The organism is Cupriavidus sp. YR651 (assembly GCF_900101625.1).
Lineage (GTDB): Bacteria > Pseudomonadota > Gammaproteobacteria > Burkholderiales > Burkholderiaceae > Cupriavidus.
In genome coordinates this window covers 170,806-228,476 of record NZ_FMYZ01000008.1, presented here as the reverse complement: position 1 = coordinate 228,476, position 57,671 = coordinate 170,806, and the positions used below count along the sequence as shown (strand labels likewise).

The following is a 57,671-nucleotide window of genomic DNA, read 5'->3' as shown; positions in this document are numbered from 1 at the left end:
GCGAACTGCTTCAGGCGGCCAGGGACGCGGAGGCGGCCAACGTCGACGCACAGAAGCAAGTGGATGCGCTGTTCGAGGAGGCCGTACGCATTGGCGTGGACCTGCAGAAGACGGTGATCGAGGAAGACAAGAGCAATCTGGCGCGAATCCTGGCATTGATGAGTGCGCTTGGCGAACTGCTGCTGCAAAGCGGTGAGGTACGCGCCGAAACGCAGAGCGAGCTGCTGCGCGTGCAGGAAGAGGTGCGCATTGCCAAGCTCAGGCAGGATGCGGAAAAGTACGACAAGGACCTCGCAAAGTCCGAAGCGATGAACAAGGCGATGGGCTGCGTCGGCAAGATCCTGGGCGCGGTGGTCACCGCTGTCGCCTTCGTCGGCGCCATCTTCACCGGCGGCGCGAGCCTGGCCATTGCGGGGATCGGTGTGGCCCTCATGCTCGCGGACACCGTGACACAAGCCGTGACGGGCAAATCATTCCTTGAGGAAGCGCTCAAGCCAATCATGGCGGTGATTCAACCGATCCTGCAGTTTCTGATGGACAGGGTCGCGGACATTCTCAAGGGATTCGGTGTCAGCGCGGAAGTCGCGAGGATGGTGTCGATGATCGCCGTCTCCATCGCGATGGCCGGGGCGGTAGTCGTGGCCATGGTCGCGGGCCTGGGGGGCGTGGTCGGCAGCGCCGCCGCACGGCTGGCAAGCCGGATTGGATCGGCGCTGGCCCGGGGCATACAACGCACGATTGGCCGCCTCATTCCGGAGGCCGTGAAGCGCGCCGTCTCGGGCGCTGCCCAAAGCCTCTCTGGCACCACGCTGCGCCTCTTCGACGCGGCGAGCAAACGTCTGGGGTTGGCAACCGATACCGTCAGCACGCAGATTCGCGGGGCACGCACGATCCAGGCCGCCGCATGGATGAACCTTGCTAGCACCACAGCGACCGGCGCCCTGGACATCGGCGCGGGGACGATGCAGCTACGGGCGGCGAAGCTACTGGCGTCGATGAACCTCGGAATGAAGGACCTGCAAATTCTCGAGGAAATGCTCAAGTCCATGACGGAACTGCTGGCTACCAGCATGGACAGTGCGACGGCGGCATTTGCCCGCCTGTCCCAGGTGATTCAGGAAAAGACGTTGAACGGCACGGCGATCGCACGCGCAATGCAGGGAAGCCGCGCGGTGTGACGTCCTCTTCAAATCATGGATTGGAGGCAGTGAATCATGAATGAAATCAGCATTCAGACGGGCAACCTGACGCGCCATGTTTCGAGCGAAGCGGTCGGAAGCCATGAAGTGACCGCCGGCGCGATGACGCCGCGGCCCGGCCGGGTCATCGACGCATCGGAAAGCCCCAACGTTGCCGGCCTGATGCCGGAGACACCGTTCGACGCCCTTCGAGAGCGTGCGACGGGCCTCGGCATGCAGGTCCTCCTGGCGTCGCCGGAGGATCGTGCCGGCGTGGTTGCCGCCGCGAAGGAACTGGAGGCGGAGCTGCGCGGCACGACGCTGCATGAAATCTATGCGCCGACGTTGAAGAACGCGGAAGACGGGCTGGCCAAGGGGGACAAGAACAGGCTCGACGCCATCATCGAACTATTGACGATGATGGCGATGCTGCTCGGCATGACGCAGACGAGCCGGCGCGAGGCGTCCGGCAGGGCCGGCGAAGTCGCCAGCGACATGACGGTCTTGTCAAACAACAAGGCGATCAGCGCCGAGGTCTCTGCCCTGTCCGGTGCGGCGGTGGGCTTCGTCTCGTCGGTGGCGGTCAGCGGCGTGGGCGCCCGTCAGATCCACAGCGCCAATGCCCGGCAGGTTACGAACCTCGATACGAACGTTCGCAAGGCCAATGAGCTGTCCATGATGAGCCGGGATGCCAGGACGGCATTGCGTGCTCCCGGAACGGCTGGCGATGCAAGCCCTCAGCGGCAGCTTAACAAGGTCACCGGCGAAGGCGGCCAGGCCGACGTCGCACCGAGTGAAAACGCGTTGACGCAGCAGGAACACGACGTGATCGCGCAATCGCTGGACAACGCGGCAGCCCGCGCGGAGAACCTGCGCGTGGTGGGTGACCAGAACAGTTTCAAGTTCAACTCGCAGCTGGCCACCGGCCAGGCGATCTCGGCGCAGGCGCAAGCCGTATCCGGGCTGGCCCAGAGCTCGGGTGGGCTGGATGCCGCCCATAAGCGCGCCGAATCCAACCTGGCGGCCGCCGCGTCCCGGGCGATGGAGTCGATCCAGTCCGGCGACGCAGAGCTTTCCTCGCGCCTGCTGGAGAAGCTGCTGCACATCTTTTCGCTGACCAACAACTTGCAGGCGTCTTCCATCGGGTTGCTGTCGTCGCTGATGCCGACCAAGGGCTAAGCGCGCAGTAGACGGCGTGAATTCACATGTTGAAGCGTGCAAGGAGAGCAAATCATGAGTCAAATCCTCGGCTGGCAGCGCGATAGCACGGTGCCAGCGAGCAGGAACAGCGTGGAAGGACTTATGCATGAGCCCGATGCGGCGCCAATTGGCGATGCTCCACGGGAGGGCAATGTAAATCCATCGCTTGTGCGACTGCAGGCGTCCGTTCAGGAAATGGCCGCACACGCGAGGATGCTGGATAAAACGTCGTCCGATCTGAACGAGACGTTGCTTCAGAGGCAACTGTCGTCGATGGTGGATCGATTGCATCTGGATGACGTGCCCCGACGACGCGAAACCGCGGCGCGGCTGCGTGAGGACGGGCAGGTGCTGGCCGGGCGCGCCGACGACGCCCGCAGTGCGCTGGCCATTTCCTCCGCGTTCGTCGAGGCACGCGTGGAGGAGGCGCGCCGCGCGAATGCGGACCGCGCGGCCGAGGTTTCGTTGCGCAGCAGCATCGGTGACATCTGGAACGAGCTTGCGTCAAGCATCAGGAAGCTGCAGGACGGCGAGCTCGCGCTGCTCGAAAAGGCATTCGAGAAGAACCTGGACTTGTATCAGGACATCGTCACCCTTCTTGGTGAACTGAACAACTACGTCAATGCCGTGGGCGACAACAAGATCGCGCTCGATTGCGACAAGATCCACGCCAGGCTGACCGCCATCGTCGACAAGTATTCCGGTGAGGCGGGAACGATTGCCACGCGCCCCACGAAAGAGGAGGCGCTGGAGATCTGCGAAACCCTGGGCCTGAAGCCCGAGAACTGCCTGGTGCAGCGCGACGGCGCCTGGGTGGTCACGGTGGACTTGTCCAATGTCCGCGCGATGATCGCCAACCTGCCATCAAGGGAGCGGACGGAGATCTCGGTCGCGCGCTTCAATACCTGGAAGGCCGGCTTCGACGCGCAGGTATCGCGGATCGAGGACGGGATGCAGCGCATTGGGCAGAAGCACGCCAATGCCTACTCGCGGTTCGAGAACTACCACAAGACCATTGTCTCCATCATCCAGAGCATGGCGGACATGCTCCGGGTCTTCTGTCAGAACTTCGCCTGATGTGAACGCCCTGGGTTTCCCGACGATCGACCCGGGGCGGAGAGTCCATGCAAAGAGGATAGCCATGCCCTTGTCTGCCATTCATCTCGTTCAGCACCCACTCGATACGTCGAGCCGGACCACCGATCCAGCCTGCGACTTCGCCAGGGAAGTCACGCAGATCCGGACGACCATCGATACGGCCGAATCGCCGGGCCAGAGCCGGCAGCTTGCACAGGCACGGCTCGACGTTGCCACGGCGCCGTTCGTCGACGAGCAGAGGAGCCATGTCAGGGCGGCATGCGAGGAGGCCGCGAAGATCCGCACCTCCGCCGCATGTCCAGCTTTTACATCGCGGGAGCAGCCAGGGGTGCGGCACGCGCTGGACTGCGTGCTGGCGCACGCGGATTCCGAGTTGCATGAGGAAGTTGCGTGGCTGATGGAGTCCGGAGATTGCTACGCGCGAATGGGCATGGAGGATCTCGCCGTGGTGCTTTGGATGGGCCTGGAGCACGGGGACGATGCAGTCCAGGAGACGTGCCGGCAATTGGCGCGCGATATGTGCCAATTGATGGTTGACGACAAGCTCGGCAGCGACTCCGCATTCTCCGGCCAATGGCGTGATGGAAAGTTCGTTGCACGCTATGAACGGATGGAGAAGCTGGAGGCCGCGATCCATCGCGCCGTGGGGGACGAGATCCGCGAGCGTGCCTTTGCCGGCATCTTTGTCGACGACATACTTCCAGCGCATATCGGATACGCGGAATCGCTGGTCGGCAGACTGAACGACACCACGCGCACGGCACTGAGCGAGGCGCGCGGCACCATCTCCGCGATGGCTGCGAGGGCACTTGATGGCGTCATCAATAGCCTGGGTGATTTCTCCAGGCACGCGGGCACCGGGAGCAAGACCCTGCCGTGCGCACTTCATGCGCGGCTGCTCTGGCAGTCGGCTTTGCTGTTCCGAGATCTCTTCCGAGAGAACGGTAGCGGGGAGCCAGCGCGAGCGGCGGAGGAAGGCGACCGCACCGGGCCGGCCGCCGCGCCCGAGCGCTCCCACCCCGTGCCCGCAGATGCGCCGGGCGAGCGACCCGGAGACCGCGGCGCGCATCCTCTCAATTATTTTTCGCCACAGAACAATTTCAGTCCGAGCATCGTCGTCAACGGTCATTCGCCCGATCGCTTTTTCGCAAGCGCCGGGCGGGACGGTGGCGCTACCGCGTCGTCGTCTGCGGAAGTGTTCGCTTTTTGGCAACGCGACACGTCGTCGGCAAACGGCGGCATGCCGGTCTTCAGGGAAGCCGGGGCAACCCCTGGCAGGGAGACTGTGGCCGGCGCGCAGCCGGGTGCGGAAAGCGATGCGCCCCTGGCCGGTTGGAATCATGGAAAGGAGCCCCCATCAGGCGGCACCCCGGGTCATGATCGCCGCGAAGATATCGACGAGCGCGCGCATGCGCGGGTATCGAATGAAGTCGCCGTTGACGGCGCCGCTGCGCAATGGATCGTCGCCCGTACGGTCAGGACCGGGCCCACGGTACAAATCGCCTTCAGTGAAGATGTCAGTGCAACGCCGCCCCGACGTTATGACGACGCTCCCGCCGCAGCGGATGACGTGAGTGGTCCTGCGACGAAGGCCGCACGTACCTGGGAAACGGTGCAACCGTTGCCAGGGCCGTCCACCTCCGCGCGGCCCCTACGGGTTGGGGCGCATGACTACGCCCGGGATCGTCCGATGCCGGCGGGCAACGCATCCATCCCGGCATCACGCGACGACCCACAGGCGCAACGCTCCGTGGATGCGCCGTCTGTCACCGAGCCGTTCGAAACATGGATGCAAGCCGAGCGGCGAGACCGCATCGCCAGCGCGCTTGCGCATAACGGACGGGTCGAAGGCGTGCCGGGCATATCGACGGCCTCGGACTTGTCAACGACTACACGTCCCAATCTGAGAGGGCCGGCGGAATACGAACGTGCATTGCCCGGATCCCCGCGAGACCAGAGCGTCCCGGCCGATGCCGCCCGCACATCGGATCGCGTGAATCGGCAGTCGGATTCGGGGGCCCATGATGCATTCGACGGGGCTTCAGTGGGGCGCAAGCGGTAAGCCATAAGCGATACGCGGGGGCGATGTCGCATGCGATTGCGGTAGGTATCAAGGGCAGTGTCTACGAACGAAGTTCATTTTTTCGAGGGCCAGGCAAAGTGCTTCCTACACCCATTCAATATCTCGTCGCCTACGCTACGCAGCTTCAACAGGCCGGCGCAGTCATCGATAACCATGACAAATTCGCGATCATCAAGGGATCGCAGCGCTACCAGGACAAGCTGTTGGTCGTTGGGCATGGCCTCCCGGCAGAGTGGTTATATCCAGAGGCGCAGCCAGACGTTCCCATGGATCTCTCCACCCACTTTGATGCGCCGGCACAGGTCTTCTTTTACTGTGAGGATGGCCAAACCTTGACGCTGGCAGTCGGTCTGGTGATTGCGGGCGTCGAGGCGATGCCGCCCGTCGTTGAGGTCATCGACCCGGCGGGAGGGCGCTTACGGAACGTGTGGCTTGCGAATCCGCAGTTTGAGCTGCGGGACAGGCCGGGGTACACGTCGCCCGGCACATCCGTCGACTTGCTCCGCCAGGCGGTTGAATACAACCGCAACCTCGACGCTGACGTACTGGTAGTCCGAACGGAAGAGCTGGCGAGAGCTCGGGATATCTTTCAAGCGCTTGGCGGCATTCATCGCTACAACGAGATTCATTGGCTGTCCTGTCGTGGACAGTGAACGTTTGCCGAGGGCCATACAAAATGTTTCCTGCACCTGTTCAACATCTCGTCGCCTCCGGCGCGCAGTTTCAACAGAGCGGCGCGGTGATCGAGAATCATGGCAAGTTTTCAATCATCAAGGGTTCACTGCAGTACCAGGACAAGCTGTACGTCGTGGGGCATAGCGTTGGCGGAGAGTGGCTACAGCCATTTCCAGAGGAACATCCGGAAGCGCCAGCGGACGACGCCACCCATTTTGATGCGCCGGCAAGGGTCCTTTTTTATTGTGAAGATGGCCAGCCCTTGCTGTTGACTACCGGTCGGGTGATTGCGGGCGTTGATCCGATGCCACCTGTCGTTGAAACCGTCGAGCCGGCGGGAGGGCGCATACCGAATGCGTGGCTTGCGAATCCATGGTTCGAGGTGGAGAACAGGCCGGGGAACGCGTCGCCCGGCGAATCCATCGACTTGATCCGCCGAGCCATTGAATACAACCGCAACGTCGACTTTGATGTACTGGTGATCCGAACGGAGGAGCTGGTGAGAACTCAGGATGTCTTTCAGGCGCTCGCAAGCATTCATCCCTACAACGAGATTCACTGGCTGTCTTGTCGTGGCTGGTGAACGTTTGCCGGCAATGCGGTAGACAGGCTCGCGACACCACCCGAACGGCCGGGCAAGACACAGCGGGAGATCGCTGAACGGATTGCCAGGCCGGATTCGACGACAGAAAGGAATGTCATCACATGATCGTCACACCTGCTGGCTATCAGCGCATGGCCGCATTGTCGAGCAATCTCGCGACGGACAACTCACAGGTTTCCCGCCGCGATTCCGACGATGCCGCATCCCGTGGGATGTGCGGGTCTTCCTGCTTTGGATTCGTGCGCATGCTGCGCAATGTCTGCGCTTCGCTAAGGCAGTTTCTGACACCTCGCGCGGAGCCGGAGTCCCTGGAACTCCTGACTATTGACCACAGCGCTTCGCATGCCTCCGACACAGGATCGACAGCTCATGCCGGCGATGCCGACGCGCTTCCGGCTGCGCGATGCCGATCGTTGTTCGGTCGCTTTGTTTCAGCAATCGGACGGGTCGTGTCGTTGGATAGCGCATCGGTGGAAGATCGCCCCACGTCGCCGCAACGGGAATGGCAGGAAAGGCTGCCTCGGTCGGGATATGCGCTCCTGCGTGTCGAAAAGCTCAAGACAGATGCCACGCGCGATGCGCTGATCCAACTCGGCGTCGGGGACGGCGCGGCAGCCGAACAGCTTTGGCAACGGTCGGCGGAACTTGAAGAGAGCATGTCCCGGATGCTGCAAGCAAGCATCCAGACGAGCCTCGGCAGGGCGCTGCCCGATGCCTGGCCTCGCATACAGAGCCGGTTCGCTTCGGATACGGCAAGGGAGACTTGGGTGCCCTGTCTGTCGGAGATGATTCCTTTCCACTGCGGAGCGTCCTCGGACATCCATCAGGTCCACAACGCGGTGACCGGGGCGATCTGTTCGTATATCGAAACACGGTTTCCTCACGTAACACTGACGGACGATGACAGGCAGTTCGTGATGCGCGAACTGAAGCTGGATTTGCTTGCAGCGGACGGAGGCGGCTCGGCGCAGACGGTGGATCGCATCCGGCGCATCGATGACATGCTGGTGCGGAAAATCGCGGATGCGTTGCCAGACATGAACGATAAGGGAGTCGTGGCGGAACAGGCCCTGCGGCGTGCGGTGACCAGCGCGCTTAACCGGCGGCCGTGGAACACCGTCGAGGCCGCTTTCCCGTACGGCGAGGTGCACTACGTCTCCACCCTGACGCCGGCTGCCCAGATGCGGTACGACAATGGCAACGGCAACGGCATTCACGCGGTGGACTATGGGAACGGCGGCGTCTGCTCCCGCACCACGGATGAAGCGCAACACGCGGTCAATCTCTGGATTTCAAGGTTTTCGGCAAATGGGAACCAGCCGGGTGGCGGCGAGCTTCTGTTCGAGGGGGTGCGCTCGGGCGTGATGTCGGCGTTCGGCATTGCGGACCCGGAGAAGCGCGCGGCGGCAAACCTCGCGCGCGCAAAAGAGGTCGTCACTGCCGCACTGTGGACGCAGCGCGAAAAGTGGGATCGTGCACTCGCCGGGGAGATCGTGGATCTCCATCTCGTGTCGACGAGCCTGCTGACGCCCGGAAATCTCGCGGGAGAGGACACCATGCTCAAGGAGCAGATGGAAGCGTGGGCCGCCCTGGATGCGATGCGTGTCGTGGAACTGCCCGTGCGGGACGAGAACGGGGAGTCGAAGACGATCAGCGTTGCGCTGCGCGTGGCGGCCTTCAACTTCGGCGTCAACGAGTTTGCGCTCAAGCTCCACGGCGGCCTGGATACGTCGGACGCCTATAACAGGGAAGCCCTGCGCAAACTGGTAGGCCCCAATCTGGCGACGAACGTCGCGCTGTCACCATCCAGCTGGGCGGGAAGTTACATCCGGACGACGCCACAGCCTGACAACATGGGACGGGTCTACGACCTGGCATGGGAGCTCAAGGACTTCATGGCGAAAGGGTCGCATCACCACGACGATGACGCGCCGTACAAGGCAGCACAGCGCGCGGCAATGCTTGCTTTCGAAATCGGCGCGGTGCCGTGCTGGAACTGCAAGAGCGGCAAGGATCGCACCGGCATGCTGGATGCGGAGATCAAGCGGGAGGCGACGCTGCTGACACTTCAGCATGACGCACGGCAGCGCGGCGACACGACCTGGTCCCGGGAAGAGGCGGAGCGATCGGTCATGGAAAGCGTGGTCCTTCACTCCGGAAACCTGGAAGTTCAGGAGCGCAACACGGGCGTCATGGGCAACAAGGTCTTGAAGCGACTGCCGGCCGTCAGTGGATTGTCACTGTCCTATGTCGACCGCATGCATCCGGACATATTGAAGGCCGGACACGGCTGGTCGGGCGTTGCGGCGGCCTCGTAGCCGTATCCCCGATGCAGGGCGTAAGTCATCTCTACCGACTGCGCCACGCGATGGCCGCATGGCCGGCGGTAGCCAACGCGTTGATCGTGTCGCTTGTGCTGTCCGTGGGGGCAACACCGGCCCTCGCGTTTGCGGACTGTTTCGGCAAGGCGGGCCGCCACTACACAATCGATCCGCTGCTGCTGCGCGCGATTGCGGAAGTCGAGTCGGCCATGAATCCACGCCTCATTGGCAGGAATGCCAATGGCACCGTGGATGTCGGCCTCATGCAGATCAACAGCATCCATTTCGGGAAGCTGGCACAGCGCGGCATCACGAGGGATGACCTGATGAATGACCCCTGCGTGGCAGTGATGGCCGGCGCGGAGATCCTTTCGGAGTTCGTGCGCAAGCACGGCTATACCTGGCGCGCCGTTGGCGCATACAACGCCGGCAGCGGCCCTCGCAGGGAAGCGGCCAGGCAACGCTATGTGGCGAAGGTAGCCGAGCGATTCGCGAGGCTCGTCGACAAACACGCCCGAGGCATCGGCATTCGCGGTGAGCCGCTGCATTGATGGCGTGCCAATACGATGAAATTTCCCAGTGCTTTCGGACTGGTCCAATTCTGGGCGCGTGATCGGTTTGATAGATTTTGAGTGCCGGTATTGCGATGCGTGACGGCAAGGTGAATGTGGAGAAGCGGAGCATGGAAGAGCTGGATTCAGCGGGTACCAGTGGTGACGGCACCGGCAACGTTGTGATTCGTTTGCTGAGCGGTTCGCTGAAGGGATGCGAATACATCCTGCTGCCAGGCGTGACGCTGTTCATCCAGAGGCAAGAATCCGATCTGGCGCAGTCGTCAGGCATGGTCGATCTTCCGCCAAACACCATCGTCATCCCCACGGATCGCGATGGCGTCAATTTCGAGATCGAGCTTGGAGCAGCGTCCGACGATGCGGTGGTCGTGCGAACGCTCGGTGAAAGCACGCGCGCGTGGCAAATCCCCTTTCACACGATTGGGGAGGTGGGCCCGCTGCGTTTCTGCATCAAGCCAGCGGGGGCAGACTGGCGCCCCGGCTTGCTTGGCGCCGCGACGTCCGACAGCGGGCGAGCGGTGCGGCGATCGTCGATGACTCCCATCGCTTGCATGATCGCAATCCTCGCTACGTTAGCGGTCCTGATATGGATGTGGGGCGACGTGCGGGGGGAGGATGAGGTTGCCGATATCGCGACATTGATTGCGGGCGACCCGGACAACTACCAGATTGTGCCGGTGGAAGGCTCCACGGTTGTCCATGTGTTCTCGAAGACGGATCGGAATGCGTCCTGGGCCCGGCAGGCAGTGGCCAGACATGCACTGAGTCAGCAGGTGCTGGTCACCACCATCCACGCGGAAGAAATGCGAATTCAGGCATTGATGCAGGAGCGCTACCCCGACATCGCGTTTCATCGCATTGAACTCGCAGACGCCAGACGGCCCGTATTGATGATCAGTGAAGAGCGCACCAGCCTGTCCGCCGAGAGCAGGCGGGCGCTGTCAGGTCAACTCAAGGCGTGGATGCCCTATGCGCAGGCGCCTCGAATCCACGCCTGGAAGGATGCGGCCATCGAGAATCAGGCCGCCGCCGGCATCGACCGTCTCGGCCTGCCTTATGTCCGCGAAAGAACGAGCAACAGCGTCATCTTTCGCGTCGTCGGCCCCCTGGATGACGCAAACCGGCATCGGATGCAGCAGTTGATCGCGGATTTTCAGGACAACTTTGGTTCGCGATACATCGAGTTCTCGACATACCTGGAGGACGACTGGCTGAAGGACAAGTCCTACAGGTTCGGCTCTGGCGGCTACGTGAAGGTAACGCCAAGGCATTGGCTATTTCCCCAGACATTCTAGGCAAGGAGCAGTAATGGCGATATTCACAGGTACCGGTCTGATGGTCTCCACCGCAGCGGCCTTCGAGGAGGGCGGCGCCGAACTCTTCGCGCGCGAAATTGAACTGCGAAAGAAGCTGGCCGATGGCGGCAGCTCCGATCCCACGATTCTCGCGGAATATCAGGCGGTGATTTCCGAGGTCAGCATTCTCCGCAACGCCCAGTCCTCGACCGTGAAGGTATTCAAGGACATGGACGCCACGATTGTGGCCAACTTCCGCTAAGAGGTCGAGGAGCGATTCATGTCGGTACAGATGGTCTCGAAGGTAGAGGCATTATCAAGAACCACGGCGGTCGATATCAGTCCGCAAAATGGGGAAGTGGAATCGCTGGATGACCGGCTTCGCGATTTGTTCGCCGGGTCGTCGGCCGCGACGCAATCGCTGTACGACAGCATCATGGCCGATGTACAGCATCCGACACGGCTTTCCGCTCCGGGTGCGCTCCTTGCGCTCCAGATACAACTCGGTGACTACCGCCATGAAGTGGAAACCGTCAGCGCACTGACGCGCAAGGGTGTTTCCCTCGTGGAGACGCTGCTGCGATCATGATCAGACGCTGGCTTGGGCGCGGATGGCTCTGTGTGGTGGTTCTGCTGTCAGGATGCAATGAGGCGAGCCTGCTGCAGGATCTCGATCAGACGCAGGCGAACGAAGTGATGGCCGTTCTGCAACGCCACAATATCGAAGCCACCAAGCTCTCCAACAAGGGCGGATTCAGCGTCCAGGTGGATCAACCCGACTTTGCCACCGCGGTGGATATTCTCAAGGCCTACGGGCTTCCCGCTGCCAAGGCGGTGCAGGTCGCGGACATGTTCCCGTCCGATTCTCTCGTGGCATCGCCGCGCGCCGAGAAGGCACGCATGGTATCCGCCATCGAGCAACGTCTGGAGCAATCGCTGCGCACGATCAGCGGGGTGGTATCGGCACGGGTGCACATCAGCTATGACCTGGAAGCCATGGAAGGCCGGAAGGGCAATCCGGTTCATGTCTCCGCACTGGCGTCGCACGACGGATCGATTCTCGCGCCGGCATTGATCAACGACATCAAGCGGCTTTTCAGGAATAGCATCGCGGAGCTGGACTACGAACGCATCTCGGTGGTCCTTGTGCGCCAGAGCATGCTGCAGCACGAGGCCCCACGCGAGGCGCGGCGCCGGAATCCCGATACCGTCGTGCTGTGGATTGCCGCTGGGGGCGTGCTTGCCGTGCTTCTCGCGGTGAGCTTGACGTACTGGCTGGTTCGCCGCGAACAGATGATCGGGTCACATCGCGGAAACGACCCTCGCCGGAATGGCGCACGCGCGGGAGATGGCGCGGAATCCCGGCCTGGAAATGCCCGGGTGCCAGTCGCCAGTGCCACGGCGCACGGCATGGTCGCGGAGGCGCCGCAGCGATCATGAGCCTGACCCACACAGCGGTGAGTACCACGGATCGCATCCTCTACGATCCGGCGAGCTATCTGCATGCCTCCAGGCTCAACCCACGCATGTCGACGAGGTGCGCGGGCCAACGGGCCGCATTGAGCCGTATTGTGATGGCCGTATATGGACTATCCGACGGGCCGGCGCCGCCCCGTACGCCAGCAGACAGGACGCTGGCCGACTGCTGGTGGGAACTCCCTATCGTTTGCATGCTCGCCGGCGCGCATTGCCTGCGTGGCGAGCTGATCGGCCGAGGGCAGCTATCTGCCCTGCCCCCTGCGCTGCGGCACTTTGCCTTGCTTCAGTTCCCCAATGTCGAACCGTTGCCGCAGACACCACGGGTTCCCGCGACGCTGCCTGCGGGGCTTCGCCTGCAGCATGCGGGGCTAGCCGCATTGGGCGGATGGCTGAGGTCGACTCCCGTGGCATGGCAGCAGCGCATACCGCTGATGTTCTCCACCAGGATGCCCGCGGACGTACTCGAATCGCGGGGTACGGTGCGGGACATGCCGCCATTCCTGATCCAGCAGGTCATTCAGTATGCCAAGAGTCATCGAGACATTTCGCCGGATATTGCCTGAAGAAGGCATCGTCATCCGCAGTCGGCAGCTTCATGCGGACCAGGGCGCACGCGCGCTGATCCACGAGGCGCGCCGGCGGGCACGGGGCATCGTTGAGCAAGCCGAGGAAAACGCGCTGACGTTGCGGCAAAGCGCGGTGTCGCACGGTCACCTGGAGGGCCTGCGGCGAGCCGCCGGCATGCTGGTGGAGTATCTGTGCATGCATGGCGAGATCGTCGATCACTGGAAGGAACGCATGCGATGTGAGCTGCGGGCGGTGCTGGAGCAGGCATTGGCGCGCCCCGAAGTATTGCTCTCGGCCGTGGAGCAAGCCATGGCGGGCCAGAGTCTGGCGGACGAGCACAGGGTGGAGGTGTTGCTGCCACGATCCATGACCCTCGACGAGAACCTTGTTCGGGAACGCCTCACAGCGCATGGCGCAAACCTTTCGATTCACATTCGATCCTGGGACGGACAGGACCTGTTGCTGCGCGCGGGCGACCACGTCACCGAGATTGCGGTTGGCGGCTTCATTGACCGCGCCGTCCGACTCACACTCGACCGTCTTTCACCGATCCATGCCGCATGCGCCCAGCTGGCGGATGAATACAGGGCGAGGATGGCCGGCGTATTCCTCGATGCGCCAGCGGTCGACGCCGGCCTCGCAGCGGGCCCACTACTGGAGAAGCACGATGACCTACATTCCCTCGCTGAGCCGGACGCCTGACTTCCCGCCAGTCGCCGAGCAGCAAACTCCGGCATGGACACCCTCCGGCACGCCCCGGGCAGAAGGCGCCCATGCCACGGATATCGATGCGCTTTACGATCAGCTGGCCAATGCGTGGCAAGTGAATCCGGACATCGGCTATCTCGAGATCATGCAAACGATGCGTAGCCACGTCGCCCAGGACGGCAGCACGCCGTTCTGGCCGATTCCAACCCATACCGCCATACTCGGCGAACTGCTCGCCCGCCTGAAGGCCGATGGTGGCGAGGCCCTGCCGGTTTATGGACAACTTGAGAAGGCGGTGCTCTACGCCGTGGCGTCCAATGGTGTGCTGACGAATTTCATCACCGAGATGTGGAAGCGACCGGAGGAACTGGAGAGTTGGTAGGGCGGATGGGATGTATCGGCACCACGGAGACCACGGGCGCCACATCAACGTGATGTCTCACAAGAATGCCCGCCGCTCTGGCGGGCATTGTTCCTCGCGGCGAGGCAGGTTCCGCCGCGTTCCCTTCTCGTCATACTCGCGTTTCCGGGCCCGCACAGGCCATCGCGAACTTGCGAGCTTCGGTCATCGACCTGCAGAGTGTCTTGACGTCGACCAATGTCTGGCCGATGCCTTTCATCAACAGACGCGTTTCCTGCCAGGACATGGCTTCCAGCAGCCCAGCCGGTAGCTGCGTGGCAAGCTGCGAAAACGCAACCGATCTCGACGCCGAGAATGGAATGCGGCGGCTATACAGTTCGGTTGCCGTGTCGATGTGAGCCGGTGTCAGCCATGAGACGTCCTTCCTGGCAGTCTGCAAGAGGAACAGTGCGGTCGCTGCGCTTCTGAGAACGCCGCTATGCGGCAACTTGTTCGCGTTCATGACCATTTGGTTGTGGAGGTTGTAGAAGTCGTCGAGCGCGCCCGCTTTGGCATAGCTCCGGGCGCGCTCGATTGCGGCGTCCGTTTTCTCCGGCTTGAGCGTCTTGTTAAGGACGTCCACCAGCGTCGCCTCCAGGTCCCCGACCAGGGTAGATGGTGTTGTCGGCGCTTCTTCCACGAGCAGATGATAGGGAACGGGAACGCTGTGCCCCAGGTGTTGCCTGATCGTGCTGACCAACTGACTTGCCGCCGATGAAATGGCCGCCAGCCAGCGTTGCGGCTGGAACACCCGCACGATCCGTGCAACGAAGCTGAAGGCTGAGTGAGTACGGCCGGCCGACGCCGCATCGCCTTCCGGCGTTACCGATGGCGGAACGGCCGATTGGAGAGTCGATTTAAGGGTCGATTGGGTCGCCGTCTGATTGCCGGTGTGGACGGGCAAGTCTCGCGTGGCAGCCGGCCGGTGTGCAAGGTGCTGCGGCGCCGTTTCGCCCGGCGTCGTCAGTTCGCGACGCTTCTCCAGGATGCCTTGCAGCGCCGGATCACGAGGAAACACAAGCACCGCGCCTTGACTCTCGAACCGCTTGTTCGTCGACGAGATCACTGGCGCTCGCGGGAATGCAAAGGTTCGCGGGCGCTCTTCAAGGGGCTCAGGAATCTTTTGCGATGAGGCCGGCGAAACAGAGGGCAGCGAAGGCGGGGAAGTCAGTGACATGGAATACGGCTCCTGAAATCAAGGTGAAGACAACCGGCTTGCGTGGGCATCAAGTGTTGTCTGTCCTGAACGATGGTTGTATCGACTGTCATTCCGCACCGCTTTCAAAAATAATGCGTCCCGGCGCTCGCCGCGATGCGCGGCTCATCCTCCCAACGTAACGCGTCCACAGCGCCCTCCCTCTGCCGGGCTTCGCTCCCTGAAGAAAACACGAGCGATTTTAGAAAGTCATCTATCGGTGGTCTGCGTATCGTGCGTCCAACGACGGTCCATTCGACAGCGGTCCGTTCACCCCACCGGAGCCATCATGCAACGCAAGTTCAAGCCCCTTCACGTCCTCACGGCTGCCGCAGCCATCCTTTCACAGTCCGCCTTCGCTGTGGACGGGACGATCAGCTTCACCGGCAGCATTTCCGCGCAGACCTGTACGATCGCCGGCAATGGTGCAAGCGGCGGAGACTTCGTCGTCGCGCTGCCCAGGGTCTCCACTGCCTCGCTGAATACACCCGGAAGCACCGCAGGGCGGACGTTCTTCACCATCTCGCTGAGCGGCTGCACGCCTGCCGCCGGCGATGTCCACACCTTCTTCGAAGCTGGGCCGACTACCGATACAGCAACCGGAAATCTGATCCTTGCGTCGGGAACTGGCACCGCCACCAATGTGCAGATCGGGCTCCTCAACGCGGACACCTCGCCCATCAGGGCCGGCTTCCCCGATGCATCTCAGAATTCGAGGAACGTCGCCCTGTCGGGTGGTGCTGCGACGCTGCGATACATCGCAGAGTACGTCGCAACAGGTGCCGCCACAGCCGGCACGGCCAACTCGAGCGTGCGGTACACCGTCGTGTATCCCTGATCACCAGCGTGGCGCAGCGGCCCTGTCCGCCTTGCGACTGTTCATCCGTGGCGACAACGCCGTCGCCCGGTTACCGGCTCCCCATCATCATGAAGAATCGTGTCACGGCCGTCGCCGCGGCCTGCCTGTGCGCGTCGGCATTCCTGGGCTCCCCCTCGGCTGATGCTTCCATCATCGTCGGGGGTACGCGGATCGTCTACAACGGCCAGGAAAGGGAGGTCACCGTCAAGCTCGGCAACGAGGGGGCCTTGCCCGCGCTGACCCAGGTATGGCTCGACAACGGCGACACCAATCTTGCTCCGGCCGCGATCGAGGTTCCCTTCGTGATCTCCCCTCCCCTGACGCGCATCGAGCCGGGACGGAGTCAGACCTTGCGCGTGTTCTATAGCGGCGAGGCGCTGCCGAAAGACAAGGAAACCCTGTTCTGGCTCAACGTGCTGGAGGTGGCGCCCAAGCCGACCGGCGACTCGGCTGACAGCAACACGCTGCAGCTTGCCTTCCGGACGCGCCTCAAATTCTTCTTCCGGCCCGAGGGGCTGGACGGCCAGCCAGCGGAGGCCCCCGGCAAGATTCAATGGCGAGTCGTCACGACCGGCACCACGCATTCGATCGAGGCCCGCAATCCCACGCCCTACCACGTCACCTTCGCGAAGCTGGAGGTCATCGACGGTGATAGCCGCGCCGTATCCACCGATGCGGGAATGGTCGGCCCCGGCGAGGTGAAGTCGTTCCGGGTGAAGGACCCGCTGACGGCAGCACCAGCTCTCATGGTGCGCTACCAGTCGATCAACGACCACGGTGGATTGTCCCTCGGCGAGACGGCGTTCGAATCTATTCCGGCATCCGAGTAAAGCGCCTGCAGCCGCCACCGGTGAATCGATCCGCCCACCGGATCGTTGCTATCGAGCCGCGCAAGAAAACGCATGACCCTATTCATGATGAGACGCCCAGCCAGTTTCGCAAGACTTCGAAGAATCAGGCAGATCGGCGCCCTGGCGCTGTCGATGTGCTTTGGCGCGGCCGCCGGTGCCGACGATGACAACGCGGCGTCTCCGGAGCTGTTGGCCGACGTGCAGTTCGACGATCAGCTCCTTCAGCAGGCGAACGGGCACCGTGTCGATATCCGTCGATTCAGTCGGCGCAATGCAGTGCTTCCCGGCGACTATCGCGTGGATCTGGTTGTCAATCAGACCGGGATGGGGCGTGCGGACGTGGCCGTACGCCGGATTGGCGACGAGGAGGCCAACGTGCAGCCGTGTTTCGGTCGCGCGTTGCTTGCGCGAATCGGCGTCGATACCAGCAGGCTTTCCGCGGAAGCGGAAGCCCGGCTCCGGCAGGCGCCCGACGCATGCGCGCCGCTGCCGGATCTGATCGCGGGAGGCGCGGCGGATTTCGACAGCAATGAGCAGCGGCTGGCGCTGAGCATCCCGCAGGTCGCCATGGTGCGCCACGCCCGTGGCTATGTGGATCCGAAATACTGGGACGACGGCGTGACCGCCGCCCGCTTGCAATACAACGCCAATCACTACAGCACCATCGTCGACGGGCGGGCGTCATCACACGGGTATGTCGGGCTGGACGCGGGCTTCAACATCGGCCCGTGGCGCTTTCGACACGGCGGCAGCCTGAATCAGGATGATCGACTTGAAACCCGCTATCAGAGCGTGCAGACCCTCGCGCAACGCGCCATCGCGCCGATCCGGAGCCAGTTGACGCTGGGTGACGCCTTCACCGATGGCGCACTGTTCGACAGCGTGGGCCTTCGCGGCGCACAGCTTGCCACCGACGACCGCATGTTCCCGGAGTCGCAACGCGGTTATGCGCCGACCATTCGGGGCATCGCAAACAGCAACGCGCGCGTGGTGATTCGCCAGAACGGCAACGTCATCTACGAGACAACGGTCGCCGCGGGGGCATTTGAGATCAACGATCTCTACCCGACAGGCTACGGCGGCGATCTCGAGGTCGTCGTCCAGGAGGCCGATGGCAGTGTCCGCGTCTCGCGCACTCCCTATGCCGCGGCGGTGAACGCGCTTCGTCCCGGCGTCACCCGATATGGCGTTGCCCTCGGCCAATACCGCAACGCTACGATCCGCGCGAACCCACTGATGCTGCAGGCCACCATCCAGCATGGGCTCTCCAATCTGGTCACGGCCTATGGCGGCATGCTCGTGGCACGAGACTATGCGGCTGCGCTGCTTGGCGCAGCGTTCAACACGACGTACGGCGCCGTGGGCGTGGACGTGACGCAAGCGCTGGCTCGCCTGCAGCACCAGCCGGCCCAGCGCGGCCATAGCGTGCGGCTGTCATATAGCAAGCTGGTTGCACCCACCCGGACCAACCTGACGCTGGCGGCTTACCGCTACTCGAGCCGCAGATATCTTGGCCTGTCCGACGCCATCGCATTGGGCGAGACATCCGGCGGAAGCCTGAGTCCGATCAGCCAGGGCATACAGCGAGCGAGGTTGCAACTGACGGTGAACCAGCCGCTGGCTTTGGGATTTGGCTCCTTCTATCTGACCGGGTCCATGCAGAACTACTGGAACGCGAACGGTAGCGACCTTCAGTTCCAGCTCGGCTATAGCAATCACTACCGCCGGCTAGGCTATGGCGTGTCGGCCTCCCGGCAGTACAACGTGAACAACGTGACGTGGGACAACCGCGTGATGCTGACGCTGAGTATTCCCCTCGGCGAGGGTCCGGGCTCGCCCTACTCCACGACCAGCATCGAGCACGCGTCCGACGGCACCGTCAATGCACAGCAATCGGTGGCGGGCACCGTGGGCGACGACAACCGTTTCACCTACGGGCTGAATGCGGGATATAGCAACGGCGGCCAGGCGAACCATATCGCGAGCCTTGGCGCGAACGCCTCGTACGCCGCGCCGGCGGCGACCCTGACGGGCAACGTCAGCGCGAGCAATGCCTACACGCAGGTTGGGCTCGGCATCTCCGGCGGCATCGTCGCGTATGAACGCGGTGTCGTGCTTGCGCCTTCGATGGGCGATACGCTGGCCATCGTCGAGGCCGAACATGCGGCCGGGGCACGCGTGGCGAATGGCAACGGCTTGCGGCTGGATCGTTCGGGACGCGCCGTGGTGTCAAACATGACACCGTTCTCCATGAACAGCGTGGAGGTCGATCCCACGGGACTTCCTCTCGACGTGGAACTGGCGTCGACCGAGCAACGCGTGGCGCCTTCATCGGGCGCAGTGGTTACCGTGCCGTTTGCGACCCTCAGCAAGGGCCGCACCGCCGTCATTCGCGCCCGTACGGCGGATGGCCGGGCGCTGCCATTTGGCGCGGAAGTGCTCGGCGAAGCCGGCCATCCGCTCGGTACGGTCGGGCAGGCCGGGCGCGTGATCGTGCATGGCTTGCCGGCCGGTAGCGGCCGCTTGAGGGTGCGTTTGGGTGGCAAGCCCGGGGATGTCTGCGACCTGCACTATGCCTTGCCCGATGCCGCCAATGCACCGGAATTGCAGTTCATCGTGACGGAGGCCATATGCAGTTGAGCACAGGATCGCTGGAGAAGAACATGCCGGCGCAGGCGAAGGGCGGGAAGCCGCCCGGAGAGGGCGTGTCGGGCGTCGCTACAGCCGCTTTGCGCAGTTTTCGCTCGTCACGCCCGGAGGCGGTTTGGTCGCTGGCGCACCGATACATCCTGGCAGCATTGTTGTCTGTCGGTGCGATCGCCGCGCTGCCGGGCAACGCCGTGGCGGCATGCACCGGAGAGGGCCATGATCCAACCCAGATGGCCAGCGCGATGTTCTCCGAGTCCATCAGCGTCCCCAGGGATGCCGCCGTTGGCCAGGTTATCGGGAAACGGGACTTTCCAGTGATTACGACAAGGGGCCCTTTCGGGGTCTGTTTCGGTGGCGGAACCCTGTTCTATGAGGGACTTCAGGCACTCGTCCCTGGCTTCGCGGATGTGTATGAATCCGGTATCCCAGGGCTTGGATTGCGATTCACGATCATCGAACGGGGTCCTCAGAACGGCGTGGTTCCCGCCAGAATTCCAATCTCCGGCACCATCCAACTGGTTTGGGAGAGTGACGAGAAAATTCGCGTGGAGCTGATAAAGACCGCGGCCACGATCGGCACCGGCGGTACCATCGCGCCCCGGGAATATGTCCGCATCCGACTGGACTCCGGTCCGGATCGCCTGAATTTCGTCTTCGGGCTTGGTCCCCTTGTCGTCAATACACTCACTTGCCGTACGGCTTCCTTCACGGTGGATTTGGGCGCGCATCGCAGCAGCGAGCTGAAGGGACAGGGTAGCTTTACCTCGGCGAAGGATTTCAGCATCGCGCTGGATAACTGCCCCGCCGGCATTACCTCCATCCAGTATCGGCTGGACCCGGCGACGACGACATTGGATGCCGCCAACGCTGTGGTCGCCCTGGATTCGGCGTCGACGGCAAATGGGATTGGTGTGCAGTTGCTCGACAACGCGGGTAATGCGCTTGCCCTCGGCAACGCCATCTCGTTTGCCGGAATCACTACCGGTGGCGGGGCTTTCCGCATTCCCCTGAAGGCCCGCTACTACCAGACCGGCGGCGTCGTGACGGCGGGCACTGCCAACACCTCGATGACGTTCACTCTCACCTATCAATAGCGACATCGCGCATTGGCGTGCAGGCCCGCACGCGGGAGATTGCTCCCTTTCTGAAAGCCGCCGGGAGGGCTTTGTCACTACGCTACCGACATCCGTTTCATGGGAGCGCGTGATGATCCGGTTTCCGGGCAGTACTGGCTCAAGTCAATTGGCTCCGCCGGCAACAGTCAGCGGTGAAGCGCCATCCGGCAGCAAGGAAGCCGCCATGCTGGAGTTGCAGCGCTCCGAGGTGAGGATGGAAGTGTGGAACGCCATCATGGACACACTGGCCAACCGGGACGGCGCCAACCGACTCGACTTGTCGTTTTGCCTCGCTGGGAAACTGCCAGAGCTTCTGGAAGCGCTTCCGGAAACGTGTGCGTACCTCGGGAATAACATCGAGCACCTGACGCTGCATCTTTCGGACGATGACTTGCCGCCGTGCATCAGCAAGTTTCACAAGCTGGTCTCGCTGACTGCGCAAGATATCGAGCAATCGACATTCGATGCCAAGCAGCTATCGGCAATACCGTCATTCGAAACGCTTTACGTCGAATCTCCGGGGCATGACCTGATGTTGATTCTCGCGGGGAGCGGTACCCTGGTCCGTTCCAGTGGCGTCTCCCCACACAAGGTGCGTGTGTTGCATTACCACGAAGACGGCGAGATACACGAGTCCGGTGTGGTCGGGCAGTTCTATATGACGAACAGCTATGGATGTCTCGATAGACGAAGTCTGAACTGCCGGGCGCGCTTTCCAAATGGCAGGCCGATAGAGTGCCGCCACATCACCCTGTACGAGGCGATTGGCAGATATCAATACATGCAGTACAAGGCCAGGCCTGAAAGTGAAGAAGATCCTGCGGTTCATCGCAACTGGGCCACACAAAGAGTCGAGAAAATCGGCTCCAGGAGCGAGTTGTCGAAGGAAATCGGTCCGGCTGCGGATTCAGGATACTTCGAGCTTATGGAATGGACGCCATGCTCGTACGAGATCGGTCATTCCAGATGGGGGGCGTTCATTCGATCACAGTTCGAGGGGATGCAGCCCAATCAGATTCGTCAGTTCTATGCGTTGACCTACTCCCACGCCTTTCTCCTCTCGCTACGTGCAAAACCATGCTTCGAGGGCAACCCCTCATACGTCGTGATGCTGTACGACCCCAATGCGACTTTCACTGAAAAGAAGATTATCGAGAGGGACATGTCCAGGGTCGAGAAGTTGACCATGCTGGATTTCATTCGCGAAGACATTCACCCTGGTTATTACGGAGAGCGGGACGCTGAAGAGACCACCACCTCATCAATATTCATTGAAATTCCCACTGACTGGCTTGAGCAAGGCAGACTGGCTGCGGACATATTCAGTGAGCAGGCAAGGAAAGGCGAGCGGCACATGGTGTCGATGCTATCTCCGGCCGAGGAAGAAGACCCCATTCGCACTTATTACCGGGCAATGATGCACCTTCCGCTGCGGGAACACCTGGCGATGATGCTGGAGGGCTGCGATGGCAATCGATCAGAGCAGTTCAGGCAGGTTTCAGCACGAACTCCCTCAGGGAGATCGACACTCTACATTGCCATGGAGAATGGGAATGTAGAGGCCGTCTCTACATTGCTGGAAGCCCTGCAACCGTTTGGAAATGCGGAGCGACTGCAGGTCCTGGATGGCGTGCTGTTCATGGCAATGCAAGAGGGCCACACTGGCACCGTGGAAGCCTTCCTGACGGCCGTCGCGTCGTTCAGGCTGCACCCGTCCGAAGTGGTGCCATTGCTCGCCGCAAAAAACGGAGGGGCCGCACCGGGACTGCTCATGGCCATGCAAGACGGGCACACCGGCGTCGTGGATGCCTTTCTGAAGGCCCTGCACGCGTTCGAGCTGAACCCGTCCGAACTGGTGGAGTTGGTCGCCGCGAGAAACGCGACCCTGCCGGGCCTGCTCACGGCACTGCAGAATGGGCACGCCGATACCATTAGCGCTTATCTGACGGCCCTGCACTCATTCACACTCACCCGGCCCGCCCGGTTCGAGTTGCTCGCCGCGAAACACGAAAACGGCATGACTGGCCTGTATATGGCGCTGCAAGAAGATCAGGCGGCAGCCGTGGATGCCTTTCTCGCGGCACTCCCCTCGTTCCCGCTCGACAAATCCGAACTGGCGGAACTGCTCGCCGCGCGGGGCCAGTCCAACGCACCCGGGCTGCTCGTTGCGCTGCGGAACGGCAGCATCAACGCGATGACTGCTTTTCTGAAAGCGCTCCCCTCTTTCGGGCTTGATACATCGCAGTTGGTGGAATTGCTGGCTGCAAAGGGAAGGTCGATGCGGCCGGCACTGTATGTGGCATTGAAATTCGGCCAGGCAGAGGCGGTGGTAGCCCTTCTGAATGCAATGGGCGCGCTTCCGCTCGACAAATACCAACTCGAAGAGTTGTTGACTGCCAGGGAAATGAATGGCTCGACGGGACTTTATATGGCGCTGCAAAACGGTCACACCTGCGCCGTGGACGCCTTTCTGGCAATGCTGCCCTCGCTAGGGCTGGACAAGATTCAGTTGGCCGAGTTATTGAGCGCGAAAAGCGATGAAGACACGCCAGGCCTGTTCATGGCCATGCAGGATGGAGATGCCGCCACCGTGGAGGCCTATCTCAAGGCCCTGCCGTCGTTCGCGCTGGACAAGACACAGTTGGCGGAGTTGCTTGCCGCGCAGGATGATGCAGCCTACCCGGGACTATTTGTCGCCTTCCAGAATGGCCATGCCGATATCGTGGCGTCTTTTCTGAAGGCCCTGGTCGCGCTTGAACTGGATACCTCACAGTTGGTCAGCTTGCTGGCTGCGAGAAATGCGGCTGGCACACCGGGGCTGTTCATGGCATTCCAGGAGGGGCACACGCATGTCGTGCAAGCCCTTTTAAATGACCTTGCTACGCTCAAGCTGGACCAGGCTCAACTGATCGAGTTACTGGCCGCGACAGATGCGAAAGGCCGGACAGGATTTTCCATCGCCCTGGGAAGAGGCCATGTCGATGTCGTGGAGGCACTCCTGGCAGCCCTCCCTGCACTGGGTTTCGAGGAAGGTGACGCCCAGCGTTCGACCGTTTCGGTTCGAGGGCCACATGATGATTAGAGTCTCGAGTTCCCTTGACGCAAATCTGGCAGCCCGGGCGAATACATCAAGCGAGGTGGTGCGCTCCGGCAGCAAGGAAGCCGCGATGCTGGAGTTGCAGCACGCGGAAGTGGGAATGGAAGCGTGTAGCGCCATGATGGACGCAGTGACGGACCACGGTGCCAATCGACTCGACTTGTCGTTTTGCCGGATTGGAGCCCTTGCGGAGCTCCCGGAAGCCCTTCCTCATACATTTGCCTATCTGCACGACCATATTGAACACCTGACCGTGCGCCTCGGAACGGACAATCTGCCGCCGTGGATCGGTGATTTTCACAAGCTGGTGTCGCTGACTGCGCAGGGCATTGATCAAGGCGTATTCGATGCGCGGCAACTTTCAGGATCACGCTCGCTCGAGACACTTTACATTGACGCCCCGAACGCCCAGCTATCCATCGTGCTGGCTGGAAATGGTATTTCCGTCCGCTCCAGTGGTCTTTCCGAGCACAAGATGTACGTATGGCATTATAAGGACGCAGGCGAAATGCAGGCGCGTGGCGTGGTTGGCAATTTTTACCTGACCAGCACGCACGGAAGTCTGGACACCAGGAACCTGAATTGCGCGACGTCCTTCCAGAACAAGATGAGGATAACGTGTCGGCATATTGCCTTGTACGATGCCCTGGGCCGATACCAGTACATGAAATCCAAACCCGGCCGTGAATCGGCGGCAGGCTTCGCGGCTGCGCCAAACTGGGCGGCAGGGCGAGCGCAACAGATCGGTTCCGTGCAAATGCTGGCCGAGGCCATCAATACGGCTATCGAAGCAAGATTCATGGAGCTGATCAAGAAATCCCCCAACCCATACGAGGTCAGCCATTCGATGTGGGGAAGATTCATTCGCTCACATCTTGAGGGAATGGCGCTCCGGCAGGCCCGTCATTTCTATGTAGTGACGCCTTCGCATGTGCTGCACCTGACGCTGTACGTCAAGCCGCTCGATAACGACGGGCAGCGGGCGCATGTTGCCATGCTGTTTGATCCCAACTTTACCTTTCGGGATCGGAAGATCATCGAAACGGATTTGTCCCGGATGGATGGATGGCGGATGACAGATTTCGTCGACGAGGAGAGCATGCCCTTCTACTACGAAAACTCGGATAGAACCTTACGCTCGTCGGTAACGCTATTCCTGGAGATTCCTGATCCGTGGCTCGACAAAGGCGATCCCTGCATTGACATATTCAGCGACCTTCCCCGGGAAAGAGTGATGACATCGATGCTGTCTCCCGCCGATGAGCACGATGCCATACGCACTTACTACCGGGCAGTAATGGGCCTTCCGCTGCGAGCGCATCTCCAGGAAATGCTGGAGCGCTGCAACGGCGATCGGCCGGAGGAATACAGGCAGATTGCAGCACAGACGCCGCGAGGCGTACCGGCGCTTTTCGTCGCCATGGAGTACGGTGATCCCGACAGCGTATGCGCACTGCTCGACGCGCTGGCCAGGCATGGACCTGATGTGTCCCAGTTGCGGAATTTTCTGATGGCGCGGAGCGAGTCCGGGCTCCCTGGGCTGTTCATGGCGCTACAGCACGGTAATGCCGCCACCGTGACCGCCTTCCTGTCAGCCCTGCGCAACTTCCCACTGGGAAAGAGCGAACTGGTCGAGGTGCTCGCGGCGAAAGACCTTGCTGGCACGCCGGGACTGCATATGGCCTTGCAGGAAGGCAACGCCGCTGCCGTGGAAGCTTACGCGATGGCCTTGTCGTCGTTCGCGCTGGGCAAGGACGAATTGGTGGCGTTGCTGGCTGCCAGAGATCGCCGTGACATACCGGGACTGCTGATGGCATTGCAGGAGAACCGTGCGGATACCGTGAGTGCTTATCTGTCTGCCCTCCGTTTGCTTGCGCTGGACAAGTCGGATCTGGTCGAGCTGCTCGTCGCAAGAAGTCCGTTCATTCCATCGGGATTGTTCTTTGCCATCGATGCTCGTTGTGCCGATGCGGTGAAAGTCTTTTTGGCAATGCTGCCCACCTTCGGGCTGGACAGATCCCAATTGCTGGAATTGCTGACGGTGAAGGATGCGGAGGGCAGGACTGCGCTGATCAGGGCGCAACAAGGCGGCCGTCAGGAAGCGGTCGAGATCTTGCGGATGGCGCTCGGTGCATTGGGCCTTGAGGAAGCATGAGCAATGCGGGCCTGAAGGTTCGCAAGATCGGGCGGGCACAAACAGCATCGCGAAAAACCTCTTGAAATGAGATCGATTCCCATTTACACTGGCTTCACTGTCTGACGAATGGCACCGCCGGCCCGGACGGACCAGTTGAACAGTTGAACAGTTGAACGATTGCCGGATTCACCGCCCTCGCGGACCGCGATGCAAGCGGGGATCAGGCAAAGAGATTTCAGGGCGTGGCTTCGATGCAGTCATTTGAAGCGGCGCCTGTTACCGACTTTTGTGGGGACCGCTCCGACACACGGAGCGTTTGGTAGTAGCCAGTTGCAGGATGATCGGGAAAACATCCAGACCCCGTTTTCCCGATCGCGTCATCCAGTGACAAGCCAGGCCACCTTTTTATTCCGCGCGCCGACCAGGCACGGCGCGCCGCCCAGCGACGGAGCCGTGCAGTCCGGCGCGGGCGCTTCCCGCCTGATATCCGCCGCGCCCGCCGCCGGTGGGCTCTCGGCCACAGCGTCGATGCTTCGCCCGCCGCGCGGATCTGCTGACTGGCATTAACCGAGCGCGCCCCGACGGGCGCGAGCCTCCGCATGTCCTTGTCATCCGTAAAATCCGATCTCATCCCTCTCAAGCGCGCGGGCCTGAAAGCCACCTCGCCCCGCATGCACGTGCTTGAGGCATTTCGCAACAGCGAACGCCGTCACCTGAGCGCGGAAGATGTCTACCGGATCCTGCTGGCGCTGGATGTCGACGCGGGACTATCCACCGTCTATCGCGTACTCAATCAGCTGGTGCAGGCCAACATCCTGCTGCGGCACACGTTTGAATCGGATCACGCGGTGTTCGAGCTGAACGAGGGCGGCCACCACGATCACCTGATCTGCATGGGTTGCGGGCGGGTCGAGGAATTTCGGGACGAGGGGATCGAGCAGCGTCAGCGGCAGGTCGCCGCCAGCAACGACTTCGTGCTGCAGGAGCATATGCTTGTGCTCTATGGCTTGTGTCCGACGTGCCAGGTGCAGGATGCGGACGTCGCCTGACGACGCTGGCAAATGATAAGAGCGACGCTTACAGATAAGCCAAGTTCTGTTACAAACGTGCGCGAATGGTAATACGCCAGATGGGTAGAGTGGAGGTACAGCATCTCACCCACTGGTGACTACCATGAACAAGCGCCCGCTCTACTTCTCGATTTTCCTCGCCGGTGCCGCCGCACTGGCGGCTTCCACTTCCGCGCTGGCTCGTGTCGATATCGACGTCAATCTCGGCGTGCCCGTCGCCCCGGCACCCGTCTATGTCGCCCCGCCGCCCCCGGCCCCCGTCTATGTGCAACCGGCTCCGGTCTATATGGAGCCGCGTCCGGCACCGGTGTACGTCGCGCCGCAGCCGGTCTATCGTCCGGTGCCCGTCGTCGTGGCTCCGGCGCCTGTTGTGGTGATCGGCTGGCACGGCGACCGCTACTGGGACGGCCGTCGCTGGTACGACCGTCGCGAGTATCACGCCTGGCATCACCACGATCGCGACGACTACCGTCGCTGATCGACTGGGGGGCTACGGCCTCGCCGCCGCAGGCGCCACAGCCGGGGCGGCGGGCCGCAGCACCAGCCAGACCGCCGCGCCGATCAGCAGCATCCCGGCGGCATGGGCCCACGACAGCGTTTCGCCGAGGAACATCCAGCCCCAGACGATCCCGAACGGCGGGATCAGGAACGTCACCGTCAGCGAGCGCACCGGCCCGAGATCGGCAATCAGCCGGAAATAGAGCACATAGGCAATCGCCGTGCAGAACATGCCGAGGCCCAGCATGGCTGCCCAGACACCGGGGCCCGCGGCCGGCAGCGTATTCTCACGCAGCAGGGCGATCACGCTGAACGGCAGCAGGAACAACGTTGCGCCGACCAGGCTGCCTCCCGCCACCAGGCGGTTATCCAGCCCGCCGCGGGCGGTAATCCAGCGCCGCGTCAGGAAGCCCGCCAGTCCGTAGCAAGACGTCGCCACCAGACACGCCAGTGCACCAATCAGCACGTCGTGCGAGAACACCACCGGCCCGGTGCGCGTCAGCACCGCAACCCCTGCCAGCCCGATCAGCACCCCGGCCGCCTTGGCGCGGGTCAGCTTCTCGGCAAAGAACAATGACCCGATCAGCACGCCCATCAGCGGCGTCATGGCATTGAAGATGGCGGAGTAGCCGGCGGGCAGCCATAGCGCAGCCACCGCGTACATCACGAACGGAATCCCGGAATTGATCACGCCGAGCGCCACCACGGCGCCCCACTTGCCCTGCATGTCCCATTTCACGCGGAGCATCGTCAGGCACGCAGCCAGGGTGACCGCGCCGATCAGCACGCGGAAGAAGGCCGTCGGGAGCGGCCCCAGTACGGGGGCACCAATGCGGATAAACAGGAAGCTGGCGCCCCAGATGGCGGACAGCAACAGCAGGCGAAACAGATCGGCTGGTTTCATTGGATGTAGAGGATGCAACGATCCGGCCAACTGGCATTAAACCGTTGCTTAATTGAGACACAAACAGCACATGAAGGGCCGCGAATCGATCTCAAAGCCCATGTCGGCCCACGGACAGTTGTCATTACAGCAGGGAAATTGGCGATGCACGCGCTGGAATCGGACCTCTTCCTGCCCGGGCAATGTGGTCACCGGCACCGGCAAAACCACAGATTTCGGCGCGAATATGGTGCAAAAGCCACGATTGTTGCATTTCCGCCGCACCAGCGCTTTCTGTTGCCTTACAGCCTCACCCCCCAAATGTAGGGGGCGTTACCACAAGGCGTGACATCGCGTATTCGATTCCTTTAAAATCTGCCCTGCGCCAGAGTTAATTGACCCCTCCGACGCATTCCCGACAAGCCGCCAGGCAACTCCTGGCGGCTTCTTTTTTTCTGGCGCCACGAAAAGCGTATCGTATGCGACAGCGGGACGACTTGGGGTTGGGGTGTTCCGCGTTCGTTGCAATCCGGCGTCAACCGCCAGCCCCCGTTTTGCGTTGCCTGCCACATGAAACGACAGTTCCTCGGCTTGCTAGCCCGCGTCTACGTCATGCAATTCGCCATGGAGGTGCCCGCCACCGTGGCCATGCTTGCAGAAATGCTCATGGAATATGGATTCCAGGTAGATATCGGCACCGTACGACCCCTGCTGCGCGCGCTGCAGATGGAAGGCTATCTGGAAAGCGTCCTGCGCGACGGTATCGGGCGGGTCTACCTGCTGACCGAGCAGGGCCGCGAAGAGCTGGCCAGCAGCCGCTCGCGCATCGACGAGTTGTACCGCCGGCTGCACAACCCGAACGGTGACAACGCCACCTCTCCCACATCTGCCAGCAACGCCTAGCGCTGCGGCGACCCGTCATGCAAAACCCGGCCGAGGGATCCGCCGGGTTTTTTTCCGCCCGATGCGTACCCGTTTCTGCGTGCCTCAGCCGAGCAAGGCCACGCAGCAGATGAAGGACAGCCAGAGATGACGGCGCTGGTCCGGGGCCAGCCGCTGCATCTCGAAACGTTCGATGTGTCCGCCCGCCGGCGCACGGTGCGCCAGGTATCCCGGCATGGCACGCAAATGCCGGACAATCTTCCCCACCATGACGACCCCTCCTCGTTAACGGCGTGACGCGAAGGCGTGATCCGCCGTCTGCCAGCCCATGAGAGTCATTATTTGCTTTTTGGCCGCCGCCGAAGCGTGGAGGTGAGCGGGATTCTGGCCGCAGGCGTGGGAATTGACGTTGGCCGAGCCGAAGGCAACGGGCTTCAGGCCACGCGCACGCCCGTGCCGGCGAAGGTCTTGCCACCCACCAGGATCTGCCTGAGCGCGTCCAGTCCCACGGGCTGGCAGAACAGGAATCCCTGCACGGCATCGCAGCCTTCGCCACGCAGGAATTCGAACTGGGCCATGGACTCCACGCCTTCGGCCACCACCTGCAGATGCAGCTGATGACCCAGCGCGATGATCGCCGCGGCCACCGCGCGGTCGTGACCCGGCATGGCCAGATCGTCGACGAACGACTTGTCGATCTTCAGCTTGCTGATCGGCAGCCGCGTCAGGTAGCCCAGCCCCGAATAGCCGGTGCCGAAGTCGTCGATTGACATGCCCACGCCAAGCTGGCGCACGCGGCGGAAGGTCTCGATGGTGGTTTCGCCGCCATCCACCAGGATGCCCTCCGTCACTTCGATGGTCAGGCTGCCGGCTGGCAGGCCCGCGGACTGCAGGCAGCGCGCCACCGTTTCCGGGAAGTTCGCCAGACGCAGCTGCAGCGGCGAGATATTCACCGCCACGTCGATATCGCGACGCAGTTCGGTGCGCAGCGACTGGATATCGCGGCAGGCGGTGGCCAGGGTCCACTCGCCCAATTCGCCGATCAGCCCGCACTGTTCGGCAATGGGGATGAATTCCGAAGGCGGCATCGGGCCGCGCTCGGGCGTCGCCCAGGCGATCAGCGCTTCCACGCCCACCACCGCCAGCGTCGCCACGTCGACGATCGGCTGGTATCGCAGGCGGAATTCCTGCTCGGCCAACGCGCGCCGCAGCAGCGCCTCGATGGTGAAGCGCGTGAGCGAGGCCTCGGCCATCTCGCTGGAAAAGCGGCGCAGTTGCGCGCGGCCGCCCTGCTTGGCGGCGTACATCGCGGAATCCGCCGACTTCAGCAACTCCGTCAGCGTGTCGCCATCTTCTGGGTACATCGCCATGCCCAGAGACGGTGTCACGCGCAACGGCTGGCCGGCGAGCCGGAGTTCTTCCGACACGCGCGCCAGGATCTTGGCGGCAACCAGTTCGGCCTCGCTGTCCTGCCGCAGCCCGCCCAGCACCACGGCAAACTCGTCGCCGCCCATGCGCGCCACCACATCGCCCGGCCGCACGGCACCGCGAATACGGTCCGAGATCGTGCGCAACACGTCATCGCCCACCGGATGGCCGAGCGTCTCATTGATGTGCTTGAAGTGATCCAGGTCCAGCACCAGCAGGGCCGCACGCGTGCCGGTGCGGCGCGCTTCAGACAGCAGCACCTCGGTGCGCGCGTGCAGTTCCGTGCGATTGGGCAGGCCGGTCAGCGCATCATGCTGCGCCAGATGGCGGATGTATTCGTCCACGCGATGCCGCTCGGTCAGGTCGTGCGCGATGGCCAGGTAGCCGTTCAGCACGCCGCCTTCGGTCATCGCCGTCAGCGTCAACGCCACCGGCAGCCGTGACCCGCCCTTCCGCAGATAGGTCCATTCGCGCTCATCGGACAAACCCAGCTGCGCCTTGGCGATCAGCGTGGGCAGCCCCGCTGCCACGGGATGGCCGATTTCGCGCGAGAGATCGCGGGCGCGCGCGGCCAGTTCGTCCGGATCGTGCAGGCTGGCGTAGGCCATGCGGGCGATCAGTTCGGGCTCGCTGTACCAGAGCATGCGCTGGCCGGCGCGATTGATGCCGGTGACGATGCCGTCCTCGTCGAACGTGATGACGCAAAACGGCGCGTGGTCGAGCAGGCGCGCATAGCGCAAGCTGGCCGTGGAGGCCGTCTGCTCCGCGCGGGCCAGGCTGGCGCGCAGCCCGGCATTTTCTTCCCGGCGCACCTGCCCGGCGAGCACGGCCTGCTGGCGCGCTTCGCGACGTTCGCGCGCCAGCCATCCGGCCAGCCAGGCCATCAGCATCGTGGCCAGCCCGCCCAGCAGCAGCACGCGCACGCCGTACTGGCCGGTGTGCGCGACCTCGAAGGCTGGCCGCGTGGCCGCATGCAGCGTCCAGGTCTGGCCGCCGAACTGGATCTGCCGTTCGGCCTCCAGCATCGGGGCGTGGCCGTCATCGCGGCGTTCACCCTCGGTGCCGTCGCCAGACAGCCGCACGCCACCCGCGCGCGTGGGCCCTTCGAACAGCGTCAGCACCAGCTCGCCCGCCGCGGGGCCGGACACCCCGCGCATCAGGTCGCCCAGTCGCATCGATACATAGACATAGCCGGCCAGCGCCGCGCTCCGTTCCTCGCGCGTGGCAGCCGACTTGCCGGCCGGGAACACCGGCACGAAGATCAGGGCCCCGCGCTGGTGGGTCTGTGCTTCCGCCTCGCGGACGAGATTCAGGCCGTGGGTAAGCCGGGCCTCGCCGCTGTCGCGCGCGGCCTCCAGGGCACTGCGCCGGGCCGGGTCGCTGAGCAGATCGAAGCCGGCGGCCCGCGCATTGCGGCCGCCAAATGGCTCGACATAGAGAATCGGCGCATAGAGCGGGCGATTTCCGGCGGGGTAGACGTCGAAGTCCGCCAGGCCATCGGCCTTCGCCGCGGCCACCACATCGGCCAGGCGCTGGCTTGTGACAACCGGTGCATAGCCGACGGACTGCGTGCCCGGCGGCAATTCGTCGAGCTGCGCCGAGTAGAGATAGCTGCGCCACTGCGCGCGCGTAGTACCCGGATCCGCCGCCATCAACGCCGCAGCCCCGCGCAACAGGCGTTCATTTTCCTGCAGGCGATCACGCAGCGCGTCAGCCGTGCGGCCCAGCAGCGCGTCCACGTCCTGTGCCGCCACCTGGTGCTCCAGCCGGGCCGCCTGCTGCCAGGCGCCCGCCGTCAGCAGGGCGCCGCCTGCGGCGACCAGCAGTGACAGCACGGCAGGCGACAACGAGAGCAATCTCATGGACGGACGGTAGGGATGCGTGGCGCGCCCCTGGACAGCGGGCCCGATCAACAACGCCGCGGCGCCCTCCCGTTCGGATGGTGCGATGCGCGACGCGTCGGGCGCACTATACCGCGCCGATTTCGGCCCGCACAGTGCCGCGGCACACACTTGCGAATACGCCGCAGGCGCCACTTGCCGCATGGGCCCACGCTTGTCAAACCCTGTTTCTCCCGGCTGACTCGAACGGGTGAAGCATGCTACGTTAAGCATGCCTTGTAGCGTGTTTCGGCGTCTGCCTTGGGCGTGCATGGGCGCGCATGGCGGGGCAAGCCTGGAATCGCCAGGATCGTCGTGCGCCCACGGGCCGTTTGCCGACACCCTCGTCGGCACCCTTGCCGCGCCCCTCCCCGTTCACCGCATGCCCCCATTGTTGCCTTCGCTGAAAGCGCGTATCGCGCTCATCACTACGGTGCTCGCCGCCGTGCTCGGCGCCGGCATCGTCCTTGGCTCGCTCTACTACGCCCATCGCGATCTTGAGGACGCGCTGCAGAACCAGCAGGACTCCATCGTCAAGTTGTCCGCCGACCAGCTAGACACGGCGATGGAAGACCGCATCGTGCTGCTTTCCCACATGGCGCCGCAGGTGCGCGAGGTGCTGGAAGCCGCCCGCGCGGCGCCGCGCGAGGCCGTGCGGTCCCGCGTCCAGCAGGTGGTGTCGCGTACGGTACCGGTGCCGGCCGCGTTCAATTCCGTGCTGGTCACCGACGCATCCGGCGCGGTGCTGACCAGTGGCGGCACACCGATCGAAGTCGGCGACCGCACCTACTTCCGCGAGGCAGCGCGCACGCTCAACACCGTGGTAGCCGCCCCCATCCGCGGCCGCAGCGATGGCGCCATCGGCGCACTGGTGGCCGTGCCAGTGTTGTCGTCGTCCAACACCTTCCTGGGGCTGGTCGGTGGCTGGCTGGATCTGTCCAATTCCAACTTCCTGGTGGAGATCGCCCACAGCCGGCTGGGCAGCACGGGCTTCTACTGCCTGGTCTCGGCCGGCGCAAACCCGGTCTACGTGCAGCACCCCGACCCCGCGCAGGCGCGCCAGCCGGCCCGGGCCGTCGGCGACACCTGCGGCATGGACAACCACACCGCGCCGCTGGAATTCCTGACGCCGACGCGCCCCATCATCGCCCGCTACCTGATGTCGACGACCGGCTGGGAGCTCGTGGCGGTATTGCCTGCCCAGGAAGCCTACGCGCCGCTGCGGCAGATGCAGCGGCGCTTTCTCATTGCGTCGGGCCTGGCGCTCGGGGTGGTGGCCTTGCTGATCTGGCTGGCGGTGCGCCGATTGCTGACGCCGCTGTCGCGCCTGCACCAGGTGGTGCGGGCCAGCGCCAGCGACGCCGACGCGTTCGAGCGGCTGCCGCAGCGCCCGCAACGCGATGAGATTGGCGACGTGACCCGCGCGTTCATCCGACTCATGCGCGACGTGCGCCAGCGCGGCCACCAACTGGCACGCAGCGAACGGCGGTTGCGCGCCGTCACGGATACGCTGCCCGCCCTGCTGGCCTTCATCGACACCGACGAGCGCTACGTCTTCAACAACGTCGCCTATGAGCGCGCCTTCGGCATGAGCGTCGATGACATTCGCGGCAAGACCGTGCGCGAGGTGCTGGGCGAGGCCCGCTATGCCCGGGCGCGCCCCTATCTGCAGCAGGCGCTGGCCGGTGCGGTGGTGAGCTTCGAGGCCGAGTATGAAGACCCGCAGCACCACTGGATGGAAATGACCTATCGCCCCGAATGGAGCGAAGACGGCAAGCAGGTGGTGGGCGTGCATATCCACGTGCAGGACATCACCCAGCGCAAGCTGGAGAACCTGCGCCTGTCGCGGATCTCCCGGACCGATCACCTGACGCAATTGCAGAATCGCAGCGCGTTCGAAACCCAGTTGCACGCCGCCATGGCCTGCAGCCGCGATGAGAATAGTCTGATGGCGCTGCTGTATCTCGACATGGACCGCTTCAAGGCCGTGAACGACGTCCACGGTCACGCCACGGGCGACCTGCTCCTGCAGGCGTTCGCCCTGCGCCTGCGCCGCTGCGTACGCGACGAGGACCACGTGGCACGGCTGGGCGGCGACGAGTTCGCGGTCATCCTGGAAGACATCGGCATCCCCGCCGTTGCCGGGCGCGTGGCGGAGGCCATCCTGGAATCCGTCAGCCGTCGCTTCTACTTCGACGGCGTGCTGGCCGACGTGGACGTCAGCATCGGCGTGGCGCTGTACCGGGGCGGCACGATGAGCGACGAAGCGCTGATGCGCATGGCCGATGTCCTGCTATACCGCGCCAAGGCACTCGGCCGGGGCCGCTACGAGATGGGCCCCGCCGAACTGATGACGCAGGAAGCCTGAGCGGCGTCGACTTTCGGCGCTGAAAGCGCCTGCTCACATCGCCTGCCGGGTCTCCCCCGCCGACGATGCCGCTCCCCGGTGGCCGTCTCAGTGTTTGGTCGATTCGTCGGAAGCGTCCGACGCCTGTGGCGCATCGGCGTCAAACGGCACATGCCGGCCGTCGGCCGACTGGTAGCCCAGCTTGGCGCTCTCGCCCATCATCTTTTCGTAGGCCAGCATCGCCTCGGCCACGGCATTCGGCTCCCCCTTGAACACGATCACATCGTTGCCGCAGTTCGGGCACTGGCCGCCGAATACCGCGTCGATACCGCGCAGGCCCGGTGCCGGGATGGCGTCGAAATTGGTGAATGAGGTCTTGCACGACCCGCAGACCAGTTGTGCCGGCCGCAGCGCCTCTGCCCGCGCACGCGCCTGTTGCGCCCGCTCCTCGGGTGTGCCCCGTCGTTTTGCGTCACCCATGGTGCCATCCTTTCTTCCGGCTTTCGCCAATAAATTGCCGTCTTGTAAATGCTTCTCCACGCATCGCCACGCATCAGGAAAGAGACCCAAAGGTGGGATGGCGAGTCGGAGCCGGCCATTGTAGACCACCCCGACTCTACGGCAGGACCTGACTACGCCTGCTATTGTGGATAACGGTTGCCTACTACCCACCCCCAAGGAGGACACCGATGATTCGACCGACCGTGCAGGAGAACTTCACCCGTTACGCCGACTGTATTGCCGCCTGCAACGCCGCGGCCGCCGCCTGCCTCAAATGCGCCGCAGCCTGCCTGGAAGAGCCCGACACCAAGAGGATGGCGCGCTGCATCGCGCTGGACATGGACTGCGCCGGCATCGCCAACCTCGCCGCGTCGTACATGCTGCGCAACAGCGAATTCGCACCGCTCGTATGCGAAGACTGCGCCGAAGTCTGCAAATGGTGCAAGGAGGAATGCGAGCACCACGACCATTGGCATTGCCAGGAATGTGCCAGGGCCTGTGCCGCCTGCATGGAGATGTGCCTGAAGATGACCGCCTGAACACTCCGTAACCCAGGCGGGCAATCGTCGCCGGCATGCGCCCGGAATGCGCATGCCGGCGGCAGGGGCATTGCCCCCGAAAGCGGCGGATGTGACACAGGAAGGCTATGCTAAGGATCTTGCGTTGCTTGCTGTGATCTCTTCCTCAAGGAGTCCGCTCATGTCCGAGAAGTTGCCCGCCACCCGTATCGAGAAAGACAGCCTGGGAGACGTCGCCGTCCCCGCCGATCATCTCTGGGGTGCCCAGACCGAACGGTCTCGTCAGAACTTCCGCATCGGCAGCGAAAAGATGCCGCCGGCGCTGATCGAAGCCTTCGCCGTCCTCAAGCTCTGCGCGGCCCGTGCCAACCACGAGCTGGGTGTGCTCAAGCCGGACCTGGCGCACGCCATCGAACAGGCGGCGGAAGAAGTGATCGCCGGCAAATGGCCGGGCGAGTTCCCGCTGTCGGTCTGGCAGACCGGGTCCGGCACGCAGACCAACATGAACCTGAACGAGGTCATCGCCAACCGTGCGATCCAGATCCTCGGCGGCGAGGTCGGCAGCAAGAAGCCTGTTCATCCCAACGACCACGTCAACGCCAGCCAGTCTTCCAACGACAGCTTTCCCACGGCGATGCATATCGCGGCCACCCGCGCGATCCAGCAAACCCTGCTGCCATCGCTGGAAAAGCTGCAGCAAACCTTCGCGAAGAAGGTCGAGGCGTTCGCGGACATCGTCAAGGTCGGCCGCACGCACTTGCAGGACGCCGTGCCGCTGACGCTCGGCCAGGAATTTTCCGGTTACATGACCCAGGTGTCGGATGCGCAGTCGCGCCTGCAGCAGGCCATGCTGCGTGCGATGCCGGTACCGCAGGGCGGCACCGCGGTGGGCACCGGCCTGAATGCGCCGCCGGGATTCGCTGCCGCGTTTGCGCGCGCGCTGGCCAGCTACACGGGCCTGCCCTTCGAACCGGCGCCCAACCGTTACGCGCTGCAAGCCGCCCACGATGCACTGGCCGACCTCTCGGGCGCGCTGAATACGACGGCCTCGTCATTCCTGAAGATCGCACGAGACTTCATGCTGCTGGGGTCTGGCCCGCGCGCCGGCTTTGCGGAGCTGCAACTGCCGGCCAATGAGCCGGGGTCGTCGATCATGCCGGGCAAGGTCAATCCGACACAGGCCGAGGCATTGGCGATGGTCTGTTGCCGCATCATCGGCAACCACACGACGGTGACGCTCGCCAACGGGCTCGGCACGCTGGAACTCAATGCGTACAAGCCGGTGATCGTCTACAGCCTGCTGCAATCGGTGACGCTGCTGGCCGATGCGGCGTCGAGCTTCGCCGAACACATGGTGGAAGGCGTGGAGCCCGATCGCGCGCGGATCCAGGAATTGCTGGAACGCTCGCTGATGTCCGTGACGGCGCTGAATCCGCACATCGGCTACGACAAGGCCGCGGAGATCGCCAAGCTGGCGGTGAAGAAGAACCTGTCGCTGCGCGAGGCCGCGATTGCCTCCGGCCACCTCAACGATGCGCAATTCGACGAGTGGATCGACTTCAAGGGGATGACCCGGGAGGTCTGATCCGACGATGGAAGTCAGCCGGCGGAAATCCGCCGGCGGTCTTCTCCACGATGACTTCGGCCAGCTGACATCCGGTTGCAGACCGCCGGCCGCGACACGTCAGCGCCCACGCGCCCCCTCAAGCTGCGCGTGCACGTCGTGCGACAGTTCCAGCAGGACGTCACGGCCGATGCCGCCGGAGACGGCATAGCCGAAGTCGCCGTCGATCCAGTAGAACACGTTGACCGAACCATCCTGATAGAGACGGAACGCGGTGGTCTTGCTGTCCGCCTTGCGACGGGAGATGCACAGCGTGATCCGCTGGCCGCCGGCATCGCGATACATGAACTGCGCGACGTCGCCGCCGGCATCGGGAAGCAATCGGCCGCCGACAAGCTCGAAGCCGCTACGCGTCAGCACCGGGGGATGGACGGCGGTGCCGAGCCGGTCCGACAGCCATTGCACGAAGTCCTGTTCGCGATCGGCGCCGAGCGTGGCGGGCCGGACGACGTCAGGCATGTAGACCACATGGGCGAGCGCGGCCTGGCGGGCAAAGCCGGCCGGCGCCTCGCCACCGGCCCGCGCGATCTTGCCCTCGCGCGAGGCCACCAGCGCGCCCGGCAGGCCACCGACGTCCATGCCGATGCCGATCCCAATGCCGAGCACGAGCATCGCGGCCATCGCCATCCAGCGCGGCCACGCGGCGCGCGGCGCATCACCCGGACGCAGCCGGTGCGGCACGGGCTCGTCAAGCACATCGTCATAGCGCGCATGCAGCCAATGCTTCTGCGCGAGGTACGCATCCACGCGGGCCACCAGTGCGGGGTCCGCCTGGAGCGCACGCTCGACCGCCGCGCGCCGATCGAACGACAGTTGCCCATCGACATACGCATGCAGCTCCGCCTCGTCGACGGTAGTTCGTTGCTCGTTCATCGCACCACCCTCAGTTTCGGACCACCTGCCTTGCCACCCGCCTTGCCATCTCCCGGGGCCTCGCCCGCCATCAGCACCCGCAATCGCTCGCGCCCGCGCGAAAGCCGCGACATCACCGTGCCGATGGGAATATCCAGCGCCAGCGCAACCTCCGCATAGCTCATGTCCTCCAGGCCAACCAGCAGCACGACCGCGCGCTGCTCGGCCGGCAGCCGCTGGAGCGCCTCGTCCAGGTCACGCATTTCATGCGCGCGGGTCTGGCCGTCGGGCATGGCCAGGGCATCGTCGCCGAACATGTCCTCATCCATGGCAACGTGGACCGCGCGGGCCGACGCGCGGCGCGCGTGGTTGACGTAGAGGCTGTGCATGATCGCGAACAGCCAGGCGCGCGGGTCGGCGCCGGCTCGAAACTGCTCCGTACGGCCGAGCGCGCGCTCGAGCGTGTCCTGCACGAGGTCGTCGGCCAGTTCCCGGTTGTGAATCAGCGCGCGCGCGTAGCGGCGCAGCCGAGGCACGTGATCGATCAGGGCGTTGCGGATGCTCATCGTCCATCCTTGCCGCGCCGGCCCCCCTGGCCAGCGCTCTCTTGTTGCATACACGCGCGCGCGGCCGTTTATTCCGCCTCCCCCCTGACATTTTTCCTGGCTCGCCCCGGAAGCGCCGCACGCGCCACCCACGATTTTTTGGCGTCGATGGAATAAGCGCGTCGCGCCCGTGTATACGCGGATGACGGCCTGCGGGCCACGACAGGGAGCCACCCATGACAACCATTTCCGCGCGACCCGTTTCCACACGACGTGCCGCGCGTGCCACCTCATTGGTGACCATACTGGTCACCGCGTTGGCCGCCTTCGGCGCCTCCACCGCGTTCGCCGGCCCGCCTGCCGACGAATCCGCGTTCCTGAGCGAAAACGACGCCGCCATGAACCAGATGATGGCCGACATGGCCGTCAAGCCGACCGGCGATGTCGACAAGGATTTCGTCGCGATGATGATCCCCCACCACCAGGGCGCGATCGACATGGCCCGGGCGTTCCTGCGCTACGGCAGCAACGAGCAGTTGCGACGCATCGCGCAGGAAATCATCGTCGACCAGCAACAGGAGATCGCCGCGATGCGGCTGGCGCTCGGCCAGCCGCTGCCGCCTTCGGCCCCCGCGCCGACGGCTGCGGCGGCGGCGCCCCCTTCACCGTCGGCACCACCGTCAGCATCGCCAGCGGCACCCGGCCACGGCATGCAGCATGGCAAGCCGATGTCCCACCACGAATGACAACCCCGCAGGAGCCTCGATGACACGCAACATCCTTTCCACCGCGCTGGCCCGCGCCGCGCTGGTGGGCACCACACTGGCGGCCACGCTCGCCGCCCCGCTCGCCTGGGCCGGCCAGGCACCCGGCGCGTTGTCCGCGCCCGATATCCCCGTCAGCCACAAGGACCGGATCTACGCCGCTGAGCAGTTCTCCAACACGGTGTCCGTGACCGATCCCGTCGACAACAAGCTGCTCGGCGTGATTCGCCTTGGCGATCCTTCACCGGGCAACTTCAGTCCGCTCTATCGCGGCCAGGTGCTGGTGCATGGCATGGGCTTCTCGCCCGACCACCGCATGCTGGCGATCGTCTCGATCGGATCGAACTCGGTGACGTTCATCGATACGCAGACCAACACGGTCCGGCACACGACCTATGTCGGGCGTTCGCCGCACGAGGCGTTCTACACGCCCGATGGCCGCGAGGTGTGGGTCACTGTGCGCGGCGAGAACTACGTCGCCGTGCTCGACGCGAAGACGTTCCAGGAGAAGACGCGCATCGTCACGCCCGCCGGCCCCGGCATGCAGATCTTCTCGCCGGACGGCAAGTACGGCTATATCTGCTCGTCATTCAATCCGGAAACCAAGGTCGTATCCGTGGCCGATCACAAGATCGTCGGCACCGTGAAGCAGGACAGCCCGTTCTGCCCCAATATCGCCGCCACGCCGGATGGCAGGCAGGTCTGGTTCACGCTCAAGGACGTGGGCCGCACGCAGGTCTTCGATGCGCGCCCGCCGTTCTCGCTGATCAAGACCCTCGACACCGGGCCGATCACAAACCACGTCAACTTCGCGCACACGGCCAAGGGTACGTTCGCCTACGTCACCATCGGCGGCCTGAACCAGGTCAAGGTGTTCCGTACCGATGACTTCTCGCAGGTCGCGACGATCCCGGTCGGCAACCTGCCGCACGGGATCTGGCCGTCCGGCGATGGCTCGCGCATCTACGTGGGTCTTGAGAATGCCGACGCGCTCGCGGCAATCGACACGGCCACCAACCAGGTCGTTGCCACCGTGCCGGTCGGGCAGGCGCCGCAGGCGATTGCCTACGTACCCAACGCGGTAACGGAGGGCGATGGCACGCAGAACCTGCAGCCGCTCGGGGTTGCCGGTCAGGCCACGCACCTCGCGTTGGCAGCGGCGGGCGGTAGCAACGATGGCACGGCGCCCACCAGCGTCACGCTGTTCGAACAGGGCCTCGTGCAGGTGCTACAGGCCTCCGTCACGGGGCTGCAGCCCAAGTCCGCATATGTGCTGGCGCTGTCGGACAAGCCGGATGGCAGCGGCAACGTGGAAGCGCTGGCGACGTTCATGACCAACCCGGCCGGCTCGGCAATCGTCAATTCGATCGGGCCGATTCGACAGGTGGTGGCGCCGGGCTCGACGGCCACGGACAAGCGGCGCTATCTGATGGTGGCCCCCCAGGTCGATGGCAAGCCGGGCACGCCGGTGCAGCTGCAACGGCTCTGATGGCCGGCGCATCGCCACGCGCCATCATGGCGCGGGGGCGGCGGCCACGGCACGCGTCCCATCGCGTGCCGTGGCCTGACCGGCTGGCTCCCATCCGCCGCCGAGCGCCTTCACGAGGCTCACGCTCGCCACCAGTTGCCGGCGCCGGACATTCTCGAGTGCCCGATCGCTCGCGAGCGCCGCGCCTTCCAGCACGCCCACTTCCAGATAAGCCACGGCGCCCTTCCGGTAGCGGTCGATCCCCATGCGCAGGGCCTCCGCCGACGCCTCCGATGCGGCCTGCTGGCTAGCGGCTTCGTTTTGCAGCGCCTGCACGGCGGCATAGCCGTCCTCCACTTCCTGGAATGCGTGCAGCACGGTCTGCCGATAGTCCGCCGCGCTGGCATCGAACTGCGCGCGGGCGCTGTCCGCGTTGGCACGGCGCCGGCCGCCATCCAGGATCGTGCCGACGAGCGCCGGCCCGATGGCCCAGAAGCGGCTGGGCGCGGTCAGCCAGCCGGCCAGGTTGGTGCTTTCCAGGCCACCGCCCAGCGCGAGTATCAGATCGGGAAAGAACGCCGCGCGCGCCACGCCGACCTGGGCATTGGCAGCGGCCACGCGGCGCTCCGCCGACGCGATGTCGGGCCTGCGTTCCAGCAATTGCGATGGCACTGCCGCGGGCACCACGGGCAGATGCGCCGCAGGCGTATCCGCCTGCAACGGCGGCAACGAGAAGCGGCTGGCTGACTCGCCGACCAGCGTGGCGATGGCGTGCTCCAGCTGGGCCCGGTTGAGTTGCAGGTCCGACAACTGCGCGCGCGTGCTCTCCAGTTGCGCGCGCGCCTGGGCCACGTCGCCTTGCGTCGCAATGCCACCGCGATAGCGGTTGGTCACGAGTTCCAGCACCGACGTATAGGTGTCGATCGTCCGCTGCAGCAACGCGGCTTCACGATCGAGCGAACGCACGCCGAAGTAGTCGGTGGCCAGTTCCGCCTGCAGGCCGAGCCGGACCGCCGCGACGTCATCGGCACTGGCCTCGGCGTGCGCCTGCGCTGCGTCGACGGTGTTGCCGATGCGGCCGAACAGATCGGGCTCCCATGAAGCAGTGAGCCCGAGCGTGTGGTCGGGCGTGGTCTTGCCCGCGAGGGACTTGCCGGCGACGTTGGCGGACGTATGGCTGTTGCTGACGCTGACGCCGGCACTCACCGTGGGAAAGTACGCGGACCTGGCCACCCGCACTTGCGCGCGCGCATCCTGCCACAGCGCCACGGCCTTGCGCAGCGTCTGGCTGGAGACGTCGATGCGTGCTTCCAGCGTGTCGAGGTCGTCGTCGCCATACACCCCCCACCACACCGCCGAGAGGTTGGCAGGGCCGCCGGGATGAGCCGGCGTCGCCCCGGCCTCCTTGTAGGACTGCGGCAGGTCGATGGCGGGCGGCTGGTAAGGCGGCGCCGTGGCGCATCCCGCGAGCAGGACGATCGCGGCCAATGCCGCCGCTGCGAGCCGCCGCTTGCGGACAGGCGTGCCGCGATAGTTACGAGTGACTGGCATGATCGCTGGATGGTTGGGTGGCAGGGGCGCGAGATAGTGCCGGTGGTGGCGCGGACGGGGCGCGATCGGCCACGACCTGCACTGGTGTGCCGGCCACCACGCCATCGCCCGGATTGACCACGACGCGTTCGTTGCCCTGCAGGCCGCTCAACACTTCCACGTGCGAGCCGAAATCGCGGCCGAGCGTGACGCGCCGGATCGCCAGCCGCCCGTCGTCGCCAACGATGGCGACGGACGGCCCCTGCGCCGGAAACAGCAAGGTGTTGGCGGGCAGGTCGAACCCCGCGCGCGCGGCCTTGGCGCTCAGGTGCGCTTCGGCATACGCGCCGGGCAGGATGCGTCCGTCATGGCTATCGACATCCAGCTCCACGCGCAGGCTGCGCGTCACCGGGTCGATCGCGCCGGCATTGCGTGCGACAGTGGCCGGCAGACGCTGCCCCGGCGATTGCGGCAGCGTGAGCCACGCCTCGGTGTCCGGCCCCACGATGCCGCTGTCGTCCTGCGGCACCTGCACATACACACGCAGCGTACGGCCCGCCGAGAGGTGGAACAGCTCGCGGCCCTGGCTGGGGCTGCTGCCGGCATCGATCAATGCGCCGGTATCGACGTTGCGCGCGGTGATGATGCCGTCGAACGGCGCGCGAATCTGCGTATAGGACGCCATTTGCGCCAGACGCGATGTATTGGAGCGCGCCGCCGCCAGCACGGCGCCCTTCGCCTGCATGTCGGCGACCTTCTGGTCGGTCTCCTGCTGCGCGACCGAGTTGGATTGCTGGAGGTCTTTCCAGCGCTCGGCCGTGCTCTTGGCCAGCGCGAAATTGGCGGCGGCGGTGGCTTCGTCCGCGCGCGCCTGCCGGAGCTGGTCCGCCACTTCGGGCGCATCGATCTCGGCGAGCAGTTGCCCCTGCGTGACCTGCGCGCCGATATCCGCGTACCAGCGCCGCAGGTATCCGCTGACGCGGGCGTACACCGGGGCGTCCTGATAGGCCCGGACATCGGCCGGCAAGACGATCTCGCGCTGCGCGGCGGCCGCGCCGGGCCGGACGATGGCGACCGCGGGTACTGTCGCCTGAGCCGTGCGCTTCGCAAGCACCGCATGCGCCTGCAGGCGCGGCACGATGCCGAGCGCCAGCGCACCGGCCACCAGCGCGCACACCGCCAGGGCCAGCCCGACATGCCGTGGCGCCAACGAATGCCGCCCCGAAGGCGGAAGGTCATCGACGGGTGGGGGCGTCGTGGAAGGTTTCATCTGGGATCTGCCGTATGCGTGACTGAAGACGTGACTGAAGACGTGACTGAGGGCGTGACTGGGGAGGTGGCTGGAGGCGATTGGGCAACGCGCATCCGGCCGCCCAGCCAGTGATGCAGCATGGCGAAGAAGACGGGCACCAGCACCAGCGTGGCGATCGAACCGAACGCCAGCCCGCCGATGACGGCCCGGCCGAGCGGTGCGTTCTGGGCGCCCGCGCTGCCCGCGCCCAGTGCCATCGGCACCATGCCGAACAGCATGGCGAGCGCGGTCATCGCCACCGGGCGGAAGCGGCCGGTGCCAGCCTCGAAGGCCGCCTGCACCGGGGCCATGCCTTCGCCCAGCAGTTCGCGCGCGCGGCTCACCACCAGGATGCTGTTGGCCGTGGCAATGCCGATGCACATGATGGCGCCCGTCAGCGCGGGCACGCTGATGGTGGTGCCGGTCGCGAACAGCATCCATGCCATGCCGGACAGCGCGACGGGCAAGCCACCGACGATGGCCAGCGGGTCGAGCCAGGACTGGAAGTTGACGACCATCAGCAGATACACCAGCACCATCGCCGCGCCGAGCCCGCCCACCAGCCCCACGAACGAGGTCCGCATGGTCTGCACCTGCCCCCGGACCACCACGTCCGATCCGGCTGGCAAATCCTTGCGCACACGCGCGACGATGCGGTCGATATCGGTCGCCACCGCGCCGAGGTCGCGCCCGCGCACCGCGCCGAAGATATCCAGCACCGGTTGCACGTTGTAGTGCGACACCACGCCTTGCTGGCTGGTCCGCGTAACGGTGCCGAACAGCCCGACCTGACCGGCGCCGCCCTGTGCCGCAGTGTCGGCACCGAGCCCGAGGGGAATGTTCGCCAGGGCCTGCAGCGACCCCATGGCGTACTGCGGCACGGAGACCATCAGCGGATAGCTGACGCCGTTCTTCGGGTTGAGCCAGAAGTTTGGCGATGTCTGGCCGCTGCCGGAAAGCGAGATGAGCAGGTTTTGCGCCACGTCGCGCTGCGACAGGCCTGCCTGCAAGGCGCGGGTTCGGTCCACGTCGATGGTCAGCGCGGGCTGGTCGGCGGGTTGCTGCAGGTGTACGTCCGCAAGGCCCGGGACGGCAGTCAGCAGGCGCGCGAGGCGATTGGCCACGACGCGGTTGCCGGCCAGGTCATTGCCGACGATCTGCACGTCGATCGGCGCCGGCAATCCGAAATTGAGGATCTGGCTGACGATATCCGCCGGCAGGAACGAAAAGCTCACGCCAGGAAAGGCCTTGGGCAGCAGCGTGCCGAGCTTGTCGATATCCGCGGCCGTGCCGCCGCTGCCCGGCTTGACCGACACCAGGATCTCGGCATCCGCCGTGCCGATCGGCAGCGCGGCGTCGTAGGTCAGGTTGATGCCGCTAACCGGCAGGCCAATATCATCGACGATGCTGGCGACGCGGGCCGGGCCGATGGTCTGGCGGATTGACGCCTCCACCTGATCAGCGATGCGGGCCGTCTCCTCGATGCGCGTGCCGGTGCGGGCGCGCATGTGCAGGCGGATCTCGCCGCTATCCACGCTTGGGAAGAAGTCCTGACCGAGGAACGGCACCAGCGCCATCGATCCCGCGCAAGCAATCAGGAAGATGGCCACCGTGCGTCGGCGCGCGGCCAGCGCGGCCCGCAGCACGCCGGCATAGCGCAGCCGCACCGCCTCGAACGCGTGCTCGAAGCGCTGATGCAGGCCGTGGAAGAGGCGGCCGAGGAAGCTGCCGATGTGCCGGAGATGGCCCGGAGGTGGCGCCGCATCCGCCGCCAACTGTGCAGCCGGCGGTCCATCGGCAGCCTCGCCGCGCAGGAGGTAGTGGGCCAGTGTCGGAATCAGCGTACGCGACAGGAAGTACGACGCCATCATCGCGAAGACCACGGCTTCGGCCATCGGCACGAACAGGTAGCGCGCCACGCCGCTCAGCATGAACATCGGCAGGAACACGATGCAGATGCAGAGCGTGGACACCAGCGTGGGCAGCGCGATCTGCGCCGAGCCATCGAGGATGGCCGTCTCCAGCGGCTTGCCCATCTCGCGATGGTGGGTGATGTTCTCGATCGCCACCGTGGCGTCGTCGACGAGCACGCCCACGGCGAGTGCCAGCCCGCCGAGCGTCATGATGTTCAGCGTTTCGCCGAGTGCGGACAGCGCGATCAGCGCCGCCAGCACGGACAGCGGGATGGTGATGGCGATGATCAGCGTCGACCGCCAGCTGCCGAGGAACAGCAAGATCATCAGCGCGGTCAGGCAGGCGGCGATCAATGCCTCGTGCAGGACGCCGTCGATGGCGGAGGTCACGAACACGGACTGGTCGGAGATCGGCTGCACCTGCAGCGACTTCGGCAGGCCGGCGGTGACCTTCGGCAGCATGGCCTTGATCTGGGCGATGATCGACAAGGTGGAGGTATTGCCGCTTTTTTCGATCTCGAGGAGCGCGGCGCGCTTGCCGTCGCGCCGCACCACATTGGTCTGCGGCGCGTAGCCGTCATGCACCTGTGCCACGTCGCGGACATAGACGACGCCGCCCGGCCCGCTCGTGACCGGCAGGTCGTTCAGCGCCGCGACGGTCTGCGTGCTGCCATTCAGGTCGACGCGATACTCCAGCGCGCCGATCTTGGCCGTGCCGCCGGGCAGGATGAGGTTCTGTGCGTTGATGGCATTGACCACGTCCAGCGGTGCCAGGCCCCGCGCCTGCAGTGCGCGGGTATCGAGGTCGACCATGACCTGCCGGACCTTGCCGCCGTATGGCAGCGGCACCGACGCGCCCTGCACGGTGGCCAGCTGCGTGCGGATGAAGTTGTTGCCGAGGTCGTAGAGCTCCTGTTCCGGCAACTGGTCGCTGCCGAGAGCCAGCCGCAGGATCGGCACGGTGGAAGCGCTGTAGCTCAGGATCAGCGGCGCCGTGGTGCCCGGCGGCATGGTCTTGAGCAAGGACTGCGCGCCCGACGTGGTCTGCGCGATGGCGCGATTGATGTCGGCGCCCGGATGGAAGAACACCTTGATCACGGACACGCCGCTGAGCGTCTGGGACTCGATGTGCTCGATGTCGTCGACGCTGTTGGTCAGTGACCGCTCGTACCCTGTGACGATCCGGCGCGACATGTCCTCGGCCGACAGGCCGTTGTAGGACCAGACCACGCTGACCACGGGGATGTTGATCGACGGAAAGATGTCCGTCGGCGTGCGCAGGATCATCAGCGGACCCGCCAGCAACAGGCAGATCGCCAACACCACGAACGTATAGGGTCGCCCCAGGGCGAGCCTGACAATCCACATTTCGATTTCTCCCGGATGCCCGCCATGCGTCCGGCCCTGCTGGCGGGGGCTGGCGAGTCCTGCGGATTCTATGGAGCGGGCGGGGTGCCGGATGCGAACGAAACGATTACAGTCTTGTCATCCACTGCCGCGAGGGCCGGCGCTAAGATCGGCTCGCAATGGCTGGCGGGCAACGCCACGCCTGGCACGGAAACACGCGGCAACACGCGGCAATGCACGGAAGGGGAGCGGTGATGAGGATCCTGGTGGTGGAAGATGAACCGAAGACAGGTGAATACCTGCGCAAGGGCCTGACGGAGTCCTCCTTTGTCGTGGATCTGGCCGTGACGGGCGGCGATGGCCTGCACCAGGCCACGGAGCACGAGTACGACCTGATCATCCTCGACGTGATGCTGCCGGGCATGAACGGCTGGGACCTCCTGCGGCAACTGCGCGAGCGCAAGGACACACCGGTGCTGTTCCTGACCGCGCGCGACGAAGTGGAGGACCGCGTACGCGGCCTGGAGCTGGGCGGCGACGACTACCTCGCCAAGCCTTTCGCGTTCGTGGAACTGCTGGCGCGCGTGCGCACGCTGCTGCGGCGCGGGCCGGTACGCGAAGCCGACCGGATCGAGATCGAAGACCTGGAGATCGACCTCATCCGCCACCGGGTGAACCGCGCCGGGCAACGCATCGACCTGACCCCGCGCGAATTCGCGCTGCTGCACTTCCTGGCCCGGCGTCATGGCGAAGTGTTGAGCCGCACCCAGATCGCCTCCCACGTCTGGGACATGAATTTCGACAGCGACACCAACGTCGTCGATGTGGCCGTGCGCAGGCTGCGTGCCAAGATGGACGATCATTTCGCGCCCAAGCTGATTCACAGCGTGCGCGGGATCGGCTACGTGCTCGAGAAGCGGCAACCGTGAAACGAGCCTATTCGCTGACGACGCGCCTTGCATTGGCCTTCGCGCTGGTCGCGGGCTGTGCCTTCGGGGCCGTGGGCACCTATCTCTATCGCGCGCTGGCCATGCAGATCGTCGAGCGCGACGACGCGGAGCTGATGCGCAAGGCCACGCGCGTGCGCGCGGAGCTGGCCGAGCACCATGTCGCGGGCAACGATCGATGGCGCGAGCTAAGCCGCATCGTGTCCGGGAATGACGAGTTCGCGCTGACAGTGCGGGGGGCGGATGGCAGGGTCCGGGTCACGGCCAATGCCAACGCCGGAACACCGCCCGACTTCCCCTCGCTGGCCATGGCCGCCCCCGTCGACGCCAGCGCGATCCACAGCTGGGTAGGCGCAAACGGTCACACGGTACGCGGCATTCGGTTGATGGCGCGGATACCGGAGGTCGATACGCCGATGCAGGTGGTGGTCTACCAGATGGCGATTTCCCGTATGGCGCTGCTGCGCGCCTATCGCTGGAAACTGGCGCTGGCCACGTTGCTGGGGGCGTTGACGGCGGGCGGCCTCGGGTACGCGGCGCTGCGCGCCGGCATGGCGCCGCTGCGACGCATCGCCGCCGGCACGCACGCGATCACCTTCTCCAGCGCCGACCTCGCCATCGACCCTGCGGAGCTGCCGCTGGAACTCAGGGAACTCGCACTGGCGCTGCAACAGATGATCGCGCGACTGCACGAGGGATACGACCGGCTTTCACAGTTCTCGATGGACCTGGCGCACGACTTCCGCACGCCGATCGGCAACCTGCTCGGCCAGACCCAGGTGACGTTATCGAGCGACCGCTCCACGGAGGAATATCAGGCGCTGCTGGCATCGAACGTCGAAGAGTACGAGCGCCTGGCACGCATGATCGAGAACATGCTGTTCCTGGCTCGCGCGGACAATGCGCGCGTGGCCATGCATTGCACGACGCTCGACCTGGCCGATGAACTGGCCCGGCAGGCCGACTACTTCGAGCTGCTGGCGGAAGCCAGGGAGGTGACGATTCGCGTCGACGCGCACGGCAAGGTATTCGCCGATCCGATGCTGCTGCGGCGTGCGATCGGCAACCTGATCTCGAACGCGGTTCGATACACGCCTGCGGGGGAAGCGATCGTGCTGGTGGGACGCGAGGAGGGCGGGCAGGCGCGCATCGAGGTGTGCAATCCGGGGCCCGGCATCGCGCCCGACCATCTGCCCCGGTTGTTCGACCGATTCTTCCGTGGAGACCCGGCGCGCGCCAATTCGGGGGAATCCTCAGGCATCGGGCTGGCCATCGTGAAGACCATCATGGATCTGCATCATGGCTCGGTGCAGGCGGAGTCGACCCCCGGCAAGGTGACGAGATTCCGCCTGGAGTTTCCCGGGCGGACGCCGGTCGGTCAGGTGTAGAGACGGGTCTTTTTGAGATGGCCTCTTAGACCACGACTGCGACTAGCCCCATCAATCCGAGCCCAAGCGCTGCGAGGGCATCGCCCGCAATCAGGCCACCACCCACCAGCGAGGTCGTACTCATATCTTCCGGCAGGCCAGCGTCTTTCGACGCCGGGGCTGCCCGGCTTTCCGCCACGCTCGCCAGCACGCCGCCAGCCGCCATCCACGCAGCCGCCGGCAGGTTCACAAAACCACCGAACGACGACGCGTACGGCGACGGCAGCACGATGGCATCGAGCAGGAAATCGCAGATCCTCCCGGCGCGGCCGGTCGTGGCAAATCGCCGATAGCATGCCGACCCCAGGATCAGCTTGCGCAGGATTTCGGTCGCAAGGCCGATCCCCAGTCCGATCCACACGGCCAGCCGCTGGTACGGCTTGTCTTCCGTCATGCTGCGCAGCGCGCCAACGATCTTGTAGGTCATGGCCGACGTCCACCGGGCCGGCTGCTGGTCGGCCGGCAGCGTGGTCTGGTCAAGCCACAGCACGGGATAGGCCTGCATGAACAGCCGCGCGAGCAGCACGGCCAGCACCGCGCCCATGATGATGCCGACCACCTGATAGCCGAACTGCACCATGCGATCGGTCCCGAGCCGCCAGCCCGTGGAGCGGTCCTGCTGCATGTCGCAGGCCTCGGCGGTGGAGATCAGCAGCACCGTCGCGGCAATCAGGCCGACATGCGGTTGCCGCAACCCCACGGCCGCCATCAGGATGACCGTGAGCACGAAGGCGGAGGAGATCGGGTTCTGGTCCACCATCCCCACCGAGATACCGTTGACCAGCGCGAACACGAGCACCAGCACCACCGCCATCAGTTGATAGCCGACCGGCTGGCCAAACCACATCGCACCGGTGGCGACCACGGCGGCGCCCCAGAACACGACCCACAACGCGATCCAGCGCATCGGCGGCGATGCGGGGCGCCGGTTGCCGCGAACCGCGTCGCGAACCTTGTTGCCATCCGCGTCGAGCGTTGCGAACGGATCTGCGACCCTGGCTGCGTCGCGATCCCTGCCACCGACCGTGGACGGCAAACCCGACCGCATCTGCCGCCACGCGCGCGCCAGCAGCAGCGACACGTCGACCACCGCCGCGCCCATGATCATCCCCAGCGCGAACAGGAAGGTGATCTTGCGGTACGGATCGCCCGGCGCCAGCCAGCCAATCGACACGAAGTAAGGCGTCAGGGCCCAGCCCGTCAGCCCGCCGACCAGCGCGGCCAGCCCGATCCGGGCGCCGACGATCATGCCGGCGCCGAACGTCGAAGCCGACAAGTCGATGGCGCCCAGGAACGCGATGCGCGTGGCGCCGACGCCCGCCACCACGCCGAGCCCCATGCCACCGGCCAGCCGCGCCACCGACCGCCGCAGCAGCACGGGGTCAGTCAGCGCGCGCAGGATATTCGCCACGGCCAGTCCGGACGGAAACGTCAGTTGCATGCGATCGACCAGCAACGGCGTATACAGCATGCCGACGCCGACGCCATACATGCCGATGCAGAGCATGTAGCCGATCAGCTGCCACAGCGACGGCGCGGCCATGCCCATCCATCCCATCGCCTGGATCACGACGGCCATGCCGCCCATGCCGGCCACGGAAGCCGCCGCAGTCTGGATGTAGTTGGCGCCGTGCCGCCCCGCCGCGCCATAACCGGCGGTCACCGCCGAGCCCAGGATGCCGGCCAGCACCTGCCCGCCCACGAAGAAGCCGAGCGAGAAATTCATATAGGCCGCCGCCACGCCGCCCAGCGGCCCCAGCACGAGCATGCCCGCCGCGCCGAGCAAGGCGTGGTATTGCCAGCTGCCCGGAGCGGGGAGCCAGCGCCAGCGGGGCGCGGGTTGGGTCACGGTGGAGGACATGGGAGCGATCCGGCAACGGTGGCTCGCCGTCGCGAACCTGATCGCAAGCATACGGGAAAGGCTCGCCCGTCAGCGCGATCGTTGCGGCAGATCGCCTCAGGGCAAGAAGCGCGGGAGGCAGGAGGTGTGAGGGGAGATGTGGGAAGCGAGGCGCGGGACGCCGAGCGCCACGCGCCACGCGCCACGCGCCACGCGCCACGCGCCACGCGCGGCAAAAGCGTACCCGTTTCTGCGCGCGCGCCGGAGGCCTGCCGAGCGCCTTTCGAATTCCCCGCCAGCCCTTATGCCATCAGGGCTGGCGCGGGACGGCGCAGCGCGTCCGCGCGTCAAAGCGTACCCGATTCTGCGTGAATCGCCGACTGCGCGATCGCTGCTCGATGACCACGTGATAGCCACGCGAAGCACGTGTGACGATGGCTCGCCGGACCATCGCCGATGCCGGTGGCTGGCCGTCTTCCAGGCCTCGGGCGATCACCCCGCGATCACCCCGCCGCCATCGACCAGTACGGTGCTGCCCGTGCTGAACGGCGTGCCGGCCAGGTAGAGGATCGCGTTGGCGACGTCTTCCGGCTGGCCGACGCGCTTTGCCGGCAGGCTGGCGGCCGCGCCGTCATACATCGACTGGCGCGCGGTGGCATCGAGCTTGTCCCACAGCGGCGTGGCGATCAGCCCCGGCGACACCGTGTTGACGCGCACCGGCGACAGTTCCAGCGCCAGCCCGCGGGCAATCGCCTCCACTGCGGCGTTGATCGCGCCCTGCAGCACCGAGGCCTTGCTCGGCCGCGTGGCGAGGAAGCCGGAGACCAGCGTCAGCGACCCGCCATCGCGAATCTGCACCGCGCGCGCCACGCGATACGCGCCCCAGAACTTGCTGTCGAACGCGGCGTAGGCATCGGCCAGCGGCAGCTTGCGGACCTGCCCGGTCGGCGTCTGCGCGGCGGACACCACCACGTGATCCCACGGCTGGCCGTCGGCGAAGAAGCGCACCACGTCGTCGTCGCGCGTCGTATCGATCTGCGCGCCCTGCACCGTGCCGCGCGCCCCGGCCGAGGCCTCGGCAACGGCGGCGGCAACCTTGTCGGCATTGCGCGAGGCAATGGTCACCTGGGCGCCGTGGGCAGCAAAGGCCTTGGCCGTGGCCAGTCCGATGCCGGAACTGCCACCGACGACGAGCACGCGTGCGGAAGAAAAATCGGGAAACATGGGGACGCTCCTTGTACGGAATCCGGCCGGCAGGCTTGCCAGCCAACACCGACGATTGTGGCCAAATCCGCGCGCCGCATCATCGGGTCCGTGGAGGAATCACTGTTGTCGAGGATTTGATAATCGGGCGCAGGGGAGCCGCATCCTGCGCCCGCCTCGGGGCGCCCGCAGGCCAAACTGGTCGAGCGGCATTTCGGGTCCGGGCATAGAATGTGGCGTCGGTTTGTGCGCCATCCGCCCCGCCGTGCATGGCAACGCTCCGACACTCCCCATTACGCCTCCTTGCTCAGTTGCCCCGCTGTCACGTCATGAAGCCCGCCCTGCTTGTCCTGATCCAGATCGATTCCGACCATCTCGCCCGCATCGGTGAGGCCTACGATATCCGCTACGCCCCAACGTCCGCAGGCCGCGTGGCCGAAGTGGCCACTCACGGCACGCGCTTCCGCGCGGTGCTGACCAACGGTTCCACGGGCCTGTCCGCCGACGAGATCGGCGCCATGCCGGAACTGGAACTGGTCTGCGCGCTGGGCGCCGGGTACGAGAACATCGACATCGCCGCATGCCGCGCGCGCGGCATTGCCGTGGGCAATGGCGCCGGCACCAACGACAGCTGCGTGGCGGACCACGCGATGGCGCTGCTGCTGGCCACGGTGCGCCGCGTGCCGGCGCTGGACCGCGCCACACGCGACGGCATCTGGCGCAACGTGCTGCCGCTGCCGCCCAACCTGTCCGGCAAGCGCTTGGGCATCGTCGGCCTGGGCACCATCGGCCGCCGCATTGCGCAGCGCGGGCAGGGATTTGATCTGGAGATCGGCTATCACAACCGCCGGGCGCGCCCAGACGTGCCGTTCGAGTATTTCGCTGACGTCAAGGCGCTGGCCGAATGGGCGGATTATCTGGTGATCGCCACGCCGGGCGGCGCGGATACGCGCCATCTGGTCGATACCCCGGTGCTGCGCGCACTGGGGCCGAACGGCTTCCTGGTGAATATCGCGCGCGGCAGCGTGGTCAACACGTCGGCGCTGGCCGACGCGCTGCACGCCGGCGAACTCGGTGGCGCGGGGCTCGATGTATACGAAAGCGAGCCGGCGCCGCCGGTGGAATTGTTCGATTGCCCGAACGTCGTGCTGACGCCGCACATGGCCGGCTGGTCGCCGGAAGCCGTGCAGGCCTCGGTCAATCAGTTCATCGAGAACGCCCGCCGCCACTTTGCCGGCGAGCCGCTGTTCGCGCCGGTGAACTGAACGCTGCCTTCGGATGCCGACGGCTGGCCCTTGCGACCGGGCTTGCGGCAATCCGGGCTATCCGGGCCTTCTAGACAGGCCAGCCGCCGCGCGGTCCCGCATTCCGGTAGCCAGCCTCCCGGCGCTTCACGCCGCCGGAAACACCGTCCGCACCCGCAAGCCCGGTGCGGCGTCTTCCAGCGACACATGGGCGCCGTGCGATTGCGCGATCTCGGCCACGATGGCCAGCCCCAGTCCGCTGCCGCCCGTCGGCGCCTCCGGCGCGCGATAGAAGCGGTCGAACACGCGCGCCCGCTCGGTCGCCGGAATGCCCGGGCCGTTGTCCGTGACCTCCAGCGCGACGGCCTTGCCGTCCGCCTGGGGGATCACGTGCACGTCGACGCGGCTCCCGGCCGGGATGTAGCAGAGCGCATTGTCGATAAGGTTGGTCAGCAGGATGCGCAGCGCATCGGCATCACCGCGAATCGTGACGGTCGCCTCGCCTGCCGCCGTGGCCTCGAGCCCGAGGTCGATATCGCGGTCGATGGCCGCCTGCGCCATCTCGGCCACGACTTCCGCGGCCAGCGCGCGCAGGTCCACCGGCTCGTGCGGCGGCGGCGCGGCGCCGGGCTCCTGGCGCGCCAGCGTCAGGAGCTGGGCCACCAGGTGCGTCAGACGCTCCAAGCCGCGCCGGAGCTGGCCCACGGCTTCCTGCCGGGCCTCCGGATTGCCGGCGCGCTCCACCAGTTGCGCCTGCAGTTGCAAGGCAGCCAGCGGCGTGCGCAAGGCGTGGGCCGCGTCGGCAACGAACGCGCGCTGGGTGTCGATCGCCTGCGCCAGCCTCGACAGCAACTGGTTCAGCGCGTGCGAGAGCGGCGCGATCTCATCGGGCATCTGGCGCAGGGCCAGTGGCGCCAGCGTACTGGCATCGCGCGCCTGCACTTCGGCAGCAATCTCGCGCAAGGGCCGCAATCCGCGCCCCACCGCCATCCAGACCAGCCAGCCAAGCAGCGGCAACAGCAGCAGCAGGGGCGCCACCGTACGCAGCGCCATATGCGCGGCCAGCGTGCGACGCGCGCTCAGCGGCTGGGCGATCTGCACCACGGCCGGCCCGAGCTGGACGCTGTAGATGCGCCACTCGCCCGAATCGGTCCGCACATCGGAAAAGCCCAGTTCCGCGCGCGGCGGCAACACGGGATGCGCATGCGACAGATACAGGCTGCGGCCGGAGCCGTCCCAGATATGGATGACGACGTCCTCGTCGGCATGCAGCAGGTCCGCGTTGGCGCCTCCGCTGCCGGCATCGAACGGCGGGGGCGCCACGGGATTCGAGAACTGGCTCGGCAGCGCAGCCGCCACCTGCTTCATCTGGTAGTCGAACAGCGCGTTGGCTTCCTGCCGGGCCTGCGCGTAGATCAGCCCGGTGGCCACAGCGATGCCCGCCGCCAGCCCCGCGGCCAGCCACCACAGCAACGTACGTTGAATCGATCGCATCAGTCCGGCGTCCCCTCGGCGCTGCTGGCCGCCTGGTCGTCGAGTTGCGGCATCACGTAGCCGACCCCCCGGATGTTGCGGATCAGCGCGGCCCCGAACTTGCGGCGCAGCGCGTGGATATAGACCTCGACGGTATTGCTGCCCACCTCGTCATCCCAGCCGTAAAGCCGCTCCTGCAACTGCGCGACGGACCAGACCTTGCCGGGGCGCGCCATCAGCGCCGAGAGCAGCGCGAACTCGCGCGCCGACAGGCGAATCGCCGTGCCCTGCCGGGTGGCCTCGCGCGTGGCGGGGTTCAGCACGATGTCGCCATAGCGCAGCACCGGCTCGGCGCGGCCCTCGGCGCGGCGGGCCAGCGCGTGCATCCGTGCGGCCAGTTCCTGCAGGTCGAACGGCTTGATCAGATAGTCGTCGGCGCCCGCGTTCAGGCCGGCCACGCGGTCCGCCACCGCGTCGCGCGCGGTGAGGATGAGCACCGGGGTGCGCACGTTGCGCGCGCGCATGGCGCGCAGGACATCCAGCCCCGAGCGTCGCGGCAAGCCGAGGTCCAGCAGGACCAGATCGTAGCCGCCATCGGCGCGCGGACCGTGCTGGTCCGATGCGGCATCCAGCCCGGCGTCGCCATCGCGCACCCAGTCCACGGTAAAGCCTTCCTGGCGCAGCGCAACCTTCACGCTCTCGCCAATCATGGCGTCGTCTTCCACCAGCAGTACACGCATGTCGTTCAGGAATGGGGCGTCGCGGCGTGACGCATATCGTCGTCGAGCCGGTCCGCCAGCGCGCGGGCCAGGCCCGGCAGCGCGGGGTAGTCGGCCGTGATCACGAAGACCGGGATGTCGGCCAGGTAGTTGCCCATGCGGCCCTTGGCGGCAAAGCGTTCGCCGAAAGGCGAGGCGCGCACCGCATCGACAAAGCGCGGCACGATGCCGCCGCCGATATAGACGCCACCCCGGGCACCGAGGACCAGCGCCACGTCCGCCGCCACCGATCCCAGCAGGCCGCAGAACGCGTCAAACGCGCGCCGGCACAAGGGGTCGCCGGTCTGAATGGCCCCCTCGGTAACCTGCGCCGGCGTGAGGGGGTCGGGCAAAAGCGTACCCGTTTCTGCGGCCAGCGCGGCATGGATATGAGACAGGCCCATGCCCGACAGCAGCCGTTCGGCAGACACCCGGCCCAGTGACTTGTGGGCCGCGTGCCAGGCAATCCATTCGTCATCCGTGACCGGCATGACCTCGATGTGCCCGCCCTCGCCCGCCAATGCCACGGCGGCGCCGCCCGGCGCGAGAATCAGGCCCGAGACGCCCAGCCCCGTGCCCGGCCCGATCAGGGCACGCGGCGCCGTGGGCACCACCGTGCCTGCACGCACCTGCACCAGCCCTGCGGCGGGCAGGTGCGGCAGCGCCAGTGCCAGCGACGTGAAATCGTTGATGGCCACCAGCGTGTCGAGTTGCAGCGCCTGCCGCATGGCTTCGATCGAGAACGCCCAGTTGTGGTTGGTCAGCTTGACGTGGTCGCCGGTGACCGGGTTGGCCAGGCCGATCGAGGCGTGGCGCGGCAGCGGTCCGCCAATGCCCTGCAGGTGGTGCCGCATCGCGGCCTCCAGCGACGGGAAGTCCGCCACCTTGAGCGCGTTGACGTCGCCGATCTGCATTGGCGCGGTCTCCAGCGCCAGGCGCACGTTGGTGCCGCCCACGTCGGCGAGCAAACGGGGATAGGAGGATGCCGGTTGCGTAGCGTGACGAGCCTTGGCCATGGGTCAGGTCCGGAAAATATCCACGCCATGACGATGCCGGGCCAGCACCAGGCTGACGGGCAGCGCCGGCGTGGGCGCCTCCAGCGCACGCGCGAGGACTTCAGCCTTCTTCTCGCCGGCAATCGCCAGGAACGTGCGCTCCGCAGCCAGCAGGGCCGCCAGGTTCAGCGTGATGCGCGCATGCGGCGCGCTGGAAGGATGGGTGATGAGGTAGCCGGGGTTCGGGTCGGAGAGCGCCGTCTGCAGTTCCGGCGCATCGGCAAACAGGGACGCCGTGTGACCGTCCTCGCCCATGCCGAGCACCACCACGTCCGGCTGCTGGAAACGCTCGTTGAGCCG

Annotated in this window: 49 protein-coding genes (2 of these 49 only partly in view); 33 read left to right on the top strand and 16 right to left on the bottom strand. The window is 65.1% G+C overall.

Annotated features, from left to right (window positions below):
* From sctE to BLR29_RS21890, 15 genes are all read left to right on the top strand, one after another.
* Positions 1–1,178 carry the 3' portion of a type III secretion system translocon subunit SseC family protein gene (gene sctE / locus BLR29_RS21960; RefSeq protein WP_092139519.1) on the top strand. 568 nt of this gene lie to the left of the window's left edge, so 1,178 of the gene's 1,746 nt are visible here — the last part of the coding sequence; the start codon falls outside the window, past its left edge; it ends in the stop codon at positions 1,176–1,178.
* 36 nt (positions 1,179–1,214) lie between these two features.
* Positions 1,215–2,357 carry an IpaC/SipC family type III secretion system effector gene (locus tag BLR29_RS21955; protein WP_092139517.1) on the top strand — a complete coding sequence of 381 codons (1,143 nt, stop codon included), beginning with the start codon at positions 1,215–1,217 and terminating at the stop codon, positions 2,355–2,357.
* A 54-nt stretch (positions 2,358–2,411) separates the two neighbouring features.
* Positions 2,412–3,455 (top strand): IpaD/SipD/SspD family type III secretion system needle tip protein, encoded by a 1,044-nt coding sequence (locus tag BLR29_RS21950; protein ID WP_092139515.1) that lies wholly within the window; start codon positions 2,412–2,414, stop codon positions 3,453–3,455.
* Positions 3,456–3,519: 64 nt separating this feature from the next.
* On the top strand, positions 3,520–5,538 hold the full coding sequence (locus BLR29_RS21945; protein ID WP_092139513.1) for a hypothetical protein: 2,019 nt from the start codon (positions 3,520–3,522) through the stop codon (positions 5,536–5,538).
* Between the two features lie 23 nt (positions 5,539–5,561).
* Entirely contained in the window at positions 5,562–6,212 is a 651-nt protein-coding gene (locus tag BLR29_RS21940) for a putative adhesin (RefSeq protein ID WP_143018502.1), read from the top strand.
* A gap of 23 nt (positions 6,213–6,235) precedes the next feature.
* Positions 6,236–6,817, top strand: coding sequence for a putative adhesin (locus tag BLR29_RS21935; RefSeq protein ID WP_092139509.1), 582 nt, complete (start codon positions 6,236–6,238; stop codon positions 6,815–6,817).
* Between the two features lie 122 nt (positions 6,818–6,939).
* Positions 6,940–9,156: an inositol phosphate phosphatase SopB gene (locus BLR29_RS21930; RefSeq protein ID WP_092139507.1), complete on the top strand. Its 2,217-nt coding sequence runs from the start codon at positions 6,940–6,942 to the stop codon at positions 9,154–9,156.
* Between the two features lie 11 nt (positions 9,157–9,167).
* Positions 9,168–9,710: a lytic transglycosylase domain-containing protein gene (locus BLR29_RS21925; protein ID WP_255371355.1), complete on the top strand. Its 543-nt coding sequence runs from the start codon at positions 9,168–9,170 to the stop codon at positions 9,708–9,710.
* Positions 9,711–9,841: 131 nt separating this feature from the next.
* Entirely contained in the window at positions 9,842–11,026 is a 1,185-nt protein-coding gene (locus BLR29_RS21920) for a PrgH/EprH family type III secretion apparatus protein (protein ID WP_176861024.1), read from the top strand.
* A 13-nt stretch (positions 11,027–11,039) separates the two neighbouring features.
* Positions 11,040–11,288 (top strand): EscF/YscF/HrpA family type III secretion system needle major subunit, encoded by a 249-nt coding sequence (locus BLR29_RS21915; protein ID WP_176861023.1) that lies wholly within the window; start codon positions 11,040–11,042, stop codon positions 11,286–11,288.
* Positions 11,289–11,306: 18 nt separating this feature from the next.
* A complete protein-coding gene (sctI, locus tag BLR29_RS21910; protein WP_092139502.1) occupies positions 11,307–11,615 on the top strand; it encodes a type III secretion system inner rod subunit SctI in 309 nt (102 codons plus the stop codon).
* Positions 11,612–12,466 carry a type III secretion system inner membrane ring lipoprotein SctJ gene (gene sctJ, locus BLR29_RS21905; protein WP_092139500.1) on the top strand — a complete coding sequence of 285 codons (855 nt, stop codon included), beginning with the start codon at positions 11,612–11,614 and terminating at the stop codon, positions 12,464–12,466. Before sctI ends, sctJ begins: the two co-directional genes overlap by 4 nt.
* Positions 12,463–13,068, top strand: coding sequence for a hypothetical protein (locus BLR29_RS21900; protein ID WP_092139498.1), 606 nt, complete (start codon positions 12,463–12,465; stop codon positions 13,066–13,068). Before sctJ ends, BLR29_RS21900 begins: the two co-directional genes overlap by 4 nt.
* Entirely contained in the window at positions 13,028–13,774 is a 747-nt protein-coding gene (locus tag BLR29_RS21895) for a hypothetical protein (protein ID WP_143018501.1), read from the top strand. The genes BLR29_RS21900 and BLR29_RS21895 overlap by 41 nt, the downstream gene beginning before the upstream one ends.
* The gene (locus BLR29_RS21890; RefSeq protein ID WP_092139494.1) at positions 13,740–14,162 is read left to right on the top strand and encodes a hypothetical protein; all 423 of its coding nucleotides are present in this window, start codon (positions 13,740–13,742) and stop codon (positions 14,160–14,162) included. Before BLR29_RS21895 ends, BLR29_RS21890 begins: the two co-directional genes overlap by 35 nt.
* Before the next feature lie 130 nt (positions 14,163–14,292).
* On the opposite strand, the gene BLR29_RS21885 is transcribed toward BLR29_RS21890, so the two are convergent.
* Entirely contained in the window at positions 14,293–15,357 is a 1,065-nt protein-coding gene (locus tag BLR29_RS21885) for a hypothetical protein (RefSeq protein ID WP_143018500.1), read from the bottom strand.
* A gap of 307 nt (positions 15,358–15,664) precedes the next feature.
* Between BLR29_RS21885 and BLR29_RS21880 the strand changes: the two genes are divergently transcribed.
* The 8 genes from BLR29_RS21880 (at position 15,665) to BLR29_RS21845 (ending at position 27,631) form a co-directional block, all read left to right on the top strand.
* Positions 15,665–16,213, top strand: a complete 549-nt coding sequence (locus BLR29_RS21880; protein ID WP_092139490.1) for a fimbrial protein — start codon at positions 15,665–15,667, stop codon at positions 16,211–16,213.
* An 89-nt stretch (positions 16,214–16,302) separates the two neighbouring features.
* Complete coding sequence (locus BLR29_RS21875; RefSeq protein WP_255371354.1) at positions 16,303–17,064, top strand: fimbria/pilus periplasmic chaperone; 762 nt, start codon at positions 16,303–16,305, stop codon at positions 17,062–17,064.
* Positions 17,065–17,148: 84 nt separating this feature from the next.
* Positions 17,149–19,725, top strand: coding sequence for a fimbria/pilus outer membrane usher protein (locus tag BLR29_RS21870; RefSeq protein ID WP_255371353.1), 2,577 nt, complete (start codon positions 17,149–17,151; stop codon positions 19,723–19,725).
* The gene (locus BLR29_RS21865; RefSeq protein WP_092139488.1) at positions 19,716–20,828 is read left to right on the top strand and encodes a fimbrial protein; all 1,113 of its coding nucleotides are present in this window, start codon (positions 19,716–19,718) and stop codon (positions 20,826–20,828) included. The genes BLR29_RS21870 and BLR29_RS21865 overlap by 10 nt, the downstream gene beginning before the upstream one ends.
* 112 nt (positions 20,829–20,940) lie before the next feature.
* Positions 20,941–23,931 (top strand): ShET2/EspL2 family type III secretion system effector toxin, encoded by a 2,991-nt coding sequence (locus BLR29_RS21860; RefSeq protein ID WP_143018498.1) that lies wholly within the window; start codon positions 20,941–20,943, stop codon positions 23,929–23,931.
* The gene (locus BLR29_RS21855) at positions 23,921–26,101 is read left to right on the top strand and encodes a ShET2/EspL2 family type III secretion system effector toxin (RefSeq protein WP_176861022.1); all 2,181 of its coding nucleotides are present in this window, start codon (positions 23,921–23,923) and stop codon (positions 26,099–26,101) included. Before BLR29_RS21860 ends, BLR29_RS21855 begins: the two co-directional genes overlap by 11 nt.
* A gap of 581 nt (positions 26,102–26,682) precedes the next feature.
* Entirely contained in the window at positions 26,683–27,132 is a 450-nt protein-coding gene (gene fur, locus BLR29_RS21850; protein WP_092139482.1) for a ferric iron uptake transcriptional regulator, read from the top strand.
* A 124-nt stretch (positions 27,133–27,256) separates the two neighbouring features.
* Entirely contained in the window at positions 27,257–27,631 is a 375-nt protein-coding gene (locus BLR29_RS21845; RefSeq protein WP_092139480.1) for a hypothetical protein, read from the top strand.
* Positions 27,632–27,643: 12 nt separating this feature from the next.
* On the opposite strand, the gene BLR29_RS21840 is transcribed toward BLR29_RS21845, so the two are convergent.
* Positions 27,644–28,555, bottom strand: a complete 912-nt coding sequence (locus tag BLR29_RS21840) for a DMT family transporter (protein WP_092139478.1) — start codon at positions 28,553–28,555, stop codon at positions 27,644–27,646.
* A gap of 12 nt (positions 28,556–28,567) precedes the next feature.
* Here BLR29_RS21840 and BLR29_RS32065 point away from each other — a divergent pair, with 12 nt between their 5' ends.
* Both BLR29_RS32065 and BLR29_RS21835 read left to right on the top strand, forming a co-directional pair.
* Positions 28,568–28,861 carry a hypothetical protein gene (locus BLR29_RS32065; protein ID WP_143018496.1) on the top strand — a complete coding sequence of 98 codons (294 nt, stop codon included), beginning with the start codon at positions 28,568–28,570 and terminating at the stop codon, positions 28,859–28,861.
* Between the two features lie 243 nt (positions 28,862–29,104).
* Positions 29,105–29,437, top strand: coding sequence for a PadR family transcriptional regulator (locus BLR29_RS21835; RefSeq protein WP_092139476.1), 333 nt, complete (start codon positions 29,105–29,107; stop codon positions 29,435–29,437).
* 84 nt (positions 29,438–29,521) lie between these two features.
* Here BLR29_RS21835 and BLR29_RS32525 read toward each other — a convergent pair whose 3' ends face one another.
* Together BLR29_RS32525 and BLR29_RS21830 are read right to left on the bottom strand one after the other, a co-directional pair.
* A complete protein-coding gene (locus BLR29_RS32525) occupies positions 29,522–29,686 on the bottom strand; it encodes a hypothetical protein (protein ID WP_176861021.1) in 165 nt (54 codons plus the stop codon).
* A gap of 164 nt (positions 29,687–29,850) precedes the next feature.
* A complete protein-coding gene (locus BLR29_RS21830) occupies positions 29,851–32,706 on the bottom strand; it encodes a bifunctional diguanylate cyclase/phosphodiesterase (RefSeq protein WP_092139678.1) in 2,856 nt (951 codons plus the stop codon).
* Between the two features lie 400 nt (positions 32,707–33,106).
* On the opposite strand from BLR29_RS21830, the gene BLR29_RS21825 reads away from it, so the two are divergent.
* On the top strand, positions 33,107–35,092 hold the full coding sequence (locus BLR29_RS21825; protein ID WP_092139677.1) for a sensor domain-containing diguanylate cyclase: 1,986 nt from the start codon (positions 33,107–33,109) through the stop codon (positions 35,090–35,092).
* 87 nt (positions 35,093–35,179) lie between these two features.
* Here BLR29_RS21825 and BLR29_RS21820 read toward each other — a convergent pair whose 3' ends face one another.
* On the bottom strand, positions 35,180–35,551 hold the full coding sequence (locus BLR29_RS21820) for a hypothetical protein (protein ID WP_092139474.1): 372 nt from the start codon (positions 35,549–35,551) through the stop codon (positions 35,180–35,182).
* Between the two features lie 209 nt (positions 35,552–35,760).
* On the opposite strand from BLR29_RS21820, the gene BLR29_RS21815 reads away from it, so the two are divergent.
* Positions 35,761–36,111: a four-helix bundle copper-binding protein gene (locus tag BLR29_RS21815; RefSeq protein WP_092139472.1), complete on the top strand. Its 351-nt coding sequence runs from the start codon at positions 35,761–35,763 to the stop codon at positions 36,109–36,111.
* 160 nt (positions 36,112–36,271) lie between these two features.
* The gene (gene fumC / locus BLR29_RS21810) at positions 36,272–37,675 is read left to right on the top strand and encodes a class II fumarate hydratase (RefSeq protein ID WP_092139470.1); all 1,404 of its coding nucleotides are present in this window, start codon (positions 36,272–36,274) and stop codon (positions 37,673–37,675) included.
* A gap of 99 nt (positions 37,676–37,774) precedes the next feature.
* Here fumC and BLR29_RS21805 read toward each other — a convergent pair whose 3' ends face one another.
* Both BLR29_RS21805 and BLR29_RS21800 read right to left on the bottom strand, forming a co-directional pair.
* On the bottom strand, positions 37,775–38,587 hold the full coding sequence (locus BLR29_RS21805; protein WP_092139468.1) for an anti-sigma factor family protein: 813 nt from the start codon (positions 38,585–38,587) through the stop codon (positions 37,775–37,777).
* On the bottom strand, positions 38,584–39,132 hold the full coding sequence (locus BLR29_RS21800; protein WP_092139466.1) for an RNA polymerase sigma factor: 549 nt from the start codon (positions 39,130–39,132) through the stop codon (positions 38,584–38,586). Before BLR29_RS21800 ends, BLR29_RS21805 begins: the two co-directional genes overlap by 4 nt.
* A gap of 215 nt (positions 39,133–39,347) precedes the next feature.
* Here BLR29_RS21800 and BLR29_RS21795 point away from each other — a divergent pair, with 215 nt between their 5' ends.
* Both BLR29_RS21795 and BLR29_RS21790 read left to right on the top strand, forming a co-directional pair.
* Positions 39,348–39,857, top strand: a complete 510-nt coding sequence (locus BLR29_RS21795) for a DUF305 domain-containing protein (protein WP_092139464.1) — start codon at positions 39,348–39,350, stop codon at positions 39,855–39,857.
* A 19-nt stretch (positions 39,858–39,876) separates the two neighbouring features.
* Positions 39,877–41,364: a YncE family protein gene (locus tag BLR29_RS21790; protein ID WP_092139462.1), complete on the top strand. Its 1,488-nt coding sequence runs from the start codon at positions 39,877–39,879 to the stop codon at positions 41,362–41,364.
* Positions 41,365–41,388: 24 nt separating this feature from the next.
* Here the strand turns inward: BLR29_RS21790 and BLR29_RS21785 are convergent, their stop codons facing one another.
* The 3 genes from BLR29_RS21785 to BLR29_RS21775 are packed head-to-tail and all read right to left on the bottom strand — an operon-like array spanning position 41,389 to position 47,445.
* Positions 41,389–42,894, bottom strand: coding sequence for an efflux transporter outer membrane subunit (locus tag BLR29_RS21785; protein ID WP_092139460.1), 1,506 nt, complete (start codon positions 42,892–42,894; stop codon positions 41,389–41,391).
* A complete protein-coding gene (locus BLR29_RS21780) occupies positions 42,878–44,143 on the bottom strand; it encodes an efflux RND transporter periplasmic adaptor subunit (protein ID WP_092139458.1) in 1,266 nt (421 codons plus the stop codon). Before BLR29_RS21780 ends, BLR29_RS21785 begins: the two co-directional genes overlap by 17 nt.
* Entirely contained in the window at positions 44,140–47,445 is a 3,306-nt protein-coding gene (locus tag BLR29_RS21775; protein WP_092139456.1) for an efflux RND transporter permease subunit, read from the bottom strand. Before BLR29_RS21775 ends, BLR29_RS21780 begins: the two co-directional genes overlap by 4 nt.
* A 233-nt stretch (positions 47,446–47,678) precedes the next feature.
* On the opposite strand from BLR29_RS21775, the gene BLR29_RS21770 reads away from it, so the two are divergent.
* Both BLR29_RS21770 and BLR29_RS21765 read left to right on the top strand, forming a co-directional pair.
* Positions 47,679–48,353: a heavy metal response regulator transcription factor gene (locus tag BLR29_RS21770; protein ID WP_092139455.1), complete on the top strand. Its 675-nt coding sequence runs from the start codon at positions 47,679–47,681 to the stop codon at positions 48,351–48,353.
* Entirely contained in the window at positions 48,350–49,759 is a 1,410-nt protein-coding gene (locus tag BLR29_RS21765; protein WP_092139453.1) for a heavy metal sensor histidine kinase, read from the top strand. Before BLR29_RS21770 ends, BLR29_RS21765 begins: the two co-directional genes overlap by 4 nt.
* Before the next feature lie 25 nt (positions 49,760–49,784).
* Here BLR29_RS21765 and BLR29_RS21760 read toward each other — a convergent pair whose 3' ends face one another.
* Both BLR29_RS21760 and BLR29_RS21755 read right to left on the bottom strand, forming a co-directional pair.
* Positions 49,785–51,659 (bottom strand): OPT/YSL family transporter, encoded by a 1,875-nt coding sequence (locus BLR29_RS21760; protein WP_092139452.1) that lies wholly within the window; start codon positions 51,657–51,659, stop codon positions 49,785–49,787.
* A gap of 471 nt (positions 51,660–52,130) precedes the next feature.
* Positions 52,131–52,862 carry an SDR family oxidoreductase gene (locus tag BLR29_RS21755; protein WP_092139450.1) on the bottom strand — a complete coding sequence of 244 codons (732 nt, stop codon included), beginning with the start codon at positions 52,860–52,862 and terminating at the stop codon, positions 52,131–52,133.
* 308 nt (positions 52,863–53,170) lie between these two features.
* Here BLR29_RS21755 and BLR29_RS21750 point away from each other — a divergent pair, with 308 nt between their 5' ends.
* Positions 53,171–54,106, top strand: coding sequence for a 2-hydroxyacid dehydrogenase (locus BLR29_RS21750; RefSeq protein ID WP_092139448.1), 936 nt, complete (start codon positions 53,171–53,173; stop codon positions 54,104–54,106).
* A gap of 126 nt (positions 54,107–54,232) precedes the next feature.
* Here BLR29_RS21750 and BLR29_RS21745 read toward each other — a convergent pair whose 3' ends face one another.
* The 4 genes in view from BLR29_RS21745 to pgl are tightly spaced (at most 5 nt apart) and all read right to left on the bottom strand, a layout consistent with a single transcriptional unit that may run on beyond the window.
* Positions 54,233–55,579, bottom strand: a complete 1,347-nt coding sequence (locus tag BLR29_RS21745) for a sensor histidine kinase (protein ID WP_092139446.1) — start codon at positions 55,577–55,579, stop codon at positions 54,233–54,235.
* Positions 55,579–56,298, bottom strand: coding sequence for a response regulator transcription factor (locus BLR29_RS21740; RefSeq protein WP_092139445.1), 720 nt, complete (start codon positions 56,296–56,298; stop codon positions 55,579–55,581). The genes BLR29_RS21745 and BLR29_RS21740 overlap by 1 nt, the downstream gene beginning before the upstream one ends.
* Before the next feature lie 5 nt (positions 56,299–56,303).
* Positions 56,304–57,332 (bottom strand): glucokinase, encoded by a 1,029-nt coding sequence (locus BLR29_RS21735; RefSeq protein WP_092139443.1) that lies wholly within the window; start codon positions 57,330–57,332, stop codon positions 56,304–56,306.
* 3 nt (positions 57,333–57,335) lie between these two features.
* Positions 57,336–57,671 carry the 3' end of a 6-phosphogluconolactonase gene (gene pgl / locus BLR29_RS21730; protein WP_092139441.1) on the bottom strand. It continues 345 nt past the right edge of the window, so the window shows 336 of its 681 coding nt (coding positions 346–681); the start codon falls outside the window, past its right edge; it ends in the stop codon at positions 57,336–57,338.

Excerpts from the sequence above, each read along its gene's own strand:
- BLR29_RS21955 (WP_092139517.1), top strand. The coding sequence starts at position 1,215 with ATGAATGAAATCAGCATTCAGACGGGCAACCTGACGCGCCATGTTTCG.
- BLR29_RS21950 (WP_092139515.1), top strand. The coding sequence starts at position 2,412 with ATGAGTCAAATCCTCGGCTGGCAGCGCGATAGCACGGTGCCAGCGAGC.
- BLR29_RS21945 (WP_092139513.1), top strand. The coding sequence starts at position 3,520 with ATGCCCTTGTCTGCCATTCATCTCGTTCAGCACCCACTCGATACGTCG.
- BLR29_RS21940 (WP_143018502.1), top strand. The coding sequence starts at position 5,562 with ATGTCGCATGCGATTGCGGTAGGTATCAAGGGCAGTGTCTACGAACGA.
- BLR29_RS21935 (WP_092139509.1), top strand. The coding sequence starts at position 6,236 with ATGTTTCCTGCACCTGTTCAACATCTCGTCGCCTCCGGCGCGCAGTTT.
- BLR29_RS21930 (WP_092139507.1), top strand. The coding sequence starts at position 6,940 with ATGATCGTCACACCTGCTGGCTATCAGCGCATGGCCGCATTGTCGAGC.
- BLR29_RS21925 (WP_255371355.1), top strand. The coding sequence starts at position 9,168 with ATGCAGGGCGTAAGTCATCTCTACCGACTGCGCCACGCGATGGCCGCA.
- BLR29_RS21920 (WP_176861024.1), top strand. The coding sequence starts at position 9,842 with ATGGAAGAGCTGGATTCAGCGGGTACCAGTGGTGACGGCACCGGCAAC.
- BLR29_RS21915 (WP_176861023.1), top strand. The coding sequence starts at position 11,040 with ATGGCGATATTCACAGGTACCGGTCTGATGGTCTCCACCGCAGCGGCC.
- sctI (WP_092139502.1), top strand. The coding sequence starts at position 11,307 with ATGTCGGTACAGATGGTCTCGAAGGTAGAGGCATTATCAAGAACCACG.
- sctJ (WP_092139500.1), top strand. The coding sequence starts at position 11,612 with ATGATCAGACGCTGGCTTGGGCGCGGATGGCTCTGTGTGGTGGTTCTG.
- BLR29_RS21900 (WP_092139498.1), top strand. The coding sequence starts at position 12,463 with ATGAGCCTGACCCACACAGCGGTGAGTACCACGGATCGCATCCTCTAC.
- BLR29_RS21895 (WP_143018501.1), top strand. The coding sequence starts at position 13,028 with ATGCCAAGAGTCATCGAGACATTTCGCCGGATATTGCCTGAAGAAGGC.
- BLR29_RS21890 (WP_092139494.1), top strand. The coding sequence starts at position 13,740 with ATGACCTACATTCCCTCGCTGAGCCGGACGCCTGACTTCCCGCCAGTC.
- BLR29_RS21885 (WP_143018500.1), bottom strand. The coding sequence starts at position 15,357 with ATGTCACTGACTTCCCCGCCTTCGCTGCCCTCTGTTTCGCCGGCCTCA.
- BLR29_RS21880 (WP_092139490.1), top strand. The coding sequence starts at position 15,665 with ATGCAACGCAAGTTCAAGCCCCTTCACGTCCTCACGGCTGCCGCAGCC.
- BLR29_RS21875 (WP_255371354.1), top strand. The coding sequence starts at position 16,303 with ATGAAGAATCGTGTCACGGCCGTCGCCGCGGCCTGCCTGTGCGCGTCG.
- BLR29_RS21870 (WP_255371353.1), top strand. The coding sequence starts at position 17,149 with ATGATGAGACGCCCAGCCAGTTTCGCAAGACTTCGAAGAATCAGGCAG.
- BLR29_RS21865 (WP_092139488.1), top strand. The coding sequence starts at position 19,716 with ATGCAGTTGAGCACAGGATCGCTGGAGAAGAACATGCCGGCGCAGGCG.
- BLR29_RS21860 (WP_143018498.1), top strand. The coding sequence starts at position 20,941 with ATGATCCGGTTTCCGGGCAGTACTGGCTCAAGTCAATTGGCTCCGCCG.
- BLR29_RS21855 (WP_176861022.1), top strand. The coding sequence starts at position 23,921 with ATGATGATTAGAGTCTCGAGTTCCCTTGACGCAAATCTGGCAGCCCGG.
- fur (WP_092139482.1), top strand. The coding sequence starts at position 26,683 with ATGTCCTTGTCATCCGTAAAATCCGATCTCATCCCTCTCAAGCGCGCG.
- BLR29_RS21845 (WP_092139480.1), top strand. The coding sequence starts at position 27,257 with ATGAACAAGCGCCCGCTCTACTTCTCGATTTTCCTCGCCGGTGCCGCC.
- BLR29_RS21840 (WP_092139478.1), bottom strand. The coding sequence starts at position 28,555 with ATGAAACCAGCCGATCTGTTTCGCCTGCTGTTGCTGTCCGCCATCTGG.
- BLR29_RS32065 (WP_143018496.1), top strand. The coding sequence starts at position 28,568 with ATGCAACGATCCGGCCAACTGGCATTAAACCGTTGCTTAATTGAGACA.
- BLR29_RS21835 (WP_092139476.1), top strand. The coding sequence starts at position 29,105 with ATGAAACGACAGTTCCTCGGCTTGCTAGCCCGCGTCTACGTCATGCAA.
- BLR29_RS32525 (WP_176861021.1), bottom strand. The coding sequence starts at position 29,686 with ATGGTGGGGAAGATTGTCCGGCATTTGCGTGCCATGCCGGGATACCTG.
- BLR29_RS21830 (WP_092139678.1), bottom strand. The coding sequence starts at position 32,706 with ATGAGATTGCTCTCGTTGTCGCCTGCCGTGCTGTCACTGCTGGTCGCC.
- BLR29_RS21825 (WP_092139677.1), top strand. The coding sequence starts at position 33,107 with ATGCCCCCATTGTTGCCTTCGCTGAAAGCGCGTATCGCGCTCATCACT.
- BLR29_RS21820 (WP_092139474.1), bottom strand. The coding sequence starts at position 35,551 with ATGGGTGACGCAAAACGACGGGGCACACCCGAGGAGCGGGCGCAACAG.
- BLR29_RS21815 (WP_092139472.1), top strand. The coding sequence starts at position 35,761 with ATGATTCGACCGACCGTGCAGGAGAACTTCACCCGTTACGCCGACTGT.
- fumC (WP_092139470.1), top strand. The coding sequence starts at position 36,272 with ATGTCCGAGAAGTTGCCCGCCACCCGTATCGAGAAAGACAGCCTGGGA.
- BLR29_RS21805 (WP_092139468.1), bottom strand. The coding sequence starts at position 38,587 with ATGAACGAGCAACGAACTACCGTCGACGAGGCGGAGCTGCATGCGTAT.
- BLR29_RS21800 (WP_092139466.1), bottom strand. The coding sequence starts at position 39,132 with ATGAGCATCCGCAACGCCCTGATCGATCACGTGCCTCGGCTGCGCCGC.
- BLR29_RS21795 (WP_092139464.1), top strand. The coding sequence starts at position 39,348 with ATGACAACCATTTCCGCGCGACCCGTTTCCACACGACGTGCCGCGCGT.
- BLR29_RS21790 (WP_092139462.1), top strand. The coding sequence starts at position 39,877 with ATGACACGCAACATCCTTTCCACCGCGCTGGCCCGCGCCGCGCTGGTG.
- BLR29_RS21785 (WP_092139460.1), bottom strand. The coding sequence starts at position 42,894 with ATGCCAGTCACTCGTAACTATCGCGGCACGCCTGTCCGCAAGCGGCGG.
- BLR29_RS21780 (WP_092139458.1), bottom strand. The coding sequence starts at position 44,143 with ATGAAACCTTCCACGACGCCCCCACCCGTCGATGACCTTCCGCCTTCG.
- BLR29_RS21775 (WP_092139456.1), bottom strand. The coding sequence starts at position 47,445 with ATGTGGATTGTCAGGCTCGCCCTGGGGCGACCCTATACGTTCGTGGTG.
- BLR29_RS21770 (WP_092139455.1), top strand. The coding sequence starts at position 47,679 with ATGAGGATCCTGGTGGTGGAAGATGAACCGAAGACAGGTGAATACCTG.
- BLR29_RS21760 (WP_092139452.1), bottom strand. The coding sequence starts at position 51,659 with ATGTCCTCCACCGTGACCCAACCCGCGCCCCGCTGGCGCTGGCTCCCC.
- BLR29_RS21755 (WP_092139450.1), bottom strand. The coding sequence starts at position 52,862 with ATGTTTCCCGATTTTTCTTCCGCACGCGTGCTCGTCGTCGGTGGCAGT.
- BLR29_RS21750 (WP_092139448.1), top strand. The coding sequence starts at position 53,171 with ATGAAGCCCGCCCTGCTTGTCCTGATCCAGATCGATTCCGACCATCTC.
- BLR29_RS21745 (WP_092139446.1), bottom strand. The coding sequence starts at position 55,579 with ATGCGATCGATTCAACGTACGTTGCTGTGGTGGCTGGCCGCGGGGCTG.
- BLR29_RS21740 (WP_092139445.1), bottom strand. The coding sequence starts at position 56,298 with ATGCGTGTACTGCTGGTGGAAGACGACGCCATGATTGGCGAGAGCGTG.
- BLR29_RS21735 (WP_092139443.1), bottom strand. The coding sequence starts at position 57,332 with ATGGCCAAGGCTCGTCACGCTACGCAACCGGCATCCTCCTATCCCCGT.